Origin of the sequence: Streptomyces sp. NBRC 110028, assembly GCF_001417735.1 — a bacterium.
GTDB lineage: Bacteria > Actinomycetota > Actinomycetes > Streptomycetales > Streptomycetaceae > Streptomyces.
Genome location: NZ_BBUZ01000031.1, coordinates 226974 through 268700 on the forward strand (window position 1 = coordinate 226974; position 41727 = coordinate 268700).

34 protein-coding genes, 1 tRNA gene and 1 pseudogene (1 of these 36 cut by a window edge) are annotated in these 41727 nt (G+C 71.9%); 8 read left to right on the forward strand and 28 right to left on the reverse strand.

The features are described from left to right. Positions 1-415: the 5' portion of an ANTAR domain-containing response regulator gene (locus tag ASC60_RS24175; RefSeq protein ID WP_055554349.1), read on the reverse strand. 224 nt of this gene lie to the left of the window's left edge; only the first 415 of its 639 coding nucleotides appear in the window; the start codon lies at positions 413-415; its stop codon lies beyond the left edge, outside the window. Between the two features lie 95 nt (positions 416-510). On the opposite strand from ASC60_RS24175, the gene ASC60_RS24180 reads away from it, so the two are divergent. Beyond that, positions 511-594, forward strand: a tRNA-Leu gene (locus ASC60_RS24180). Between the two features lie 93 nt (positions 595-687). Next, a complete protein-coding gene (locus tag ASC60_RS24185) occupies positions 688-1476 on the forward strand; it encodes a helix-turn-helix domain-containing protein (RefSeq protein ID WP_055554351.1) in 789 nt (262 codons plus the stop codon). A gap of 25 nt (positions 1477-1501) precedes the next feature. On the opposite strand, the gene pyk is transcribed toward ASC60_RS24185, so the two are convergent. The 10 genes from pyk to ASC60_RS24235 all read right to left on the reverse strand — a co-directional run bounded on the left by pyk (position 1502) and on the right by ASC60_RS24235 (position 17594). After that, on the reverse strand, positions 1502-2932 hold the full coding sequence (gene pyk / locus ASC60_RS24190) for a pyruvate kinase (protein WP_055554352.1): 1431 nt from the start codon (positions 2930-2932) through the stop codon (positions 1502-1504). Positions 2933-3285: 353 nt separating this feature from the next. Continuing rightward, on the reverse strand, positions 3286-4788 hold the full coding sequence (locus ASC60_RS24195) for a lysine N(6)-hydroxylase/L-ornithine N(5)-oxygenase family protein (RefSeq protein ID WP_055554354.1): 1503 nt from the start codon (positions 4786-4788) through the stop codon (positions 3286-3288). After that, positions 4785-6179, reverse strand: coding sequence for an aminotransferase class V-fold PLP-dependent enzyme (locus ASC60_RS24200; protein ID WP_055554355.1), 1395 nt, complete (start codon positions 6177-6179; stop codon positions 4785-4787). The genes ASC60_RS24195 and ASC60_RS24200 overlap by 4 nt, the downstream gene beginning before the upstream one ends. A gap of 177 nt (positions 6180-6356) precedes the next feature. After that, entirely contained in the window at positions 6357-7109 is a 753-nt protein-coding gene (narI, locus tag ASC60_RS24205) for a respiratory nitrate reductase subunit gamma (RefSeq protein ID WP_055554357.1), read from the reverse strand. Beyond that, positions 7106-7735, reverse strand: a complete 630-nt coding sequence (narJ, locus tag ASC60_RS24210) for a nitrate reductase molybdenum cofactor assembly chaperone (RefSeq protein ID WP_055554359.1) — start codon at positions 7733-7735, stop codon at positions 7106-7108. The genes narI and narJ overlap by 4 nt, the downstream gene beginning before the upstream one ends. Further along, positions 7732-9366, reverse strand: coding sequence for a nitrate reductase subunit beta (gene narH, locus ASC60_RS24215; protein ID WP_079038576.1), 1635 nt, complete (start codon positions 9364-9366; stop codon positions 7732-7734). Before narH ends, narJ begins: the two co-directional genes overlap by 4 nt. Position 9367: 1 nt before the next feature. Then, positions 9368-13105, reverse strand: coding sequence for a nitrate reductase subunit alpha (locus ASC60_RS24220; protein ID WP_107097149.1), 3738 nt, complete (start codon positions 13103-13105; stop codon positions 9368-9370). 159 nt (positions 13106-13264) lie between these two features. Further along, positions 13265-14290 carry a tellurite resistance/C4-dicarboxylate transporter family protein gene (locus ASC60_RS24225; protein WP_055554361.1) on the reverse strand — a complete coding sequence of 342 codons (1026 nt, stop codon included), beginning with the start codon at positions 14288-14290 and terminating at the stop codon, positions 13265-13267. A gap of 218 nt (positions 14291-14508) precedes the next feature. Continuing rightward, positions 14509-17076, reverse strand: a complete 2568-nt coding sequence (pepN, locus tag ASC60_RS24230; protein ID WP_055554363.1) for an aminopeptidase N — start codon at positions 17074-17076, stop codon at positions 14509-14511. Positions 17077-17234: 158 nt separating this feature from the next. Then, positions 17235-17594: a chorismate mutase gene (locus ASC60_RS24235; protein ID WP_055554365.1), complete on the reverse strand. Its 360-nt coding sequence runs from the start codon at positions 17592-17594 to the stop codon at positions 17235-17237. Positions 17595-17879: 285 nt separating this feature from the next. On the opposite strand from ASC60_RS24235, the pseudogene ASC60_RS39575 reads away from it, so the two are divergent. After that, positions 17880-18389, forward strand: a pseudogene (locus ASC60_RS39575) (RNA-guided endonuclease InsQ/TnpB family protein); the annotation flags it as partial. Between the two features lie 123 nt (positions 18390-18512). Here ASC60_RS39575 and ASC60_RS24240 read toward each other — a convergent pair. After that, positions 18513-19310 carry a trypsin-like serine protease gene (locus ASC60_RS24240; protein WP_055554368.1) on the reverse strand — a complete coding sequence of 266 codons (798 nt, stop codon included), beginning with the start codon at positions 19308-19310 and terminating at the stop codon, positions 18513-18515. Between the two features lie 222 nt (positions 19311-19532). Between ASC60_RS24240 and ASC60_RS24245 the strand changes: the two genes are divergently transcribed. Both ASC60_RS24245 and ASC60_RS24250 read left to right on the forward strand, forming a co-directional pair. Continuing rightward, entirely contained in the window at positions 19533-20420 is an 888-nt protein-coding gene (locus tag ASC60_RS24245) for a hypothetical protein (RefSeq protein WP_055554370.1), read from the forward strand. Between the two features lie 59 nt (positions 20421-20479). Then, positions 20480-20953, forward strand: coding sequence for a PPOX class F420-dependent oxidoreductase (locus tag ASC60_RS24250; protein ID WP_055554372.1), 474 nt, complete (start codon positions 20480-20482; stop codon positions 20951-20953). A 128-nt stretch (positions 20954-21081) separates the two neighbouring features. On the opposite strand, the gene ASC60_RS24255 is transcribed toward ASC60_RS24250, so the two are convergent. The 14 genes from ASC60_RS24255 to hisI all read right to left on the reverse strand — a co-directional run bounded on the left by ASC60_RS24255 (position 21082) and on the right by hisI (position 37130). Continuing rightward, positions 21082-22542: a glutamate synthase subunit beta gene (locus ASC60_RS24255; RefSeq protein ID WP_055554374.1), complete on the reverse strand. Its 1461-nt coding sequence runs from the start codon at positions 22540-22542 to the stop codon at positions 21082-21084. Beyond that, positions 22535-27079 carry a glutamate synthase large subunit gene (gene gltB / locus ASC60_RS24260; protein ID WP_079038577.1) on the reverse strand — a complete coding sequence of 1515 codons (4545 nt, stop codon included), beginning with the start codon at positions 27077-27079 and terminating at the stop codon, positions 22535-22537. Before gltB ends, ASC60_RS24255 begins: the two co-directional genes overlap by 8 nt. 301 nt (positions 27080-27380) lie before the next feature. Then, complete coding sequence (locus ASC60_RS24265; RefSeq protein WP_055554377.1) at positions 27381-28112, reverse strand: VIT1/CCC1 transporter family protein; 732 nt, start codon at positions 28110-28112, stop codon at positions 27381-27383. Positions 28113-28287: 175 nt separating this feature from the next. After that, positions 28288-29292: a prolipoprotein diacylglyceryl transferase gene (lgt, locus tag ASC60_RS24270; protein WP_055554379.1), complete on the reverse strand. Its 1005-nt coding sequence runs from the start codon at positions 29290-29292 to the stop codon at positions 28288-28290. A gap of 72 nt (positions 29293-29364) precedes the next feature. After that, positions 29365-30141: a thioredoxin domain-containing protein gene (locus ASC60_RS24275; protein ID WP_055554381.1), complete on the reverse strand. Its 777-nt coding sequence runs from the start codon at positions 30139-30141 to the stop codon at positions 29365-29367. 67 nt (positions 30142-30208) lie between these two features. Next, positions 30209-31024 (reverse strand): tryptophan synthase subunit alpha, encoded by an 816-nt coding sequence (trpA, locus tag ASC60_RS24280; RefSeq protein ID WP_055554383.1) that lies wholly within the window; start codon positions 31022-31024, stop codon positions 30209-30211. After that, entirely contained in the window at positions 31024-32259 is a 1236-nt protein-coding gene (trpB, locus tag ASC60_RS24285; RefSeq protein ID WP_055554385.1) for a tryptophan synthase subunit beta, read from the reverse strand. Before trpB ends, trpA begins: the two co-directional genes overlap by 1 nt. Positions 32260-32463: 204 nt before the next feature. Further along, a complete protein-coding gene (gene trpM / locus ASC60_RS44130) occupies positions 32464-32610 on the reverse strand; it encodes a tryptophan biosynthesis modulator TrpM (RefSeq protein ID WP_370592959.1) in 147 nt (48 codons plus the stop codon). After that, entirely contained in the window at positions 32607-33416 is an 810-nt protein-coding gene (trpC, locus tag ASC60_RS24290; RefSeq protein WP_055554387.1) for an indole-3-glycerol phosphate synthase TrpC, read from the reverse strand. Before trpC ends, trpM begins: the two co-directional genes overlap by 4 nt. 136 nt (positions 33417-33552) lie before the next feature. Beyond that, a complete protein-coding gene (locus ASC60_RS24295) occupies positions 33553-33966 on the reverse strand; it encodes a DUF2752 domain-containing protein (protein WP_234357102.1) in 414 nt (137 codons plus the stop codon). A gap of 103 nt (positions 33967-34069) precedes the next feature. Then, positions 34070-34309, reverse strand: a complete 240-nt coding sequence (locus tag ASC60_RS24300) for an HGxxPAAW family protein (RefSeq protein ID WP_055554389.1) — start codon at positions 34307-34309, stop codon at positions 34070-34072. Between the two features lie 135 nt (positions 34310-34444). Continuing rightward, entirely contained in the window at positions 34445-35113 is a 669-nt protein-coding gene (locus tag ASC60_RS24305; RefSeq protein WP_055554391.1) for a TIGR02234 family membrane protein, read from the reverse strand. 77 nt (positions 35114-35190) lie between these two features. Beyond that, entirely contained in the window at positions 35191-36690 is a 1500-nt protein-coding gene (locus ASC60_RS24310; protein WP_055554393.1) for an anthranilate synthase component I, read from the reverse strand. Between the two features lie 74 nt (positions 36691-36764). Beyond that, the gene (gene hisI / locus ASC60_RS24315) at positions 36765-37130 is read right to left on the reverse strand and encodes a phosphoribosyl-AMP cyclohydrolase (protein ID WP_055554395.1); all 366 of its coding nucleotides are present in this window, start codon (positions 37128-37130) and stop codon (positions 36765-36767) included. 406 nt (positions 37131-37536) lie between these two features. Here hisI and ASC60_RS41755 point away from each other — a divergent pair, with 406 nt between their 5' ends. Together ASC60_RS41755 and ASC60_RS24325 are read left to right on the forward strand one after the other, a co-directional pair. Next, positions 37537-38139 (forward strand): hypothetical protein, encoded by a 603-nt coding sequence (locus ASC60_RS41755; protein WP_159043303.1) that lies wholly within the window; start codon positions 37537-37539, stop codon positions 38137-38139. A 66-nt stretch (positions 38140-38205) separates the two neighbouring features. Continuing rightward, entirely contained in the window at positions 38206-38838 is a 633-nt protein-coding gene (locus ASC60_RS24325; RefSeq protein WP_055554402.1) for a TIGR03085 family metal-binding protein, read from the forward strand. A 46-nt stretch (positions 38839-38884) separates the two neighbouring features. Here ASC60_RS24325 and ASC60_RS24330 read toward each other — a convergent pair whose 3' ends face one another. Further along, positions 38885-39208, reverse strand: coding sequence for a multidrug efflux SMR transporter (locus tag ASC60_RS24330; protein ID WP_055554404.1), 324 nt, complete (start codon positions 39206-39208; stop codon positions 38885-38887). 119 nt (positions 39209-39327) lie between these two features. Here ASC60_RS24330 and ASC60_RS24335 point away from each other — a divergent pair, with 119 nt between their 5' ends. Then, positions 39328-40245, forward strand: a complete 918-nt coding sequence (locus tag ASC60_RS24335) for a LysR substrate-binding domain-containing protein (protein ID WP_055554406.1) — start codon at positions 39328-39330, stop codon at positions 40243-40245. Between the two features lie 384 nt (positions 40246-40629). Here ASC60_RS24335 and ASC60_RS24340 read toward each other — a convergent pair whose 3' ends face one another. Continuing rightward, positions 40630-41718 carry an alkene reductase gene (locus tag ASC60_RS24340; protein WP_055554408.1) on the reverse strand — a complete coding sequence of 363 codons (1089 nt, stop codon included), beginning with the start codon at positions 41716-41718 and terminating at the stop codon, positions 40630-40632. Between the last annotated feature and the right edge of the window lie 9 nt (positions 41719-41727).

Genomic DNA, 41727 nt, shown 5'->3' on the forward strand with positions numbered 1-41727 from the left:
GCTCGGTGAAGCGGGAGACGGCCATCTCGATGGCGGGCACCACGTCGCTCTTGCTGAACGGCTTCACCAGGTACGCCATCGCCCCGGCGTCCCGGGCCCGGTCGACCAGTTCGCGCTGCGAGAACGCGGTCAGCATGAGGACGGGCGCGATGCGGTCGGCCGCGATGCGCTCAGCGGCGGAAATCCCGTCCAGGACGGGCATCTTCACGTCGAGGATCACGAGGTCGGGCCGGTGCTCCCGAGCGAGCGCGACGGCCGTCTCGCCGTCTCCCGCCTCACCGACGACGGAGTACCCCTCCTCTTCGAGCATCTCCTTGAGGTCGAGACGGATGAGGGCCTCGTCCTCGGCGATGACGACGCGGGTCGTGTGTGGCGGGACGTGCGACTGCGCGTCGGGGGCGTCAGCGGTACTCACTGTGCTCCTCGGGTTCCTCTACAGGTGGGGCACCACGAGCCTACCTAGCTCCGCGCGGCACCGGGACACGCGGTATGCTCCTGTCGGGGTCACCAGCCGGGTTGATGGAAGCGGCAGACATGATCGCCTCAAAAGCGATTGCCCGAAAGGGCGTGCGGGTTCAAGTCCCGCACCCGGCACTCTTGAGTCCGCCAAAGAAGTGGACTCTCACGTTCTCGTGAATCTTGGCAGTTCAGCGGTGCGAGGCGCATATCGTCACGCAGAGTTGCCTCATGCATATGCACGGCACTCATGTGCGACAGAAGGCAATCGCCCTGCTGCGATCCGGCGCCAGGAACGCGGATGTGTCCCGAAGGCTCGGCGTCCCCGTGGGCACAGTGGCTTATTGGCTCCACCTTGACCGCGCTCAGCAGGGCACGCTTCCAGGGAAGTCCGCCCCTCCGTGCCCACGCTGCGAAGGCACCGGGCTCGACCGCGCGGCCTACTCATACCTGCTGGCCCTGTATCTCGGTGACGGGCACATCATCCAGTATTCCCAGCATCGAGTACCGAGCCTCATGATCGCCTGCGATGAAGCATGGCCCGGGTTGATGGACGAATGCGAGCAAGCAATGCGCGCGGTCTTCCCGGACAACTCCGTCTGCCGGGTCCGCAGGACGGGCTGCCGCAATGTGAAGGTCTACTCCCTCCACCTGTGGTGCATGTTCCCGCAGCACGGGCCGGGAAAGAAGCACGACCGCCTCATCGCCCTCGAACCCTGGCAACAGGAGATCGTGGACGCACACCCCTGGAAGTTCATCCGCGGGTTGTTCCACTCCGACGGCTGTCGGATCACCAACTGGACAACGAAGGTCGTCGCCGGCGAGCGCAAGCGTTACGAATATCCCCGGTACTTCTTCACCAACAAGTCCGACGACATCCGCAAGCTCTGCTCCGACACCCTCACCAAGGTCGGCGTGGAGTGGACGACACTGGCGCGCGGGAGCGATCCGTTCAACATCTCCGTCGCCCGCCGGGCCTCCGTCGCGCTCATGGACGCCCACGTCGGGCCGAAGTACTGAGCGCGGCACTTCGGCCCAGTCCGAATCAGCGGAGGTCGTCGGCGCCGATGTGGTGGACGCGGACCAGGTTGGTGGAGCCGGAGACGCCGGGCGGGGAGCCAGCCGTGATGACGACGAGGTCGCCGCGCCGGCAGCGGCCCAGGCGGAGGAGTTCCTCGTCGACCTGGGCGACCATCTCGTCCGTGGAGTCGACCATCGGGCCGAGGAAGGTTTCGACGCCCCAGGTCAGGTTGAGCTGGGAGCGGGTGCCCGGGTCCGGGGTGAAGGCCAGCAGCGGGATCGGGGAGCGGGAGCGGGAGAGGCGGCGGACGGTGTCCCCGGACTGGGTGAAGGCGACCAGGAACTTGGCGCCGAGGAAGTCGCCCATTTCGGCCGCCGCGCGGGCGACCGCACCGCCCTGGGTACGGGGCTTGTTGCGCTCGGTGAGCGGGGGGAGCCCCTTGGCGAGGATGTCCTCCTCGGCGGCGGCGACGATGCGGCCCATGGTCCGGACCGTGGCGATCGGGTATGTGCCGACGCTGGTCTCGCCGGAGAGCATCACCGCGTCCGTGCCGTCGATGACGGCGTTGGCGACGTCGGAGGCCTCCGCGCGGGTGGGGCGGGAGTTGTCGATCATCGAATCGAGCATCTGGGTCGCGACGATCACCGGCTTCGCGTTCCGCTTCGCCAGCTTGATCGCGCGCTTCTGGACGATCGGCACCTGCTCCAGCGGCATTTCGACGCCGAGGTCGCCGCGGGCGACCATGATGCCGTCGAAGGCGTCGACGATCTTCTCCAGGTTCTCGACCGCCTGCGGCTTCTCGATCTTGGCGATGACGGGGAGCCGGCGGTCCTCCTCCTGCATCACCCGGTGCACGTCCACGACGTCGTCCCCGTTGCGGACGAAGGACAGGGCGATGATGTCGGCCCCGGTGCGCAGCGCCCAGCGCAGGTCCTCGATGTCCTTCTTGGAGAGGGCGGGGACGGAGACGGCCACGCCGGGCAGGTTGAGGCCCTTGTGGTCGGAGATCATCCCGCCTTCGATGACGATCGTGTGCACGCGCGGTCCGTCGACGTCGACGACCTCGAGGGTGACGCGGCCGTCGTCGACGAGGATGCGCTCACCTTTGCTGACGTCGTTGGCCAGCCCCTCGTAGGTGGTGCCGCAGCGAAAGCGGTCGCCTTCGATCGGCTCGACGGTGATGGTGAACTCGTCTCCGCGTTCAAGGAGTACGGGCCCCTCGCGGAAGCGGCCGAGCCGAATCTTCGGGCCTTGAAGGTCGGCGAGGATGCCGACGCTGCGACCGGTTTCCAGCGAGGCCTTGCGGACTCGCCGGTAACGCTCCTCGTGCTCGGCATAGGTGCCGTGGCTGAGGTTGAGGCGGGCCACGTCCATTCCGGCTTCGACGAGTGCCTTGATCTGCTCGTACGAGTCGGTCGCGGGTCCCAAAGTACAGACGATTTTTGCTCGGCGCATGCAGCCGAGCCTATGACTTACCCGCGGGTAAAGAACCGGAAAATGAACACTCCCCCATGGCCTTTGCGTGGCGGGTTATCGACAACTAATGAAACGTGCACGGGGGTGCTCCGATGAGCGATTCGGGGCCGTTGCACGGACCCCTGTGCCGGGTGCCCGGCGTGCTCTGATCGCAACCTTTCGGGGGTGTCGCGGGCGGGTGTGGCTGCGCCAGAATCTACGCGCGTTGTGCTCATGTCGCAGGTATCCCAGGGGAGTTCAAGCCATGCCGCTCGACCGTCGGACATTTCTGGGCCGCACCGCGGCCACCAGCGCGGGGGCCGCGCTCGCCTCGGGCGCGGCCGGCGCGGAGGTCAGGTCCGGGTGCGGGTCAGGCCGCCGCGCTGGTCGGGCAGGTGCATGCGACCGCTGCCCCGGGCGACCGGCGCCGACGGGGCGGCGGGCCGCTGCGGGGCGGCCGTGCCGGGCCGGGAGGGCTGGAGGCCGAAGGTGGTGAAGGCGGTGCGGGGCGGCAGGGGGTAGACCGGCGTGTCCGTGAGCGAGTTGAGGATGACGGCGGAGCGCCAGGCGGCGAGTCCGAGGTCGGGGGCGCCGACGCCGTGGGTGTGCCGCTCGGCGTTCTGGACGTGCACGGAGCCGGTGATGAGGGGGTCGAGGACCAGCCGGTGCTGGTCGTCGACGCGGGGCCGCTCGGAGGAGTCGCGCCGGATGTATGGGTCGAGGGCGGCGAGGAGGGTGTCGACGCGGCGCTCGCGGTAACCGGTGGCGAGGACGACGGCCTCGGTGGTGTGGCGGGTGCGGGTGCCCTGCTGTGCGTGCTCCAGGTGGAGTTCGAGCCGGGCGGCGGCGATGCGGCCGGCGGTGCGGACGGTGACGCCGGGGGTGAGGACGGCGCCCGGCCAGCCGCCGCCCTGCTGGGCGCGGCGGTACAGCTCGTGGTGGATGGCGGTGATGGTCTCCTGCGCGATGCCCTTGTAGAGCTGCCACTGTCCGGGGAGGAGCTGGTCGCGGACGGCCTCGGGGAGGGCGTGGAAGTAGCGGGCGTAGTCGGGGCTGAACTGTTCCAGGCCGAGCTTGCTGTATTCCATGGGCGCGAAGGACGGCGTACGGGCGAGCCAGTGCAGCCCTTCGGCGCCGAGCGGCCGGTTGCGCAGCAGGTCGAGGAAGACCTCGGCGCCGGACTGGCCGGATCCGACGACGGTGATGTGGCCGGTGTTCAGCAGCCGTTCGCGGTGTTCGAGGTAGTCGGCGGCGTGCAGGACGGGGACGCCCGGGGCGTCGGCGAGGGGGCGCAGGGGTTCGGGGACGTGGGGTTCGGTGCCGACGCCGAGGACGAGGTGGCGGGCGTGGGCGCGGCGGGGTGACACGGTTTCGCCGTCGGGTCCGAGCCGGCTGATGTCGATTTCGAACAGTTCGTGGTCGTGGTCCCAGCGGACGGCGTCGATCCGGTGGCCGAAGTGGAGGCCGGGGAGTTGTTCGCTGACCCAGCGGCAGTAGGCGTCGTATTCGGTGCGCTCGATGTGGAAGCGCTCGGCGATGTAGAAGGGGAAGAGCCGTTCGCGGGCCTTGAGGTAGCTGAGGAAGCTCCAGGGGCTGGCGGGGTCGGTGAGGGTGACGAGGTCGGCGAGGAAGGGGACCTGGACGGTGGCGCCGTCGATGAGGAGGCCGGGGTGCCAGTGGAAGGCGGGCCGCTGTTCGTAGAAGGCGGTGCGCAGGGTGGGGACGCCGTGGGCGAGGGCGGCGAGGGAGAGGTTGAACGGGCCGATGCCGATGCCCGCGAGGTCCAGGGGCTGTTCCGGGGTGGTGGGGCCGGGTTCGGGGGCGGACGGCGGTGTGGGGGGCTGTGCGGTGCTCATGGGGTGGTGTTGCCTTCCACGAGGTCGAGCAGCCGGCGCAGATCGCCGGGCTGGGTGTGCGGGTTGAGGAGGGTGGCCTTGAGCCACAGCCCCTCGGGGGTGGCCGCGCGGCCGAGGACGGCGGTGCCGTGGTGCAGGAGGTGGCGGCGCAGGGCGGCGACGGCGGCCGGCGGGGCTCCCGTGGGGCGGAAGAGGACGGTGGAGAGGGTGGGGCGGGCGTACAGCTCCAGGGTGGGGCGGGCCTGGATGAGGTCGGCGAGGGCTCCGGCGTGTGCGCAGACCCGGTCGACGAGGTCGCCGAGGCCGTGGCGGCCGAGGGCGCGCAGGGTGACGGCGATTTTGAGGATGTCGGGGCGGCGGGTGGTGCGGAGGGAGCGGCCGAGCAGGTCGGGGAGTCCGGCGTCGGTGTCGTCGTCGGCGTTGAGGTAGTCGGCGCGGTGGTTCAGGGGGGTCAGGGCGGTGGTGTCGGGTACGGAGAGCAGTCCGGCGGCGGCCGGTTGCCAGCCGAGTTTGTGCAGGTCGAGGGCGACGGTGTGGGCGCGGTCGAGTCCGTCGAGCCGTTTGGTGAGGGTGTCGCTGAACAGGAGCGGTCCGCCGTAGGCGGCGTCGATGTGGAGGGTCGCTGAGTGGTCGTCGCAGAGGTCGGCGAGGTGCGGGAGGGGGTCGATGGCGCCGGTGTCGGTGGTGCCCGCGGTGGCGATGAGGAGGGTGGGGTGGTCGTGATGTCCGCTGAGCGCGGTGTGGACCCGGGCCGGGTCGAGGACGCCGGTGGGGGTGGGGAGGGTGTGGGGCGGCCGCAGGCCGAGCAGCCAGGCGGCGCGGTGGACGCTGTGGTGGGCGTTGGCGCCGCAGATGACGTGGAGGGGTGCGCCGTGGGCGGCTTCGCGGGCGAGCAGCAGGGCGAGCTGGTTGGATTCGGTGCCGCCGGTGGTGACGAGGGCGTCGGGGGCGGGGCCGTGCGGGTGGACCAGCTCGGCGAGGGCGCGGCAGGTCAGCGCCTCCAGTTCGGCGGCTGCGGGGGCTTGGTCCCAGGAGTCGAGGGAGGGGTTGAGCGCGGAGACGGCGAGGTCGGCGGCGGCCGCGACGGCGAGCGGCGGGCAGTGCAGATGGGCGGCGCAGTGCGGGTCGGCCGGGTCGGCGGCTCCCTCGGTGAGGGCGGTCACGAGGGTGCGCAGCGCGTGGTGCGGTCCTTCGCCGTGGTCGGGGATGGCGGGCCGGGCCGCGTGGTGCAGGCGGTGGGCGACGGCGCCGGGTCCTCCGGCGGGGAGGGGTCCGCGGCGGTGGGCGGCGCCGTGGGCGAGGGCGTCGAGGACGGTGTCGAGCATCGGGCGAAGCGCGCCTGGTCCCTCGCTCCCCCCGGCGAGGAGGCGGGCGGTGCCGGAAGCGGGCATGGGGGTGCCCCTAGGAGGTGTCTGGTTTTGGGCAGCTGGGTGCGGCTCGGACGGATGTCGGAGCTGCCTCAAGCTACTTCGCCCGCATGCGGTTTGGCCGGGGTCGGCCGGAAATGCACCCGTACGTGGTACGGGCCGGTGGTGCGGGTTGATCGGTGACGGGGTCGGGTGGCGGTCTCAGCGGGAGGTCCGGCGTTGCCGCCGGGGTGGGGTGTCCGGGTTGGTGAGGGCGGGGTGGTGGTAGGGGCGGGCGGGGGTGCGGGAGCGGTAGACGACGTAGGGCCGGGCGAGGTAGCCGAGGGGGGCGGTGAAGGCGTGGACGAGGCGGCTGAACGGCCAGAGGGCGAACAGGGCCATGGCGAGCAGGGCGTGGATCCGGTAGACGAGGGGCGCGCCGGTCATGGCGGGCACGTCGGGGTCGAGGGTGAACAGGCTGCGGAACCACAGGGAGACGCCTTGCCGGTAGTCGTAGGCGTGGGGGCCTGCGCCGGTGGCGGTGGCGGTGAGTCCGGCGAGCAGGACGGTGGCGAGGAGCGGGTACACGGCGCGGTCGCTGCGGCTGGTGGCGGCGCGTACGGCGGGGACGCGCAGCCGCCGGTACAGCAGGATGCCGAGGCCGGTGGCGGTGGCGAGGCCCGCGGTGCCGCCGACGAGGAGGGCGTTGGCGTGGTAGAGGGTTTCGCTGATGTGGAGTCGTTCGGTGAGGGTTTCGGGGATGATCAGGCCGACGACGTGTCCGGCGATCACGAAGAGCAGCCCGTAGTGGAAGAGGGGGCCGCCGACGGCCAGCAGGCGGTGTTCGTGGAGCTGGCTGGAGCGGGTGGTGAAGCCGAAGCGGTCGTAGTGGTAGCGCCAGGCGGTGCCCACGGTGAAGAGGGCGAGGACGAGGTAGGGCAGGACGCCCCACAGGGCGATGTGCAGGTGGTTCATCGGCCGCTTCCTTCCGCGACGGGGCTCGTGCCGAAGGGCGTCAGTCCCACGGTTTCGGTGGGTGGTCCGCCGCGGGCGAGGGCGAGGGCCGCCGCGCGGTCGGCGGGTGAGGGGCCGGGGAGGGTGTCGCAGACGGCGCGCAGGATGTCGGCGTGGGGGCCGCCGTGGTCGGTGAGGGCGAGCCGCAGGAGTTCGAGGGCGGCGCGGTGGTCGCGGAGGAGCCGGTGGCCGGGGGCGGGGCAGCGGGCGGCGAACTCCAGCATCAGGGGCAGGTGGTCGGGGAGTTCGTCCTCGGGGGGTGCCCAGCCGTGGGCGCGGTAGCGGGCCTTGAGGCCGGCGAGGGTGCCGCCGCGGCGGCGGGTGTCGCCGTCGGTGTAGTAGGTGAGGTGGAGGGTGCGGCGGCGGCTGCGGTCGAAGGTGGTGACGTACGCGGCGGCCAGGTCGAGCGCCGGGACGCCGTCGACGGCGGCGCAGAACCGGAGCAGGGGTGCGGTGGCGGGGGTGGCGAGTTCGGTGAGGGAGTCCCGTACGAGGGTGTGGCGGGCGGGCCAGTCGGGGCCGGGGTAGCCGAGGAGGAGGGCGGCAGCCTGATGAATGGCGGGGATGGTGGGGGTGGCGGGGTTCACCGGGTGTCCTCGTTCCGTTTGGGGAAGAGTCCGGCGGGGCGTCCGCGGCCGTTCCAGCCCAGGAGGTTGAGCCGGCCGGCGAGTCCGGTTCCGGCCGTGGCGGGTTCGGGGGCCGGGGGCGCGTGGAAGGCGTCGGCGGCGTCGTGGGGCATCATGCCGGGCAGCCCGTCGCCGTCGAGGCTGCAGGTGTCGGTGGGGGCGTCGCCGCCGGGTCCCGCGGTGTAGCTGGTGGGGATGACGTAGCGCTCCTCGTATTTGGCGAGGGCCAGCAGCCGGTACATGGCCTCGATGCCGTTTTGGTCCATGCCGACGGCGGCGGCGATGGCGGGGTCGCGGTCCTCGCCGAGGTTGACGCGCCGCATGTGGCTGCGCATGGCGGCGAGCCGGCACAGGGCGGCCTCGACGGGTGCGGGGTCGCCCGCGGTGAAGAGTCCGGCGAGGTATTCCAGCGGGATGCGGAGGCTGTCGATGGCGCCGAAGAGGTTGACGGGGTCCTCGCCGTCGTGGCCGGTGGCGGTGAGCGCGTCGACGACCGGGGACAGCGGGGGGACGTACCAGACCATGGGCATGGTGCGGTATTCGGGGTGCAGGGGCAGGGCGACGCGGTAGCGGCTGATGAGGGCGTGCACCGGGGAGCGGCGGGCGGCCTCGATCCAGTCGTCGGGGATGCCGGAGTCGGCGGCGGCGCGGGCGACAGCGGGGTCGTGGGGGTCGAGGAAGCAGCGGAGCTGGGCCTCGTAGAGGTCCTTCTCGTCGGGGGTGGCGGCGGCCTCGCCGACCTTGTCGGGGTCGTAGAGGATGACGCCGAGGTAGCGCAGCCGTCCCACGCAGGTCTCGGAGCACACGGTGGGTTCTCCGGCCTCGATGCGCGGGTAGCACAGGGTGCACTTCTCGGCCTTGCCGGTGCGGTGGTTGAAGTAGACCTTCTTGTACGGGCAGCCGCTGACGCACATGCGCCAGCCGCGGCAGCGGTCCTGGTCGACCAGGACGATGCCGTCCTCGATCCGCTTGTACAGGGCGCCGGAGGGGCAGACGGCGACGCAGGAGGGGTTGAGGCAGTGTTCGCAGATGCGCGGCAGGTAGAACAGATAGGCTTGTTCGTACTCCAGCCGGACCTTGTCGCTCATCTTCGCCAGGACCGGGTCGCCGGCGAGGTGTTCGGGGCCGCCGCCGAGGTCGTCGTCCCAGTTGGGGCCCCAGGTGATGTCGGTGGGGCGGCCGTCGATGAGGGAGCGGGGCGGGGCGGTGGGCACGTCGTCGCCGAGCGGGGCGGTGGTGAGGGTGTCGTAGTCGTAGGTCCAGGGCTGGTAGTAGTCGTCGAGGCGGGGCAGTTCGGGGTTGGCGAACAGCCGGGCGAGGCGGCGGGCGCGGCCGCCGGTGCGGGGCACGAGGTTGCCGTTCTTGAGCTTCCAGCCGCCCTTCCAGGTGTCCTGGTCCTCGTAGCCGCGGGGGTAGCCCTGGCCGGGGCGGGTCTCGACGTTGTTGAACCAGACGTATTCGGTGCCGGAGCGGTTGGTCCAGGTCTGTTTGCAGGTGACCGAGCAGGTGTGGCAGCCGATGCACTTGTCGAGGTTCATGACCATGGCGACCTGGGCCATCACCCGGGGGCTGCGCGGCGGTCGGCGCGGCATGTCAGTACTCCACGTTCTGGGAACGGCGCCGGATGACGGTGACCGCGTCCCGCTGGTTGCCGGTGGGGCCGTAGTAGTTGGGGGCGAAGCAGAGCTGGGCGTAGCCGCCGATGAGGTGGGTGGGTTTGATGAGGAGTTTGGTGAGGGCGTTGTGGACGCCGCCGCGGCGGCCGGTGGCCTCGGATTTGGGCACGTTCACCAGCCGTTCCTGTACGTGGTACATGAAGACGGTGCCGGTGGGCATGCGGTGGGAGACCACGGCCCGGGCGACGACGACGCCGCCTGCGTTGACGGCCTCGATCCAGTCGTTGTCGGATACGCCGATGGCCCGGGCGTCTTGGACGCTGAGCCAGATGACCGGGCCGCCGCGGGCCAGGGTCTGCATGATGAGGTTTTCCTGGTACTCGGAGTGGATGGACCACTTGGAGTGCGGGGTGATGTAGCGGACGGTGACGGCGCGTCCGGTGCCGTCGCCCGCGGCGGATTCTGCGGGCGGGGCCTCGCCGAGGGCGGCGAGGTCCAGGGGCGGCCGGTAGACGGGGAGTTGTTCACCGAGTTCGGCGATCCAGGCGTGGTCGAGGTAGAAGTGCTGGCGGCCGGTGAGGGTGTGCCAGGGCTTGCGGTGTTCGGTGTTGATGGTGAACGGGGCGTAGCGGCGGTCGGGGGCCTCCTTGCCGGACCATTCGAAGCTGGCGCCGACCTGGACGGGCCGGGCCTGGGTGTCGGAGAACACCACGCGGCGTTCGGCGACGGAGGCGCCCAGTTCGGTGAGGCCGGAGCCGGGGCCGCAGCGCTCGGCGAGCCGGGCGAAGCCTTCGGCGGCGAGGCGTCCGTTGGTGGTGCCGGAGAGGGCGAGGATGGCTTCGCACATCTTGGCGTCGGTGTCGAGCAGGGGTCTGCCCTCGGCGGCGCCCCGGGTGGCGGTGCCGCATCGGTCGGCGAGCCAGGCGGCTTCCGGCCCTGGATGCACGGTGACGCCCTTGACCTGCATGCCGTCCCGTTGGGCCAAGGGGCCGAGGGCGGCGAGGCGGTCGGCGACGGCGGTGTAGTCGCGTTCCACGAGGGTGACGTTCGGCAGGTTGACGCCGGGTGCGGCCGGGGTGTGGCCGTCGCGCCAGTCCGGTACGGCCCCGCCGGGCTGGGCGGTCTCGCCGGGGGTGTCGTGCATGAGGGCGGTGGCGACCAGGTCGTGGGCCGTCTCCAGCCGTCCGGCGGCGAGTTCGCTGAGCTTGCGGGCGAGGTCGTGGAAGATGTCGAAGTCGGTGCGGGCCTGCCAGGGCGGGTTGATGGCCGGGGTGAAGGCATGCACGTAGGGATGCATGTCGGTGCTGGACAGGTCGTGTTTCTCGTACCAGGTGGCGGCCGGGAGGACGAGGTCGGCGAAGAGGGTGGTGGAGGTCATGCGGAAGTCCAGCGCGAGCAGCAGGTCGAGCTTGCCGCGGGGCGCCTCGTCCTGCCAGGTGACATCGGCGGGGCGGTGGCCGGGCGGGGCCTCCTCGGCGGTGGCGTTGTCCTGGGCGCCGAGGAGGTGGCGCAGGAAGTATTCGTTGCCCTTGGCGGAGGAGCCGATGAGGTTGGCGCGCCACACGGTGAGGACGCGGGGCCAGTTCTCGGGCGCGTCGGGGTTCTCGCAGGCGAAGTCCAGTTCGCCCGCGGCGAGTCGTTCGGCGACCCACTCCCCCGCCGAGCGTCCGCTCTCCTTCACCCGGCGGCCCAGGTCCAGGGGGTTGGCGGCGAAGGTGGGGTACGAGGGCATCCAGCCCAGCCGCATGGACTGGGCGACCAGGTCGGCGGTGTGGCGGCCGGTGAACAGCCCCTGGCCGGTGGGCGAGGCGAGCGCGTCGGCGCCGTAGCGTTCGTAGCGCCACTGGCCGGTGTGCAGGTACCAGTACGGGGTGCCCGCCATCTGCCGGGAGGGGCGGTGCCAGTCGGCGGCGGTGGCCAGCTGCTGCCAGCCGGTGTACGGGCGCACCTTCTCCTGGCCCACGTAGTGGGCCCAGCCGCCGCCGTTGACGCCCTGGCAGCCGGTGAGCAGCAGCAGGGTGAGGAAGGAGCGGTAGATGGTGTCGGAGTGGAACCAGTGGTTGGTGCCGGCGCCCATCACGATCATGCAGCGGCCGCGGGTCTTCTCGGCGGTGCCCGCGAACTCCCGGGCCGCGCGGATCACGGCGGCGGCCGGTACGGAGGTGAGGGCCTCCTGCCAGGCGGGGGTGCAGGGCACGGTGGCGTCGTCGTAGCCGGTGGGCCACTGGCCGGTCAGGCCGGGGCGGCCCACCGCGTACTGGGCCAGGAGCAGGTCGTAGACGGTGGTGACGAGCCGTCCGCCGATGCGGCGCGCGGGCACGGTGTGGCGGACGGTGGCGCCGGGTTCGTCGAAGCGGGGCAGTTCGACCTCGATGGTCTCGGCGCCGGGAGTCCGGTGGAGGGTGAGCCGGGGGGTGATGCCCTCCAGGTCGAGGTTCCAGCGGCCCTCGCCACCCTTGCTCCAGCGGTCGCCCAGGGTGCCGTTCGGGACGACGGGCCGGTCGGTGTCCGCGTCGCACAGCACCGGCATCCAGCGCCGGGCCTCGTCCTCGGCGTGGGCGCCCAGGCCCGGTTCGACGTCCGCCAGGGCGGCGGCGGTGAGGAAGCCGCCGGGGGTGCGGCGCCCGTTCCGCTCGGTCAGTTCCACCAGGAACGGCAGGTCGGTGAAGCGCCGCACGTAGTCGGTGAAGTAGGGGACCTCGCGGTCGACGAAGCACTCCTTGAGGATGACGTGCCCCATCGCCATGGCGACCGCGCCGTCGGTGCCGGGGTGGGGGTGGAGCCATTCGTCGGCGAACTTGGTGGCGTCCGCGTAGTCCGGGGAGACCACCACCACCTTCTGTCCCCGGTAGCGGGCCTCGGCCATCCAGTGGGCGTCGGGGGTGCGGGTGACCGGCACGTTCGATCCCCACAGCATCAGATACGCCGCGTCCCACCAGTCCCCCGACTCCGGTACGTCGGTCTGGTCGCCGAAGACCTGCGGGGAGGCGATCGGCAGGTCCGCGTACCAGTCGTAGAAGGAGATCATGGGCGCGCCGATCAGCGACATGAAGCGGGCGCCGACGGCGTGGGAGGCCATGGACATGGCAGGGATGGGGGAGAAACCGGCGATCCGGTCCGGGCCGTGGGCGCCGAGGGTGTGGACGTGGGCGGCGGCCGCGATCTCCAGGGCCTCGTCCCAGCCGATCCGCACCAGCCCGCCCTTGCCCCGGGCGGACTGGTAGCGGCGCCGCTTGTCCGGGTCGCCGGTGATCTCGGCCCAGGCGGCGACGGGGTCGCCGAGCCGGTCCCGGGCCTCCCGGTACAGCTCGGCCAGCACCCCGCGGATCAGGGGGTGGCGCACCCGGGTGGGCGAGTAGGTGTACCAGGAGAAGGAGGCGCCGCGCGGGCAGCCGCGCGGTTCGTATTCGGGCCGGTCCGGTCCGACCGAGGGGTAGTCGGTCTGCTGGGTCTCCCAGGTGATGAGCCCGTCCTTGACGTAGACCTTCCAGGAGCAGGACCCGGTGCAGTTGACGCCGTGGGTGGAGCGCACCACCTTGTCGTGCGCCCAGCGTTCGCGGTACGGGGAGTCCTCGACGGTCTGGTCGGTCCGGTAGACGGCCCGCAGGTCGGGGGTGGTCGGGACGCGGCGGAGGGAGGCTCCTGCGGCGAGCAGTCGTTCCGTCACCGCGGAGGCGAGGGTCCCGTTCTGGCTGTCTGCGGTGCGGCGCGCCACGGTCCACTCCTTCGGCGGTGGCTCCGCGCCGGGTGTTCCGGCCGGGGCCCTGGATGGATGTCGCGCGACAGCATCACTCGGGATTCGGCCACAAAGCCGCCAGCCTTTCGGCCATTTAGCATCACCTAGGGTGGTTTTTCCTTGTAGTTTGCCTTTCCTCTATGGGACTTGGGCTCCACCCGGAATATGACGGTGGACCAGTCCGGCCACGGACAGCGACCACACCCCCAGCGCCACCCAGGCCCCCAGGTGCCCGAGGAGCACCAGGGGGCGCAGGGCTTCGGCCTTGCCGAGGACGGTCGTGGACATCGCGTACATCCCGGTGGGGAAGACGATCGTCCACCAGGTGGGTTCGTATGCCAGCGGTATGTGGTGCCACAGATGCCGCCAGGCCCCGGCGGCCAGCAGCGGTGGCAGCAGACAGGTGGCCCACACCCACAGGGTGAGGAGGGTGTCGCGGGTCAGGGCGGGGCCCAGGGCGGCGTCGAGCCCCGGGCGGGCGAGGCGGGCGCCGGCCAGGAGGCTGATGGCGCAGGCCCCCATGGAGATCCAGTACGGCGGTGACAGTTCCCTCGGCGGGATGCCGAACCGCAGCAGCCGGCGGGCCACCAGGGTGGCCACCGCCGCGTACAGCAGCAGCCCGGCCGCCCAGGCGATCGCCGTGCCCGGCAGGCCGCGGCCGGGCGCCGGCCCGGCCACCGCCAGCACGGCGGACTGGACGCCCACCACGCACAGGAACCAGGTGCCCTCGGCCCGCCGCACCGCGCCGCCCGCGCCGTCCGCGCCGTCCGCGCCGATCCGGCGCACCACGCGGGCCGCGCACCCCAGCAGGACGGCGCAGGTGGGGACGGCGACCAGGGTCAGGGCCGCCGCGGCCGCCCGCCACGGCCCGGGTGCCAGCCGGGCGGCGAGCACATCGGAGCCGGCGACGAAGGTGAAGAAGCCGAACACCCGTCCCGTGTCGCGCAGATCGGCGGCCACCTCCCGCGGATAGCGCGCCACGCGCCACACCAGCCCCGCCAGCAGCCCGGCGTACAGCGCCACGGCCACCGCCAGCAGCGCGCCCGATATGCGTGGCGCGCCCGCCGCCGCGAGTCCCTGGGACACGATCCCGGTCGCCATCACGGGGGCGAAGGCGGCGGATGGCAGGTTACGGGCTGTCGCCCCGTTCGTCGTCCGCGTCACGACAGCAGGCTGCCATGGGCCGCGGTTCCGCAGAATTCTCCTTAAGCGGAGTTGGTTCGAGTTGGTAAATGGTGGCCCGTGTGTTGGTCTGTGCTTGACGTAACGCGGCCCTGCTCCCTCCCCCGACCGGTCGCGGCCGGGGGAGGGTGGGGGCCGTTGAGGCGTGAAGTACCTCTACGAACAGGTGTTTCCCCCCCGCCGGGCCCGGTCCGCGGTGGCTACTCGCCCTGTTTCTCCCGCACCAGCAGGGCGCGGCGCAGGTCGTCGAGCTGGTCCTCGAGGCGGCGGCGCAGGGCGGGGAGGAGGTCGGGGGCGGCCAGGCATTCCTCGCCGAGCCGCAGGGTCGTGGCGTCCACCGTCGTCGGGAAGCCGGAGCGGGCGATGGCATCGGCGATGGCGGGTCCGCGCCGGGCGGCGGTGGCGGCGGCGTCGGTGAAGTAGCGCGGTACGTAGCCGGTGAGCACGTCGTGGTGTTCGGGCTGCCAGAAGCCGGTGGCGGTCGCGGTGACCAGGTAATTGGAGAGTGGGGCGCGTGCGGCGGTCTCGCCGAACAGGGCGTCCCAGGCGGCCTGTTTGGCGTCCGGGCCGGGAAGCGCGGCGCGGCAGCGGGCTGCGCCCTCCTGCCCGGTGGCACTGGAGTCGCGGGCGAGTTCGGCGTCGATGTCGGCGGGGCCGGCGGCGCCGAGGACGGCGAGCCGGCCGAGGATCTGCCAGCGCAGTTCGGGGTCGAGGGCGGGGCCGCCGGGGACGGTGTCGCCGTCGAGCCAGTCGCTCAGCTCGGCGGGGACGGTGGCGCTGGCGATGTGGACGCGTACGGCGGAGAGCCGCAAGCCCTGCCCGGAGCCGTCCTCGGTGCGGCGCAGCAGGTCGCGGCAGGTGGCGGCGATGGTGTTGAGGGCGGCGGGGCGGCGGCCGTCCGGCAGGTAGCGGTCGGCGATCTGGAAGCGGGCGAAGGCGAGGACGCCCTGGACGATCGCTATGTCGGTCTCGTGCGGGAGGTGGGCGCGGACGGCGTCGAGGTAGTCGGCCGCCGGGAGGTCGCCGTCGCGCACCATGTCGCGGGCGGCGTTCCAGAGGGTGGCGCGGCTGACGGCGTCGGGGAGGCCGGAGAGGGCGCGGACGGCGGCCTTCCAGGAGCCGGGGTCGAGGCGGACCTTGGCGTAGGTCAGGTCGCCGTCGTTGAGGAGGAGCAGATCGGGGCGGGGGCCGGAGAAGGAGAGGTGGGCGGTGGCGTCGGTGCCGTCGAGTTCGATCTCGACGCGGTCGCGCGGCACGAGCTGGTGCGGGGCGGCGGGTGCGTGGTCGTAGAGGCCGATGGCGAGGCGGTGCGGGCGCCGGGGGGCGGGGCGCGGTCCGTCGTGGCCGCCGCCGTCGTGGCGGATCTCGGCGCTCCACCGGTCGCCGTGCGGGGTGACGGCGGGGGTGAGGGTGTCCACTCCGGTGGTGCGCAGCCAGGCGTCGGCCCAGGCGTGGACGTCGCGGTCGGAGGAGCGGGCGAGGGAGTCGAGGAAGTCGGCGAGGGTGGCGTTGCCGAAGCGGTGCCGGGCGAAGTGCTCGTTGATTCCGGCGAGGAAGTCCTTTTCGCCGAGCCAGGTGACGAGCTGGCGCAGGGCGGAGGCGCCCTTGGCGTAGGAGATGCCGTCGAAGTTGAGGCGGGCGGCGGCGGTGTCGGGGACGCTTTCGGGCGCGGGGGCGACGGGGTGGGTGGAGGGGCGCTGGTCGGCGTCGTACCCCCAGCTCTTGCGGCGGACGCCGAAGTCGGCCCAGGTGTCGGTGTAGCGGGTGGCCTCGGTGAGGATCTGGAAGCCCATGTACTCGGCGAAGGACTCATTCAGCCAGATGTCGTCCCACCACCGCATGGTGACGAGGTCGCCGAACCACATGTGGGCCATCTCGTGGGCGATGACCATGGCGCGGGTCTGGCGTTCGGCGTCGGTGACGGCGGAGCGGAAGACGAATTCGTCGCGGAAGGTGACGAGGCCGGGGTTCTCCATGGCGCCGGAGTTGAACTCGGGGACGAACGCCTGGTCGTAGGAGTCGAAGGGGTACGGCTCGTCGAAGATCTCGTGGTAGCGGTCGAAGCAGCGCCGGGTGATGGCGAACAGCTCGTCGGCGTCGGCTTCGAGGTGGGGGGCGAGCGAGCGGCGGACGTGCAGTCCGAAGGGCAGCCCGGCGTGCTCGGTGTGCACGGAGTGGTACGGGCCGGCGGCCAGCGCGACCAGGTAGGTGCTGATGGGCGGCGTGGAGGCGAGCGTCCAGCGGCCGCCTGTGGGGTCGCCGTCGCGGGTGGCGATGCCGTTGCCGAGGACGGTCCACCGGGGCGGGGCGGTGACGCGCACGTCGAAGACGGCCTTGAGGTCGGGCTGGTCGAAGGCGGCGAAGACGCGGGGGGCGTCGGCCATGCAGCACATGGTGTAGAGGTACGTCTCACCGTCGGCGGGGTCGGTGAAGCGGTGCATGCCCTCGCCGGTGTGCGAGTACGCCATGTCCGTCTCGACGCGCAGCTCGTGCTCGCCCTCGGCGAGGCCGGTGAGCGGGAGCCGGCCGTCGGCGATGACTCCGGCGGGGTCGAGCGCGAGGTCCTGTCCGTCGAGCACCGCCCGGTGCAGGGCGGCGGGGTTCAGCTCCACGAAGGTGTCCGCCCCGGCCTCGCGGGCCTGGAAGCGGATGGTCGTGGTGGAGCCGAAGTGTTCGTCGCCGCGGGTGAGGTCGAGGTCGATCGTGTAGCGATGGACCTCGATGAGGCGGGCTCGGATCTGCGCTTCCTCGCGCGTCAGTACGGACATGGGGACATGCTGCCCTACCGGCGGTGGGCGGCACACGGCGCGAGTACCGAGCTTCCCATGGGTTCAGGCTCTGCCGGGCGCGGGCGCGGGCGCGGACGGGGGCGCACCACCGGTGTGCGCCCGTACCGTACGCCCGGCAGGCGGGGTCCGCGCCGGGCTCAGGAGCGCGCGATCGTCTCGTGGTGACGGATGACCTCGGCGATGATGAAGTTGAGCAGCTTCTCGGCGAAAGCGGGATCGAGTTTGGCGCTTTCCGCCAGCTCGCGCAGCCGGGTGATCTGGCGGGCCTCGCGGGCGGGGTCGGCCGGGGGCAGCTTGTGGGCGGCCTTGAGGTGACCGACCTGCTGGGTGCACTTGAAGCGCTCGGCGAGCATGTGGACCACGGCCGCGTCGATGTTGTCGATGCTGTCGCGCAGCCGGGCCAGCTCGGCGCGTACGGCGTTCTCCGCCTCGTCGGTCGTGCTCGTCGGGTCCGGCTGGCCGGGGCGGTCGGCGGGGTCGGTCTCGCGGTGCGTCATGGCCCCCGACCCTATGCCAGCGGAGCCGTGCGCTCGGCTCCGGGACCGCCCCGCCCCCGGTGGGGGGTTGTGAAGGGGACGGGGCGCTCTCCCCGGAGCGCGCTGCCCCCGGTGCGGCGCCTCCACCCTGCATGAGCCGTAAACGCGAGGCGGGGTTCCCTTCGGCGCCGGATTTTCCGCCGTGTAGGGCCATAGGCCCACGGGGTGATCGTGTCACTTCAGCGGATTCCTGCGAGGCCCCCGGGGCTTCAGCCCTGGGGGCCTCGCATCCTCGTAGTCGCGGCACGGAGTGCCGCGGAGGCCCGGCGGGCCAAGGACATCAACCACAAGATCGCGAAACATGTGGTGGCCGAGGCAGAACGCACCGGTCGCGGGATCGCCCTGGAAGACCTCAGGGGCATCCGCGAACGGGTACGGCTTCGCAAGCCCCAACGGGCCACCCACTCCAGTTGGTCCTTCGCCCAGCGGGGACAGTTCATCGCGTACAAGGCCCGCAAGGCAGGTGTGCCGCTGGTACACGTCGATCCCGCGTACACCTCCCGCACCTGTGCCGAGTGCGGCCACATCGACAAGGCGAACCGGGTCTCGCAGGCTTGGTTCGCGTGCCGGAACTGCGGATTCGTTGATCACGCAGACCGCAACAGCTCCCGCGACATCCGCGCTCGCGCGTGGGCGTCGTGGCGACGCGGGGCGAAGTCAACCGCCCCGATCCCACTCTCCGGTTCGGGGAGTGGGACAGGACGCAAACGCAGCACCACAGCCAGTGGCGCCCGTTGCGCAAGCCCGGGACCTTGAGTCCCAGGTCGTTGACTACGCCGTCATCGACTGTCCAGACGCCGCCGCGCCGGCCGGACCCGGCGCGCACTGCCGCGCCGGGTCCCGTTCCGTTCCGTAAGCCGTGGACTGTGTGCCGGAAGATCAGCCGCCGAGCTGGGACGCGGCGGTCTTGATGTTCTGGGCGAAGGTGCTCACCTCGGTGTAGACACCGGGCTTGCCGGGCCGGGCGCAGCCGTCGCCCCAGCTGACGATGCCGACCTGGATCCACTGGCCGGCGTCGTCCTTGCGGAACATCGGGCCGCCGGAGTCGCCCTGGCAGGTGTCGACGCCGCCGGTGTCCACCTTGCCCGCGCAGATCTCCTCGCTGGGGACGAGTTCGTCGTACGCCGACCCGCAGGTGGCGTCGTCGACGAACGGCACGGTGGCCTTGAGCAGGTAGCGCTGCTGGGCGCCGCCCTCGCGGGCCGCGCCCCAGCCGGCGACGGTGAAGTCGCCCTTGTTGTACGCGGTGGTCTCGGCGATCTTCAGCGTGGGCTGGTTGATCGGCTTGGCGAGCTTGATGAGGGCCCAGTCCTTGCCGGTGCCGTTGTAGCCGGGGGCCTGCAGGACGCGGGTGGACTTGACCTTGACGGCGCTGGAGCTCTGGAGGTCGACGACGCCCGCGGTGGCGGTGATGGAGGTGTCGGCGCCGCTGCCGTCCACACAGTGGGCGGCGGTGAGCACGATGTCCTGGGTGTAGAGCGCGCCGCCACAGCCCATGGAGAGCCGGACCATGAAGGGGAATTCACCCTGGGCGGCGCGGGTGCCGCCGACGACGGAGGGGCCGGGCTCGGGACCGGTGGGCTGGGCGGTCGCGGTGCCCGGGGCGAGGCTGAACGCGGCGAGGGCGACCGCGCCGAGGGCCGCGGATCTCTTCAGGTGCTTCAGAGCGTTTCGCAACGGAATTCCTCTCGTGGGGGGTTGCGCAAAAAATGTCAGGCCCATGCCAAATGACAAGGCCTGCGTATGCCCTGCGATTATGTGAAGTCCGTGAACAGCCTGACAAGGGTCGGGTTCCGGCCAAGCGCAGGTCGCGCCGCTGCTCACACGCCCCGTCATACGCCCCGTCACACCCCGCGCGGCCTCCGCGCCGCCGCGCCCGGCCGCCCGTACAGTGGGCACGTGGCGGCACCGGGCAGCGACATCGAACACGGCTATCCGCACCTGGACACGGTCCGGGCCGCGATCGCCGCGCTCTACCGGCGGCTCTCCCGCGACACGGTGGACACCTTCGGGCTCAGCGTGGCCCCCGGCGACGTCGCCTTCGCCGACCAGGACGATCTGCACCTGGGCGTCCAGCGGGTGGCCCGGGTGATGGTGGGGCACATGCGGCTGCCGGACGCCCGGATGATCGTGAGCTTCCGCGAGATGCGGCACGCGGGGAACGTGGAGCTGGCGGCCGGACCGGAGTACTTCATCGAGCTGAACTCCCGCTTCAAGACCCACCGCCGCGACATCGGGGCGGCCCTCGCCCACGAGGTCACCCATGTGTATCTGCACCGGCTCGACCTGGCCTTCCCCGGCACCCGCGACAACGAGATCCTCACCGACACCACGGCCGCCTACCTCGGCACCGGCTGGCTGCTGCTCGACGCGTACCGCCAGGACGCGGTCACCAGCCAGAAGCTGGGCTATCTGACGCCGGAGGAGTTCGGCTACGTCCTCGCCAAGCGGGCCCGGCTCTTCGGCGAGGACCCGGCGCCCTGGTTCACCAGCCCGCAGGCGTACGAGGCGTACGCCAAGGGGCTGGAGCTGGCGCGGCGCGACGAACGGCAGCCGCCGCTCGCCGCGGCCGGGTGGACGGGCCGCCACCGGTACGCCAGGGACCGCCGTTCGGCCCAGTCCGGTCACCCCTCCCCCACCGGCGGGGACTACGCCTTCGAAAGCGGTCCGCCGTTCAGCGTGTCGTTCCCCTGCCCGACCTGCCGTCAGCGCATCCGGCTCCCGGTGCGCGGCAGGCTGCGGGCGCGCTGCGGACTGTGCCGTACGGCCCTGGAGTGCGACACCTGAGCGGCCGTGACGGGGGCGGGGCGACGCCGGGGCGCGCTCCACGTCGTACCCTCGCGTGCATGAGCCCCTCCATCGCCACCACCACCCGTGTCGCCCGGGACGAGCTGCTGGAGTTCGTCCGCCCGCGCCACCGCGCCATCCTGATGACCCGCCGGACCGACGGCTCCCCGCAGGCATCCCCGCTGACCTGCGGCGTCGACGACTCGGGCCGTATCGTCATGTCCACCTACCCCGAGCGGGCCAAGGTCCGCAACGCCAAGCGCGACGCGGCCGTCAGCCTGATCGTGCTGTCCGACGAGTGGAACGGCCCGTGGGTCCAGATCGACGGCACCGCCGAGGTGATCGACACCCCCGACTCGGTCGAACCGCTGGTCGAGTACTACCGCAACATCGCCGGTGAGCACCCGGACTGGGACGAGTACCGCTCGGCGATGCGCAAGCAGGGCAAGTCGCTGATCCGGGTCACGCCCGACCGCTGGGGCCCGATCGCCACCGGCGGATTCCCCGCCCGGCTGGTGGAGGGCGAGGAATAAGGGCCGGTCGCCCGTTCCCGATCCGCGGATACGGGAAACGCCACGCGGCGCCCGCCCCCAGTCGGGTGGGGGAGGCGCCGCGCGGCCGGTCCGTACGCCGTTGTACGGGCGGAGACCTGGAAGAACTGTCAGACCATGAGGGCCCGGTCGGTGGGACGGATCGGGGCGGGCAGGGCGCTGGCCCCGGCCAGGTAGCGGTCCACGCCGCGCGCCGCGGAGCGGCCCTCGGCGATGGCCCAGACGATCAGCGACTGGCCGCGGCCCGCGTCACCGGCGACGAAGACACCGGGCACATTGGTCGCGAAGTCGGCGTCGCGCGCGACGTTGCCGCGCTCGTCCAGCTCCAGGCCGAACTGCTCGACGAGGCCGTTCTCCCGGTCGGTGCCGGTGAAGCCCATGGCCAGGGTGACCAGCTGGGCCGGGATCCTGCGCTCGGTGCCCGGCTTCTGCTCCAGCTTGCCGTCCTTGAACTCCACCTCGATCAGGTGCAGCCACTGGACATTGCCGTCCTCGTCGCCCTCGAAGTGGGTGGTGGAGACGGAGTAGACCCGCTCGCCGCCCTCCTCGTGGGCCGAGGTGACCTTGTAGAGCATCGGGAAGGTGGGCCAGGGCTGGCCCTCGCTGCGCTCCTCGCCCGGCTTGGGCATGATCTCCAGCTGGGTGACGGAGGCGGCGCCCTGCCGGTGGGCGGTGCCGACGCAGTCGGCGCCGGTGTCACCGCCGCCGATCACCACGACGTGCTTGCCCTCGGCGGTGATGGGGGGCGTGGTGAGGTCGCCCTCCTGCACCTTGTTGGCGAGCGGCAGGTACTCCATCGCGAAGTGGATGCCGTTCAGCTCGCGGCCCGGGACCTTCAGGTCGCGGGAGGTGGTGGCACCGGCCGCGATGACGACGGCGTCGTACCGCTTGCGCAGCTTGGCCGCGTCGATGTCGCGCCCGATCTCCGTCTCGGTGCGGAACTTGGTGCCCTCCGCGCGCATCTGCTCGATGCGGCGGTTGATGTGGCGCTTCTCCATCTTGAACTCGGGGATGCCGTAGCGCAGCAGCCCGCCGATGCGGTCGGCCCGCTCGTAGACGGCGACCGTGTGGCCGGCGCGGGTCAGCTGCTGGGCGGCGGCGAGTCCCGCCGGGCCCGAGCCGATGACGGCGACGGTCTTGCCGCTGAGCCGCTCGGGGGGCTGCGGGGTGACGTCGCCCGCGTCCCACGCCTTGTCGATGATGGTGACCTCGACGTTCTTGATGGTCACCGCGGGCTGGTTGATGCCGAGGACACACGCGGACTCGCACGGGGCGGGGCACAGCCGCCCGGTGAACTCCGGGAAGTTGTTGGTCGCGTGCAGCCGCTCGCTGGCCTCGCGCCAGTCCTCGCGGTAGGCGTAGTCGTTCCACTCGGGGATGAGGTTTCCGAGCGGACAGCCGTTGTGGCAGAACGGGATGCCGCAGTCCATGCACCGGCCGGCCTGCTTGCTGATGATCGGCAGCAGCGAACCGGGGACGTAGACCTCGTTCCAGTCCTTGACCCGCTCGTCCACCGGACGCGTCTTCGCGACCTCGCGGTCGGTGGTCAGGAAGCCCTTGGGGTCAGCCATTGGTCGCCGCCTCCATCATCTTCTCGGTGGTCTCGGACTCGGAGAGTCCGGCTCGCTCGGCGGCGTCCTTGGCGGCGAGCACGGCCTGGTACGTAGCGGGGATGATCTTGCTGAAGCGGGTCAGGGCGCGGTCCCAGTCGTCGAGCAGCGCGGCCGCGACGGTGGAGCCGGTCTCCTCCTGGTGGCGGCGCACGGCGTCGTGCAGCCACTGCTTGTCGGTGTCGTCCAGCTCGCCGAGGGCGTCGAGGAGAGCGCCGTTGACGTTGTCCCGGTCGAGGTCGATGACGTACGCGATGCCACCGGACATGCCGGCCGCGAAGTTGCGCCCGGTCGGGCCGAGGACGACGGCCCGGCCGCCGGTCATGTACTCGCAGCCGTGGTCGCCCACGCCCTCGGAGATCACGGTCGCGCCCGAGTTGCGGACGCAGAACCGCTCGCCGACCTTGCCGCGCAGGTACATCTCGCCGCCGGTCGCGCCGTACGCGATGGTGTTGCCCGCGATGGTCGAGTACTCGGCCAGGTGGTCGGCGCCCCGGTCCGGGCGGACGATCACGCGGCCGCCGGACAGGCCCTTGCCGACGTAGTCGTTGGCGTCGCCCTCCAGCCGCAGCGTGACCCCGTGGGGCACGAACGCGCCGAAGGACTGGCCGGCCGAGCCGGTGAAGGTGATGTCGATGGTGTCGTCCGGCAGGCCCGCGCCGCCGAACTTGCGGGTCACCTCGTGGCCGAGCATGGTGCCGACGGTCCGGTTGATGTTGCGGATCGCGACCTGGGCCCGGACCGGCTGGGCGTCCTCGGCGGAGTCTGCGGCCAGCGCGTCGGCCGCGAGCTTGATCAGCTCGTTGTCCAGCGCCTTCGCCAGGCCGTGGTCCTGCTCGACCACCTGGTGGCGGACCGCGCCGTCGGGCAGCTCGGGGACGTACAGCAGCGGGGCGAGGTCCAGACCGCGGGCCTTCCAGTGCCGCACGGCCCGGCTGGTGTCCAGCAGCTCGGCGTGGCCGATGGCCTCGTCGAGGGTGCGGAAGCCCAGCTCGGCGAGGAGTTCGCGGACCTCCTCGGCGATGAACCGGAAGAAGTTGACCACGAACTCGGCCTGGCCGCTGTAGCGCTCGCGCAGCACCGGATTCTGGGTGGCGATGCCGACCGGGCAGGTGTCCAGGTGGCACACGCGCATCATCACGCAGCCGGAGACGACCAGCGGCGCGGTCGCGAAGCCGAACTCCTCGGCGCCGAGCAGCGCGGCGATGACCACGTCGCGGCCGGTCTTCAGCTGGCCGTCGGTCTGCACGACGATGCGGTCGCGCAACCCGTTGAGCAGCAGGGTCTGCTGGGTCTCGGCGAGGCCCAGCTCCCAGGGGCCGCCCGCGTGCTTGAGCGAGGTGAGCGGCGAGGCGCCGGTGCCACCGTCGTGGCCGGAGATCAGCACGACGTCGGCGTGGGCCTTGGAGACGCCCGCGGCGACGGTGCCGACGCCGACCTCGGAGACCAGCTTGACGTGAATGCGCGCCTTGGGGTTGGCGTTCTTCAGGTCGTGGATCAGCTGGGCGAGGTCCTCGATGGAGTAGATGTCGTGGTGCGGCGGCGGGGAGATCAGGCCGACGCCGGGCGTCGAGTGCCGGGTCTTCGCCACCCACGGGTAGACCTTGTGGCCGGGCAGCTGGCCGCCCTCGCCGGGCTTGGCGCCCTGCGCCATCTTGATCTGGATGTCATCGGAGTTGACCAGGTATTCGCTGGTCACGCCGAAGCGGCCGGAGGCTACCTGCTTGATGGCGGAGCGCCGTGCCGGATCGTACAGCCGCTCGGAGTCCTCGCCGCCCTCACCGGTGTTGGACTTGCCGCCCAGCTGGTTCATGGCGATGGCCAGGGTCTCGTGCGCCTCCTGGGAGATGGACCCGTAGCTCATGGCGCCGGTGGAGAACCGCTTGACGATCTCCTCGACCGGCTCGACCTCCTCGATCGGGATCGAGGGCCGCTCACCGTCCTTGAAGGAGAACAGGCCGCGCAGCGTCATCAGCCGCTCGGACTGCTCGTTCACCCGCTCGGTGTACTTCTTGAAGATGTCGTAGCGGCGCGCGCGGGTGGAGTGCTGGAGCCGGAAGACCGTCTCCGGGTCGAACAGATGCGGCTCGCCCTCGCGCCGCCACTGGTACTCGCCGCCGATGTCCAGCGCGCGGTGCGCGGAGGGAACGCCGGTGGCCGGGTACGCCTTGGCGTGCCGGGCGGCGACCTCCTTGGCGACGATGTCCAGGCCCGTGCCGCCGATCTTGGTGGCGGTGCCGTGGAAGTAGGTCTCCACGAAGGACTCGTCCAGGCCGACGGCCTCGAAGACCTGGGCGCCACGGTAGGAGGCCACGGTGGAGATGCCCATCTTGGACATCACCTTCAGCACGCCCTTGCCGAGCGCCTTGATCAGGTTCTTGATCGCGGTCTCGGCCTCCATCTCCGGCAGGAAGGTTCCCGCGCGGACCAGGTCCTCGACCGACTCCATCGCCAGGTACGGGTTGACGGCCGCGGCACCGTAGCCGATGAGCAGCGCGACATGGTGCACCTCGCGCACATCGCCCGCCTCGACCAGCAGCCCCACCTGGGTGCGCTGCTTGGTGCGGATGAGGTGGTGGTGGACGGCGGAGGTGAGCAGCAGCGAGGGGATCGGCGCGTGCTCGGCGTCCGAGTGGCGGTCGGAGAGCACGATCAGCCGGGCGCCGTCCTCGATGGCGGCCTCCGCCTCGGCGCAGATCTCGGCCAGCCGCGCGGCGAGCGCGTCGCCACCGCCGCCGACCCGGTAGAGACCGGAGAGGTTGGCGGCCTTCAGGCCCGGCATGTCGCCGTCGGCGTTGATGTGGATGAGCTTGGCCAGCTCATCGTTGTCGATCACCGGGAAGGGCAGGGTGACGCTGCGGCAGGAGGCCGCGGTCGGCTCCAGCAGATTGCCCTGCGGGCCCAGCGAGGAGATCAGCGAGGTGACCAGCTCCTCGCGGATCGCGTCCAGCGGCGGGTTGGTGACCTGCGCGAACAGCTGGGTGAAGTAGTCGAACAGCAGCCGCGGCCGGTCGGAGAGGGCGGCGATCGGCGAGTCCGTGCCCATCGAGCCGATCGGCTCGGCGCCGGCCTTGGCCATCGGCGCGAGCAGGACCCTCAGCTCCTCCTCGGTGTAGCCGAAGGTCTGCTGGCGGCGGGTGACCGAGGCGTGGGTGTGCACGATGTGCTCACGCTCGGGCAGGTCCGCCAGGTCGATCAGCCCGGCCTCCAGCCAGTCGCCGTAGGGCTGCTCGGTGGCCAGCTCGGCCTTGATCTCGTCGTCCTCGATGATCCGGTGCTCGGCGGTGTCCACCAGGAACATCCGGCCCGGCTGCAGCCGGCCCTTGCGGACCACCTTGGCCGGGTCGATGTCCAGGACGCCGACCTCGGAGGACAGCACGACCAGCCCGTCGTCGGTGACCCAGTAGCGGCCCGGCCGCAGGCCGTTGCGGTCCAGTACGGCGCCGACCTGGGTGCCGTCGGTGAAGGTGACGCAGGCCGGGCCGTCCCAGGGCTCCATCATCGTGGCGTGGTACTGGTAGAAGGCGCGCCGGGCCGGGTCCATCGAGGGGTGGTTCTCCCACGCCTCGGGGACCATCATCAGCACCGAGTGCGGCAGCGAGCGGCCGCCGAGGTGCAGCAGCTCCAGGACCTCGTCGAAGGTCGCGGAGTCGGAGGCGTCCGGGGTGCAGAGCGGGAAGATCCGGTCCAGCCCCTTGTCCCCGAACAGGTCGCTGACCAGCTGGGATTCGCGCGCCCGCATCCAGTTGCGGTTACCCTGCACGGTGTTGATCTCACCGTTGTGGGCGACGAAGCGGTACGGGTGGGCCAGCGGCCAGCTCGGGAAGGTGTTCGTGGAGAACCGGGAGTGGACCAGCGCGATGGCCGTGGCGAAACGGCGGTCGGACAGATCCGGGAAGAACGGCTCCAGCTGACCGGTGGTCAGCATCCCCTTGTACACCAGGGTGCGGGAGGACAGCGACGGGAAGTACACGCCGGCCTCGCGCTCGGCGCGCTTGCGCAGCATGAACGCCTTGCGGTCCAGGGCCAGCCCGCTGCTGGTCCCGTCCGCGACGAAGAGCTGGCGGAAGACGGGCATGGTGGTGCGCGCGCCGTTGCCCAGCAGCTCGGGCGCCACCGGCACCTCGCGCCAGCCGAGGACGGTCAGCTCCTCCTCGGCGGCGAGCCGCTCGATGTGCTCCACGGCCGTGTCGTCCCCTGCCTCGGGGAGGAACGCGATGCCCACGGCGTAGGAACCGGCCTCGGGAAGCTCGAAGTCGGTCACGTCCCGCAGGAAGGCGTCCGGGACCTGTACGAGAATGCCCGCGCCGTCGCCCGAGTCGGGCTCCGAACCGGTGGCTCCGCGGTGCTCAAGGTTCCGTAGAACGGTGAGAGCCTGCTCAACGAGCTCGTGGCTGGCCTCGCCGGTGAGGGTCGCCACAAAGCCGACGCCACAGGCGTCGTGCTCATTGCGCGGGTCGTACATCCCCTGTCGGGCGGGGTGGGATGCGGAACGCATCGGCTCTCCCGTCGTCGTCATGGCATTGTGCGTGTGCCGAGGGACGACGTTGGCCCTCCGCGAGAATTTCGTGCAGGTTACATGATGAGCCGGTTCTCGGGAAGTGGATATTCCGTTTCACCATGCGGACACCCCTGCACGGGGTAAGTCGGGCGATGGGGACTGTTCGTCCACCATCGCCGTGGCGCGAGACGGGCCACACTGCCCGAGCGCTTCGGCTTTATGCCCGCTGGTAAATGGATCGAAACCGTCGAGTAACAGCGCAATGATGCGGTCACTCGCATGAGAGGCGGCTGAGGGGTCAGCCTACGGCCGTGCCGAAGAATGCGCCGAGGGCATATGTCACACCCGCCGCCGCGCCGCCCAGCGCGAGCTGCCGCAGTCCGCTGAACCACCAGGGCCGGGCCGTCACCCGGGCCACCACCGCGCCGCAGGCGAACAGCCCGATCAGCGCCAGCAGCACCGCGGGCCACAGCTCCACCGCGCCCAGCAGATACGGCAGCACCGGCAGCAGCGCGCCCAGCGCGAACGAACCGAACGAGGACACCGCGGCGACCAGCGGCGACGGCAGATCGTCCGGGTTCACGCCCAGCTCCTCACGGGCGTGTATCTCCAGCGCCTGCTCCGGGTCCTTCGACAGCTGCGCGGCCACCTCGCGGGCCAGCGCCGGCTCCACACCCCGCGATTCGTACAGCGCCGCCAGCTCCGCCATCTCGTCCGCGGGATGCTTGCGCAGCTCACGCCGCTCGACCTCCAGCTCGGCCTCGACCAGCTCGCGCTGGGAGGCGACGGAGGTGTACTCGCCGGCCGCCATCGAGAACGCGCCGGCGGCGAGCCCCGCCAGCCCGGTGATCACGATGGTCTGCCGGTCCACGGCCCCGCCGGCGACGCCGGTCATCAGCGCGAGGTTCGAGACCAGCCCGTCCATGGCCCCGAAGACGGCCGGGCGCAGCCAGCCGCCGTTCACATCCCGGTGCGTGTGGTTGTCGCGGTGGGCGATATGCGGCGACTCGATGGTGTCGATGACGGACATGGGTGAGGTACTCCCTTCGCGGGCGCAAGCCTGCCGCCCGCGCCCCAATGACTCGAAGGTAGACACGGAATCCCTGGTCGCGCCAGCAAGGAAGGCCGAACTTACCCTTCTGACCTGCGGAAACGTAAAAAGGCCGCCGAAACCCGAGGGGTTCGGCGGCCTCTTGGCGCAGGTGTCAGGGCTTCTTGGTGGCCTCCGCCTCGGCGGGGGCCTCCGCCTCGCCTCCGCCCCCGGCCCGTGCCTCGCTCCCGGCCTTCTCCCCGGCCTCGGCCTTCGTCTCGCTCCCGGCCTTCGTCCCGCCGTCGGTCCCGGACTCGGCCTCGGTGGCCTCCGCGACGTCTCCCGCCGCGCCGGCCTCCACCGCGGCGGGTTCGACGACCGCCTCCCGGCCGGGGGCCTTCTTCGCGGAGATCACCAGGTACGCCACCGCGCCCAGGAAGACGACGATGGACGTCCAGCCGTTGAGCCGCAGGCCCAGGAAGTGATGGGCGTCGTCCACCCGCAGGTATTCGGTCCAGAAGCGCCCGACGGTGTAGGCGGCCACATAGAGGGCAAACGCCCGGCCATGGCCCAGCTTGAAGCGGCGGTCCGCCCAGATCACCAGGAGCGCCACGCCGACGCACCACAGCGACTCGTACAGGAACGTCGGGTGGTACGTGCCGGCGACGCGCCCGGTGGCCGGGTCGGCGTCGATCTTCAGCGCCCAGGGCAGGGTGGTCGGCTTGCCGTACAGCTCCTGGTTGAACCAGTTGCCCCAGCGGCCGATCGCCTGGGCGAAGGCGATACCGGGCGCGATCGCGTCCGCGTACGCCGGGAGCGGGATGCCCCGGCGGCGGCAGCCGATCCAGGCGCCCACCGCGCCGAGCGCGATCGCCCCCCAGATCCCCAGGCCGCCCTGCCAGATCTTGAAGGCGTCGACCCAGTCCCGGCCCGCGGTGAAGTACAGCTCGTAGTCGGTGATGACGTGATAGAGCCGCCCTCCCACCAGGCCGAAGGGCACCGCCCAGACGGCGATGTCGGCAACGGTGCCGACCTGGCCGCCGCGGGCGACCCAGCGCCGCCCACCGAGCCAGACGGCGACGAAAACGCCGATGATGATGCAGAACGCGTAGCCGCGCAGCGGGATCGGACCGAGGTGGATCACGCCGGAAGACGGGCTGGGAATGTAAGCGAGGTTCATGACAGGGTCGACGCTACCGTGCCGGGCGGCGGATGCGGCAACCTGCCCGGCACAACGTGTGGATAACGGGTCTCAGCCCGTGGCCGCCGCGGCGACCATCCGCTTCAGCTTGTTGGGCGACAGCGGGGTCTTCGGACCGTAAATCGACTTTCCGTCCAGCAATACGGTCGGGGTCGAAGCGAAACCGGCACGGTTGAAGTCGGCGTGGGACTTCCTGACCCATCCGTCGTGCCGGCCGTCCTCGACACACTTCTTGAACGCCGCCGTGCTGAGCCCGGGCACCTTGTCCGCCAGCCGGATCAGCCCGGCGTTCTTCGCGTACGCGTCCCGGGTCTCCTCCGGCTGGTTCTTGAACAGCACGTCGTGGTACGCTCGGAACTTCCCCGCGTCCTGGGCGCACGCGGCCGCGTTCGCCGCGCGCACCGAGCCGGTGCCGCCCAGGTTGCCGTCGATGATGGCCACGAGGTGGTACCGCACCCGCATCCGGCCGCGGTCCACCAGCTGGTTCACGGTCCGGTGGAAGACGTCCTCGAACTGCTTGCAGCCGGGGCAGCGGAAGTCCTCGTACACCGTCAGGGTGGCCGGGGCGGTTCGCTTCCCGGCCGGAATGACCAGATCGCCCTTCCCCGTCGCGCCCCGGGGCGGCTCGGCGGAGCTGCCCGACTTCCCCGAGTCCTGGTTCACCTTGGTCGCGAACACGCCCACACCGCCGGCCACCGCGAGGACGGCGACCACCGCCCCGGCCACGCCGAGCGTCCGCTTCCGCTTGCCGCGCGCCCTGTCCTTCTCACGCTGTTCCCGCAGCCGCTCCCGGGCGCTGCGCTTTCCCTCACGGTTTTTCTGGCTCACGCCCTCGCCTAACGAGGCGGAGGGGCACCGCTCGGCCCCTCCGCCCCGTTTTCCCTCTAACGAGGGACTACGCAGCGGCCCTGACGCCTTCCGCCAGCTCGCCCGCCAGCCGGCGCACGCCCTCCAGCCCGGCCTCCGGGCTCTCGGCGTCCAGCAGCCGCTTCACGAAGGCCGACCCGACGATGACCCCGTCCGCGAACGCGGCGACCTCGGCCGCCTGCGCCGGGTTGGACACCCCGAGCCCGACGCACACCGGCAGCGCGGTGACCGCACGGGTGCGCGTGACCAGCTCGCGCGCCTCCTGCCCCACCGATTCCCTCGTTCCGGTGACGCCCATCAGGGACGCGGCGTAGACGAAGCCGCTGCCCGCCGCCGTGATCTTCGCCAGCCGTTCGTCCCGGCTGCTCGGCGCGACCACGAAGACCGTGGCCAGCCCGTGCTGCTCGGCGGCCTTCCGCCACACCTCGGACTCCTCGACCGGCAGGTCCGGCAGGATGCACCCGGCGCCGCCCACCGCGGCCAGGTCCGCGGCGAAGCGCTCGACGCCGTACCGGTCGACGGGGTTCCAGTAGGTCATGCACAGGATCGGCGCGCCCGTGGCGGCGTGCACCTCCCCCACCGTCCGGATCACATCGCGGATCCTCACCCCGCCCTTGAGGGCGATGTCGTCCGCGGTCTGGATCACCGGCCCGTCCAGCACCGGGTCGCTGTGCGGCAGCCCGACCTCGACGACGTCGCAGCCGCCCTCGATCATGGCGGTCATCGCGGCCACGCCGCCGTCCACGGTCGGGAAACCGGCGGGCAGGTAGCCGACGAGCGCCGCGCGGCCCTCGTCCTTGGCCTTGGCCAGTACGGACCCCAGCAGCTCCAGATTTCCGGCCATCACTTGGCTCCCTCGTCGTACAGCCCGAAATACCGCGCCGCGGTGTCCATGTCCTTGTCGCCCCGCCCGGACAGGTTCACCAGCACCAGTCCCTCACTGCCCAGCTCCCGCCCGAGGTCCAGCGCCCCGGCCAGCGCGTGCGCGCTCTCGATCGCCGGGATGATCCCCTCGGTCTGCGAGAGCAGCCGCAGCGCCTGCATCGCCTGGTCGTCCGTGACGGCCCGGTACTCGGCCCGCCCGGCGTCCTTCAGATAGGCGTGCTCGGGGCCGACCCCGGGGTAGTCAAGACCGGCCGAGATCGAATACGGCTCGGTGATCTGCCCGTCCTCGTCCTGCAGCACGTACGAGCGCGACCCGTGCAGAATCCCGGGCTCGCCCAGGCTCAGCGTCGCGGCGTGCTCACCGGACTCCACGCCGTGCCCGGCGGGCTCGAACCCCACGATGCGCACGCTCTCGTCCGGCAGGAACGCGTGGAACAGCCCGATCGCGTTCGACCCGCCGCCCACGCACGCCGCCACCGCGTCCGGCAGCCGCCCGGTGCGCTCCAGGATCTGCCGCCGCGCCTCCACGCCGATCACCCGGTGGAAGTCCCGCACCAGCGCCGGGAACGGATGCGGTCCGGCGACGGTCCCGAACAGGTAGTGGGTGCGGTCCACATTGGCGACCCAGTCGCGGAACGCCTCGTTGATGGCGTCCTTCAGCGTCCTGCTGCCCGACTTCACGGCGATGACCTCGGCGCCCAGCATCCGCATCCGCGCCACGTTGAGCGCCTGCCGCTCGGTGTCGACCTCGCCCATGTAGATCGTGCACTCGAGGCCGAACAGCGCACACGCGGTCGCCGTGGCCACCCCGTGCTGGCCGGCGCCGGTCTCGGCGATGACCCGGGTCTTGCCCATGCGCCGGGTGAGCAGGGCCTGCCCCAGCACGTTGTTGATCTTGTGCGATCCGGTGTGGTTCAGGTCCTCCCGCTTCAGGAAGACCCGCGCACCCCCGGCATGCTCGGCGAACCGCGGCACCTCGGTCAGGGCACTGGGCCGCCCCGTGTAGTTGACCAGCAGATCCTCGAGCTCGGCGGCGAAGGCCGGGTCGGCCTTCGCCTTGGCGTACTCCGCGGCGACCTCATCGGCCGCGGCGACGAGCGCCTCGGGGATGAACTTGCCGCCGAACGCACCGAAATACCCCTCGGTGCTGGGGATCTGACCCTCGGGGTCCGGAATGAAGAAATCAGAGGACATCAGACGTACTCCGCGAAGTCGTGATGAACGGAACGGTCCACCGGACGGGTGGCCGCCTACGCAACGGGAGGGGACGGGGCCGCGGGGGCGGCCGGACGCCGGCGTGGACGCGGCGGCGCCGTGGCACCGCGCTGTCAGCGCATGCGACAACGCGCCGTCAGCGCACCGGTGACGAACCCCGGCGCATCCCGCGACACCCCGTCCTCAACGCCATCGGCGCCCGTTGACCTGTCCGGGCTCGCATCCGATGTGATAGCGCACGCGACGCCCCCGCACCCGTCGGGCGGGTGCGCGGCAACCCCGGGGGCGGCACCCCCGCGCCAGGCGCGCGTACACGTCCATGTTCCTCAGTCCCGCCCGTGCCGCAGCGCCGGATGAGCGCCCGCCGCCACCAGGTCGGCGACCGCGCCCTTGGGGTCGCGGCCCGTCACCAGGGACTCCCCCACCAGCACCGCGTCCGCGCCGTCGTTCGCGTAGGCGATCAGGTCGTGCGGCCCGCGCACACCCGATTCCGCGATCTTGACGATGTGGTCCGGGATCTCCGGTGCGACCCGCGCGAAGGTCCCCCGGTCCACCTCCAGCGTCTTCAGGTTGCGCGCGTTGACGCCGATCAGCCGCGCCCCGGCGGCCACGGCCCGCTCGACCTCGTCCTCGTCGTGCACCTCGACCAGCGGGGTCAGCCCGATCGACTCGGCCCGCTCGATCAGCGAGACCAGCGCCTCCTGCGGCAGCGCGGCCACGATCAGCAGCACCACGTCGGCGCCGTACGCCCGCGCCTCCCACAGCTGGTAGGAGGTGACGATGAAGTCCTTGCGCAGCACCGGGATGTCGACCTTGGCCCGGACGGCCTCCAGGTCGGCCAGCGATCCGCCGAAGCGCCGCTGCTCGGTGAGCACGCTGATGACCGACGCGCCGCCCGCCTCGTAGTCGGCGGCGAGCGCGGCCGGGTCGGCGATCGCGGCGAGCGCGCCCTTGGACGGGCTGGACCGCTTGACCTCGCAGATCACCTTGACGCTGTCGCCCTTGAGGGCCGCCACGCCGTCCTTCGCCGGCTGGGCCCTGGCCGCCCGCTCCTTGAGCTCGTCGAGGGTGACGCGCGCCTGCCGCTCCGCGAGGTCGGCACGGACACCGTCGATGATCTCGTCGAGCACACTCACGCGAGCGGCCCCCTTCCGGGACGGGGATGGAGCTTCTGGTCGAATGCGATGGTAACTGTCAAAGGACCGAGGTCCCGCATCCGGTTGACGCCGCGTCCCACCACGTGGTCGTACGCGCCGTCACGTACAACAAGGGTCAGGGTGCCAGTAGTCCCCCGAAGGGGAAATTCCGGATGACGGTGAAGGCGAGGACCGCGCCCCCGATGGCCCAGGCGTGCCACGCCCGCCACGTCCACGCCGCGCGGCGCCGCCGCCACCCCAGAGCCCGGGCGCACCACACCGCCCACGCCACGCAGAACACGCCCGCGCACGCCACGACCAGCGCGTTGTCGCTCAAGCCGCGCAGCAGCTCGCCGTGCGCGAGGGCGTGGGCGCCGCGCAGCCCGCCGCATCCGGGGCAGTAGAGGCCGGTCAGCCGGAACAGCGGGCAGACCGGGTAGTGGCCGGGCTGATGGGGATCGACGGCGCCGACATACCCGAAGGCGGCGACGACACCGGCGAGCACGCCCAGCGGAGCGAGGAGCCGGCGCGCCGCGGAAGTCAGGACCACATCGCCGAGTCTCCCCGGAAAACCACGAAGGCGCAGCTCAGGACCGTGCCCGATGACCCGTACGGGCCAAAAGGCACCGGCCCCGCGCCGCGCCCGGGCCGCGTCACTCCTGGGTCTGCACCTGCTTCTCGCCCACCATCCGCAGCGGCTTCCCCTTCGGGGCGCCGAGCCCGGCCGCGCGCATCCCCAGGGTGACGACACCGCCGAGGAGAGCGATGACCATGCCCGCCCAGAAGCCGAGCGGGTTCGCCAGCACGGTGAACGCGCCGGAGACGCAGAAGCCGATGAAGGCGATGGTGACACCGGTCCAGGCGGCCGGGGTGTGCCCGTGGGCGTTGGACATGAATACTCCTCGTAGCTCTACACAGCGCCTGGGTCCGGGCGCGTGGGGCGAAGCTCCCACGCCATTGTCCCCGATGCCGGAAGCGCCCTTGAGCGGGGGTGCCCACCGGGTGCGCACCGGCTGTCCACCCGCTGTCTACCGCGAAAGCGTCGGGTCCTCGCCCCGGTCCAGGGCCTTCCACAGCTCCTCGGGGCGGTCCGGGTCGGGTGCGGCGGGGGCGCGGCGCCCGCGCCGGGCCCCCTCCGCGCCGGCCCGCTCGTACCGCCCGGACATGGCGGGCCAGTGGCGCCCGTACGCCAGCGCGAGCACGCCCGCGAGCAGCAGCAGCACACCGCCCGCCAGGGCGACCCATGGCCAGGGCGTGTACGTCACGTCGTGGATGGCGCTGCCCGCCACGCCGGTCACCTTGGACGCCTTCTCCTTGAGCGCCGCCTTGTCGGAGGCCCCGAGGGCGGCGCTGATGACGATGCCCGTACCGCTGAGGGCGAGCAGCAGGGAGACGACGACGCGGCCGACGCGCCGTACGGCGAAGACGGCCACCAGCGCGGCGAGGCCGACGACGGCGAGGGCACCGGGCAGCCCGGTGATGTCGTCGCCGTTGGCGCTCTGCGCCAGGGAACCCTGGGCGACGCTGGCCGTGCCCTGGGCCCATTTGCGGCTGGTGGCGAGCAGGACCAGTGCCGCGCCGAGCGCACCGCACAGCAGCGCGACGGCGAGGCTGCCGCGCGCCGCTCGGCGGCCGCGCGCGGCGGGGGCGGAGGGCTCGTTCTCGGCCCAGGGCGGGGGTACGGCTGCTGCACTCACGCCTACCACTATCCCCCACGCCGAACCCACGCCCGCCCGAGGGCCGCCCGGGGGGCGGGGACGGGGCGGGCGCGGGGCTACCCCTGCCGGCCGCCCAGGCGGTTGGCCGCGTGCACCGCTCGCAGCACCGCCGCCGCCTTGTTGCGGCACTCCGCGTCCTCGGCCACCGGGTCGGAGTCGGCGACGACACCGGCGCCCGCCTGCACGTAGGCCGTGCCGTCGCGCAGCAGCGCGGTGCGGATGGCGATGGCGGTGTCCGAGTCGCCCGCGAAGTCGAGGTAGCCGACGCAGCCGCCGTACAGCCCGCGCCGGCTGGGCTCCAGCTCCTCGATGATCTGCATCGCGCGCGGCTTGGGGGCGCCGGAGAGGGTGCCCGCGGGGAAGCAGGCGGTGAGGACGTCGTAGGCGGTGCGCCCCTCCGCGAGCCTGCCGGTGACGGTGGAGACGATGTGCATGACATGGCTGTAGCGCTCGACCGACATGAAGTCGACCACCTCGACGCTGCCGGGTTCGCAGACCCGCCCCAGGTCGTTGCGGCCGAGGTCGACCAGCATCAGGTGCTCGGCCCGCTCCTTGGGGTCGGCCATCAGCTCCTCGGCGAGGGCGGTGTCCTCCTGCGGGGTGGCGCCACGGGGCCGGGTACCGGCGATGGGGTGCAGCATGGCGCTGCCGTCCTCGACCTTGACCAGCGCCTCGGGGCTGGAGCCCACTACGTCGAAGCCCTCGAAGCGGAAGAGGTACATATAGGGGCTGGGGTTGGTGGCCCGCAGCACCCGGTAGACGTCGAGCGCGCTGGCCGAGCAGGGCGTCTCGAAGCGCTGCGAGGGGACGACCTGGAAGGCCTCGCCCGCGCGGATGCGCTCCTTGATGTCGTCGACGGCCGCCATGAAGTCCGGGCCGCCCCACAGCGCGGTGTACTCGGGCACCTCGGACGGGGGCAGGACGGTGGGGTCGGTGGGGACGGGCCGTACGAGATCGGCGGCCATCGCGTCGAGCCGGGCCACCGCGTCCGCGTACGCCTCGTCGACGCCGGTGTCGAGGTCGTTGTGGTTGATCGCGTTGGCGATCAGCAGCACCGTGCCGTCCCAGTGGTCGAGCACCGCGAGGTCCGAGGTGAGCAGCATGGTCAGCTCGGGGAGCCGCAGATCGTCCCGCCCGTGCTCGCCGATCTTCTCCAGGCGGCGGACGACGTCGTAGCCGAGGTAGCCGACCATGCCGCCGGTGAAGGGCGGCAGATGGACGAGGCCGCCCAGGTCACGCGGGGTGTGCAGGGTTTCGACCGTGGCGCGCAGGGCGGCGAGCGGGTCGCCCTCGGTGGGGACGCCGACGGGCGGGGTGCCCAGCCAGTGGGTGCGGCCGTCGCGCTCGGTGAGGGTGGCGGCGCTGCGGACGCCGACGAAGGAGTAGCGGGACCAGGAACGGCCGTTCTCGGCGGACTCGAGCAGGAAGGTGCCCGGGCGCTCGGCGGCGAGTTTGCGGTAGAGGCCCACCGGGGTGTCGCCGTCCGCGAGCAGCTTGCGGGTGACGGGGATGACACGGCGGTCGGCCGCCAGCTTGCGGAAGGTCTCGAGGTCCATCGTGGCAGCGTCCTGGGTCATGGCTGGGGAGCCTAGTGGGCGGATCGTGGGGCCGGGCGCGGCCGCAGGGCGCGCTACTGGCCCAGCGGGAGGACGTCGGCGTCGAAGCAGGTGCGGTCGCCGGTGTGGCAGGCGGCGCCGGTCTGGTCCACCCGGACGAGCACGGTGTCGCCGTCGCAGTCGAGCGCGACGGACTTGACCAGCTGGATGTGGCCCGAGGTGTCACCCTTGACCCAGTACTCCCGGCGGCTGCGGCTCCAGTAGGTGCAGCGGCCGGTGGTGAGGGTGCGGTGCAGCGCCTCGTCGTCCATCCAGCCGAGCATCAGCACCTCGCCGGTGTCGTACTGCTGGGCGATGGCGGGGACGAGGCCGTCGGCGCCGCGCTTGAGGCGGGCGGCGATGGCCGGGTCGAGGGCGGAGGGACGATCGGAGCCGGTCATGCGACCATTCTGCACTGCCGGGGGGACCGGGCCCGATGGTCGGGATACGGGGGTGATGGGGCATGCTTCGGGCATGACGTTTCCGCCGCCGTCGCACGACCCCAACAGGCCTGGAAACGGCGGGGGGTTCGGTCCGCCGCCGCAGCCGCAGCAGGAGCCACAGCCTTCACAGCGGCAGCCGGAGGGTTTCGGTCCGCCGATCGATCCGGTCCCCTCGGCGCAGCCCGGTCCGCCCGCGCTCCGCGGCGGCTTCGGACCGCCCCCGCCGCCCCTGCCGCCCCCGGGCGCGCTGCCTCCGGGCGCGCTGCCTCCAGGGGCGCTGCCTCCGGGCGCGTCTGCGGGGATGCCTCCGGGCGGTCCGCGGCCCGGCACCGGCCGTTCCCGGACCGCCGCGATCGTGAGCGGCGTGGCGGTGGGTCTGGCGGTGGTCGCCGGGGTGGCGTTCTTCGGCACGCGGGACGACGGCGGCGACGACAAGGCGGCCGGCGCGCCCCCCACCTCGAACCGCCCCCTCTCGCCGTCGGCCGCCGCGTCCGCCTCGGCGGGTGGTACGGAGGACCCGGGCCAGGGCGCGCCGCTGGGCGGCGGGGACGACCAGGCTCCGCCGTCCCCCGAGGCCTCGGAGTCCGCCTCGTCCGACAGCCGGATGCCGTATGCCGTGCTCAAGCCGGGCACCTGCTTCGACCATCCGGCGATGGACAGCAGCGTGACGAGGATCGAGAAGCGCTCGTGCGACCGCGCGCACGACGGCGAGGTGATCTCCAACGAGACGCTGAGCGGGGACTTCGCCTCCGAGCGGGCGCTCCAGCGCAAGGCGCTCTCGCTGTGCGCGGCGGACGCCGAGAAGCGGCTGAAGAGCGTCCCCAACGACGGCCGGGAGTATTACTACTACGCCCTCTACCCGGCCCTGGGCACCTACACGGAGCACGGCAAGGACCGGGTCTCGTGCGCGCTGACGGTGAGCACGGGGAAGGACGGCGCCAAGCTGAAGGAACCCATACCGCGGTAGCGCCCTCCGGGGCGCTTCGTGGCCTTCTCGTGGCGGGCGGCGCGCGTCGGCCGTAGGGTGGGCGGTATGTCCACTCACGCGAAGCGCGAACGCCTGCTCCTCGCCGATCTCTTGGAGAACGCGGGCCCCGACGCCCCGACGCTGTGCGAGGGCTGGACCACCCGCGATCTGGCGGCCCATCTCGTGGTGCGCGAGCGCCGCGCCGACGCGGCCGGCGGCCTGGTGATCAAGCCGCTGGCGCAGCGGCTGACCCGGGTGCAGGCCGAGTTCACCGCGAAGCCGTACGAGGAGCTGGTGCGGCTGTTCCGCACCGGCCCGCCGCGCATGTCACCCTTCGCGATGAAGCAGGTGGACGAGGCGGCCAACACCGTCGAGTTCTACGTGCACGCCGAGGACGTCCGCCGTGCGCGGCCGGACTGGACGCCGCGCGAGATCGACCCCGTCTTCGCCGACGCGCTGTGGTCCCGCACCGAGCGGGTCGCGCGGGTGTTCGGCCGCAAGTCCCCGGTCGGCCTGGTGCTGCGGCGCCCCGACGGCCGCACGGCCGTCGCCCACCGCGGTGTCCCGGTGGTCACGTGCACCGGCGAGCCCGGCGAGCTGGCGCTGTTCCTGTACGGGCGGCAGAAGGCGGCCCGGGTCGAGCTGGACGGCGACAAGGAGGCGGTGGCCGCGGTGCGGGAGGCCAAGCTCGGCGTCTGAGGCTTCCGAGCATCCGCGGCATCCGCGGCGGCTGAGCCGCGCGCCGTCACTGCGCGCTGCCGAGGTTGAGCGTGATGACGCCGCCGATCACCAGGGCCACGCCCAGCGCCTTCACCGCGGTGAGCGGTTCGCCCAGGAAGAGCAGACCGATCAGCACGATCAGTGCCGTGCCGAGGCCCGACCACAGGGCGTACCCCACGCCGACCTGCATCCCGTCGTGGATCGCCCGCGCCAGCAGGAAGCACGCCACCGCGTACGAGGCGAGGCAGGCCAGGGCGGGCCCGGGGCGGGAGAAGCCCGCGGTGGATTTGAGGAGACTGGTGCCGATCAATTCGGCGGTGATGGCGGCCAGAAGGAGGAGGTAGGCCATGCCGACAGTCTCCGAGCGGCGGGAAGTACCCGTCAAACCTGTCGGCAGGGGCCTGAGACCCCCGAAATGTGTCGCTCGCCCTTGCCCGGCCGGCCAGGCGCCGCGTAGCGTCGCCGACCGTGCGTACGCCCCTCCCCCCGCTGCCCGGCCTGCTGGCCTACGAGGCGACCGCGCGGCTCGGCAGCATCACGGCGGCCGCCGATGAGCTGGGCCTGTCGTCCTCGGCGGTGAGCCAGCGCATCCGGGTGCTGGAGACGCGTCTGGGGATCGCCCTGTTCGAGCGCCAGGCGCGCAGCATCCGGCTGACGCCGATGGGCCAGGCGTATCTGCCCACCGTCCGGGGCGCGTTCGACGATCTGTCGGCGGGCACCACCGGGCTGTTCGGCCCGGCGGCCGGGCGGGGCCGGCTGACCGTACGGGTGCAGGTCTCGTACGCCATGACCTGGCTGATGCCCCGCCTCCAGGACTTCCACGACTGCTATCCGCACATCGACCTGCGGGTGGTGACCGCGATCTGGGCGAACGAGGTGCCGCCGCACGAGGTGGACCTGGAGATCCGTCACGGCAACGGCCGCTGGGCCGGGTTCACCGCCGATCTGCTGCACGAGGACCAGGCCGTGGTGGTCGGCTCCCCCGCCCATCTGGAGGCGTACGGCCCGCTGACCGGGCCCGCCGACCTGGAGCACCGGCCGCGGGTGCACGTCATCGGCTACGACGACCTCTGGCAGCGGCTGTTCCCGCACACCCCGCCGCCCTCGCGGGGCGCCGAGGCGACCATCACGCTCGACACCACCGTGGCCGCGACCCAGTTCGCCGCCACCGGGCTGCACTGCGCCCTGGTCCCCGAGCGCTTCGCGCGCGCCGCCGTCCGCGACGGCCGGCTCGTCGTGCTGCACGACCGTCTGGTGCCGTTGCGCCAGTCCCACTATCTGCTGCGGCGCGAGGGCGAGGCCCATATGACCCCGGAGGGGCGCACGTTCGTCCAGTGGCTCATCCGCCAGGACATCGAGGACCCACCGCTCCAGCCGGGAGGCTAGTACGTTCTAGGGATTCCTGGGGGCCGGCCCCGGCCGCTGCGAACCGGGCACCGGCGAAATCCACTACCCCGCCATCGCCCGCGCCCTCCGCGACCTCGGCTACACCGGCGTCGTAGCCCTCGAATCCTGGGCCCGCACCGACCCCGACACCGCCCTGACCGCCTTCCGTACCGCTTTCACGCCCTGACGGGTGCCATCGAGAAGCCGCAAGCCGTGGTTTGTCGCTGATCAGACGCCCGGACTCGCTCGCCGCTCTTCAGCGAAGGCCTGTGCGTTGAGGACGAGGCCACCGGGACCCCGGAGGAGTCGGCCGGGCACAGCGGCTGCGCACCACGATGCCCATCAGCAGAGCTTCATCGCCAACTCGGTCGGCTTCCCCGTCCGTCACGAGGCGACGGTCAGGGTGGGGTAGTCGGTGTAGCCCGTCTCGCCGCCCACGTACATCAGGTACCGGTCGCGGACCGGGTTGAGAGGAGCGCCGGTGCGGAGGCGGTGGACGAGGTCGGGGTTGGCGAGGAAGGGGCGGCCGAGGGCGATGAGGTCGGCGCCCTCGGCCAGGAGGTGTGTCGCCCGGCGGAGACCGCCGTCGGCGGGGATCGCGGCGCTGGGCAGGTGGGGATTGGCGATCAGCGTTCCCGTCCATGTCCTGCGGATCTCCTGGAACACGGGGTCTTCCGGTTCGGCGCGGACGATGTGCGCATAGGCCGGGCCGATGTCGGCCAGCGCCTCGATGAGGGCGGGGTAGATGTGCGCGGTGTCGCCCTCCTCGATGCCGTTGACGGTGGAGTGGGGGGAGATCCGCACGCCCACCCGCTCGGGGCCTATCGCGTCGGCGACGGCGCGGACCGTCTCGGCCACGAATCTGATGCGGCGGCCGACCGGGCCGCCATAGGCGTCGGTGCGGCGGTTGGTGTTCCCTGCCAGGAACTGGTGGAGGAGATGGCCGTTGGCGGAGTGCACCTCCACCCCGGCGAAGCCCGCGGCGACGGCGTTACGGGCGGCGGCCGCGAAGTCGGCGATGGTGGTGCGGATGTCGTCGGGGGACATCTCGCGCGGTACGACGGCCTCCTGATGACCGTTCGGGGTGAAGATCGTCTCGGGGAGCGGGACCGGGGAGGGGGCCACCGGGGTCAGTCCGCTGGTGGCGGGGTGGCCGACCCGGCCGCCGTGCTGGAGCTGGAGGAACATCCGGCCGCCCGCCGCGTGCACGGCGTCGGTGACGCGCCGCCAGCCGGCCACGTGGGCCTGGTTGTGGATCGCGGTGATGTTCGGGTAGGTCTGGCCTTCCGCGTTGGGGGTGGATGCCTCGCCGATGATCAGCCCGGCGGAGGCGCGCTGGGCGTAGTAGGTGGCCATGATCGGCAGCGGTACGCCGTCGGCGGCGGCGCGGTTACGGGTCAGCGGGGCCATCACCAGGCGGTTGGGGAGGTCGAGGGGGCCGAGGCGGGCCGGTTCGAAGAGTGCGTTCGTCATGCCGGTACC

Coding starts and splice junctions, on each gene's coding strand:
- hisI (WP_055554395.1), bottom strand. CDS start 37,130: ATGACCGGCTCCGATCGTCCCTCCGCCCTCGACCCGGCCATCGCCGCC.
- ASC60_RS24300 (WP_055554389.1), bottom strand. CDS start 34,309: ATGTCCAACGCCCACGGGCACACCCCGGCCGCCTGGACCGGTGTCACC.
- trpA (WP_055554383.1), bottom strand. CDS start 31,024: ATGGCCGGAAATCTGGAGCTGCTGGGGTCCGTACTGGCCAAGGCCAAG.
- ASC60_RS24250 (WP_055554372.1), top strand. CDS start 20,480: ATGAGCCCCTCCATCGCCACCACCACCCGTGTCGCCCGGGACGAGCTG.
- pyk (WP_055554352.1), bottom strand. CDS start 2,932: ATGCGCCGAGCAAAAATCGTCTGTACTTTGGGACCCGCGACCGACTCG.
- ASC60_RS24195 (WP_055554354.1), bottom strand. CDS start 4,788: ATGAGCACCGCACAGCCCCCCACACCGCCGTCCGCCCCCGAACCCGGC.
- ASC60_RS24330 (WP_055554404.1), bottom strand. CDS start 39,208: ATGGCCTACCTCCTCCTTCTGGCCGCCATCACCGCCGAATTGATCGGC.
- lgt (WP_055554379.1), bottom strand. CDS start 29,292: ATGAACCTCGCTTACATTCCCAGCCCGTCTTCCGGCGTGATCCACCTC.
- ASC60_RS24310 (WP_055554393.1), bottom strand. CDS start 36,690: ATGGACCTCGAGACCTTCCGCAAGCTGGCGGCCGACCGCCGTGTCATC.
- trpB (WP_055554385.1), bottom strand. CDS start 32,259: ATGTCCTCTGATTTCTTCATTCCGGACCCCGAGGGTCAGATCCCCAGC.
- gltB (WP_079038577.1), bottom strand. CDS start 27,079: ATGCGTTCCGCATCCCACCCCGCCCGACAGGGGATGTACGACCCGCGC.
- narI (WP_055554357.1), bottom strand. CDS start 7,109: ATGAACCACCTGCACATCGCCCTGTGGGGCGTCCTGCCCTACCTCGTC.
- ASC60_RS24255 (WP_055554374.1), bottom strand. CDS start 22,542: ATGGCTGACCCCAAGGGCTTCCTGACCACCGACCGCGAGGTCGCGAAG.
- pepN (WP_055554363.1), bottom strand. CDS start 17,076: ATGTCCGTACTGACGCGCGAGGAAGCGCAGATCCGAGCCCGCCTCATC.
- ASC60_RS24340 (WP_055554408.1), bottom strand. CDS start 41,718: ATGACGAACGCACTCTTCGAACCGGCCCGCCTCGGCCCCCTCGACCTC.
- narH (WP_079038576.1), bottom strand. CDS start 9,366: ATGCCGCGCCGACCGCCGCGCAGCCCCCGGGTGATGGCCCAGGTCGCC.
- ASC60_RS24325 (WP_055554402.1), top strand. CDS start 38,206: ATGTCCACTCACGCGAAGCGCGAACGCCTGCTCCTCGCCGATCTCTTG.
- ASC60_RS24265 (WP_055554377.1), bottom strand. CDS start 28,112: ATGTCCGTCATCGACACCATCGAGTCGCCGCATATCGCCCACCGCGAC.
- ASC60_RS24200 (WP_055554355.1), bottom strand. CDS start 6,179: ATGCCCGCTTCCGGCACCGCCCGCCTCCTCGCCGGGGGGAGCGAGGGA.
- ASC60_RS24185 (WP_055554351.1), top strand. CDS start 688: ATGCATATGCACGGCACTCATGTGCGACAGAAGGCAATCGCCCTGCTG.
- ASC60_RS24235 (WP_055554365.1), bottom strand. CDS start 17,594: ATGACGCACCGCGAGACCGACCCCGCCGACCGCCCCGGCCAGCCGGAC.